We start from the raw sequence: 57,236 nt of genomic DNA, 5'->3' as shown, positions 1-57,236 counted from the left end.
TGCTGTGCACTGGTCGCGGCACTGATGGTTGCGGCGCTGCTGGCGGCCTGCTTGGCGCCGTCACTCACTGCCTTGGCGGTTTGCTGCTGTGTACTGGTCGCGGCACTGATGGCCGCTGCGCTGCTGGCGGCCTGCTTGGCGCTGTCACTCACCGCCTTGGTCGCTTGCTGCTGCGCTGTGGTGGCGGCACTGATGGCGGCGGCACTGCTGGCGGCCTGTTTGGCGCTGTCGCTCACCGCCTTGGCGGTTTGCTGCTGCGTACTGGTCGCGGCACTGATGGTTGCTGCGCTGCTGACGGCCTGCTTGGCGCTGTCGCTCACCGCCTTGGCGGCTTGCTGCTGCGCCGTGGTGGCGGCACTGATGGCGGCGGCGCTGCTGACGGCCTGCTTGGCAGTGTCACTCACCGCCTTGGTGGCTTGCTGCTGCGCTGTGGTTGAGGCGCTGATGGTGGTGGCGCTGCTGACGGCCTGCTTGGCGCTGTCGCTCACCGCCTTGGTGGCTTGTTGCTGCGCCGTGGTTGCGGCGCTGCTGACGGCCTGCTTGGCCGAGTCGCTCGCCGCCTTGGTCGCTTGTTGCTGCGCCGTGGTTGCGGCACTGCCGATCACCTGTCTGGTGGAGTCGGACAGGGCCTTGCTGGCGCTCTGTTGCAGGCCCCCCATCATGGTGCCCAGCAGAGAACTGCCCGCGCCCGTGAGTCCCTGACCGGCACCGGTCAGGGCCGTGGCGGCCGGGGTGGCCTGGGACTGCCAGCCCTGCATGGCGCTGGGCCAGGTCGGGGTGGCGGCCGTCAGGTTTTCCCCGAAGACCTGGGTCGCCCCGTCACCTTTTTGCACCATGACGGCGAGCTGGTTGGTGTCGGCGTTCCAGACCATGCCGGCCTGCTTGGCCACGTCCGGCACGGGGGCGTAGCGGGAGACCACGTAAAAGAGCGGCCCCTCCTGTTGCAGCTCGTCGGCGGTCTTGAGCAGCTGCATGGTGCTCTCGTAGTTGGGCCCCAGCATGGCGGTCATTCTGTCCTTGATCAGCGGCTGCTCGAACAGGTTGGCCTCGTTCGGATCGAAGCCGACCAGCGGCTTGAGCAGGGCCCACATCAGCTGGCTGGTGGGGCTCATCATCAGCAGGGGGGCGACACAGGCGGACAACATCAGGCTCAGGCAGGCAGCCTTGAGCAACGGCATGATACGCATTGACAACATATCCAGTTAATTATCTGATTATTAAGGGTTATTCATTACCGCATCCCGGCGATGCCGGTGGGGGCCCACGGCAGAACCCTGACAGGCCTTGGCGGGCGCAGGCAGGCTATCATATTGCTTCCGGAATGCCAGATGAGCCGACATTTATTGGTCAAGTCGAGGGCTCTGCTGGTCGCTCTACACTTTCACTCCCCCGTGACAGGAATTCCCATGATCCGTTGTGCAGGTTGTCTGCTGGCCCTTGGCTGGCTCTTCCCCGCGTTGGCCGCCCCGGCGTCCAACACCCTCAGCCACTCGGTGGGCACCGAGCTGGTGCTGCCCCTTGGTTCGCTGCCCGAGCGGGTGTGCTGGTATCAGGATCAGAAATACTCCCAGGGGGCCCGTATCCAGCAGGGGGAGCTCTGGCTGGAGTGCGCGCCGCAACAGGCGATGGAGACCAATGGCCCCCTGATCTGGCGAGAGGTGACGACGCCGTCACAGAGTGGTGAACCGGAGGGCAACCAGCGGACGATCCGGGTGGGCCAGTGAGCCTTTTCTTGATCCAGCTACAGACACGGGCGTGATCTCTATCGCATAATGCGGCTCTTTCTTCTCTTGACTGGGATCTAAGCAATGGCTCGTCGCTCTTCCAATGCACAACGTCGTCGCAGTAGCTGGTGGTACAAACGCTTGTTGGCAAGGGAGCGGGAAGAGCGCGAAGCGCGTTCCGTCCGGGATTGATACTGCATTGAACAACGGAGCCTCGGGCTCCGTTTTTATTGGTGACTAAACGTGCATTACCGCAGGCAGGTTTATTACCACAGGTGGATAATGATGCCGCTCTGTCAGTGCACAACGTCGTTGCCGTCGTGAGCTGGCGGTACAACCCCTTGTTGGCAAGGGAGGGAAGCGCGCGAGGGCGCTGCGTCCGGGATGGATACGGCATGGAAGAACGGAGCCTCGGGCTCCGTTTTTATTGGTGAATATAAGTGCATTACCACAGGCAGGTTTATTACCACAGGTGGATAATGATGCCGCTCTGCCAGTGCACAACGTCGTTGCCGCCGTGAGCTGGCGGTGCAAATCCTTGTTGGCAAGGGAGGGAAGCGCGAGGGCGCTGCGTCCGGGATGGATACGGCATGGAAAGACGGAGCCTCGGGCTCCGTTTTTATTGGTGACTAAAAGTGCATTACCGCAGGCAGGTTTATTACCACAGGTGGATAATGGTGCCGCTCTGCCAGTGCACAACGTCGTTGCCGCCGTAAGCTGGCGGTAAAACCCTTGTTGGCAAGGGAGGGAAGCGCGCGAGGGCGCTGCGTCCAGGATGGATACGGCATTGAAATCGGAGCCTCGGGCTGCGTTTTTCATTCATCAAAGACCGTCATGCGAGAACGGGGGCCATCAGGCCCCCGTTTTGCTTTTGCAGAGGTTGGCTGCCTGCGACTCAGCGTTGCAGGGCGGCCAGGGCCAGCTCGACCCGTTTGGCGTACTCGGGGTCGGCCTGCTCGAAGTGCCTGAGCTGGGCCGCGACGATGGCGTCATCCTCCACGTTGATGAGGGAGCGGGCCAGGTTGGCGGCGAGCCGGGCACGCTGCCCCTCGTCCATCAGGCGGAAGAGATCCCCCGGCTGGCTGTAGTAGTCGCTGTCATGGTCACGAAAATCGTAGTGCAGGGCAGCCCCTTCCAGACTCAGGGCCGGTTCGTGCTGCTCGCTCGGCTGCTGGGTGCCGAAGCGGTTTGGCTGGTAGTTGGGGCTGGCGCCGCCATTGCTGTCCGCTCGCATGGCGCCGTCGCGGTGGGCACCGTGGTGGAACGGGCAGCGCGGGGCGTTGACCGGCAGCAGGCCGTGGTTGACGCCGAGGCGATAGCGCTGGGTGTCACCGTAGGAGAAGAGCCGCCCCTGCAACATGCGATCCGGCGAGAAGCCGATGCCGGGCACCACGTTGGCCGGGGTGAAGGCGGCCTGCTCCACGTGGGCGAAGTAGTTGTCCGGGTTCTGGTTGAGCTCCAGCACGCCCACCGGGATGAGCGGGTAGTCCTTGTGGGGCCACACCTTGGTGAGATCGAACGGGTGGATCTTGTAGGTCTGGGCCTCGGCCTCCGGCATCACCTGCACATAGACCTTCCAGCGCGGGAAGTCCCCCCGCTCGATGGCGTTGAACAGATCCGCCTGGCTGGTCTCTCTGTCCTGACCGACGGCGGTGGCCGCCTCTTCATCGGTGTAGAAGCTGTGGCCCTGCTCGGTCTTGAAGTGGAACTTGACCCAGAAGCGCTCGTTGGCCGAGTTGATGAAGCTGAAGGTGTGGCTGCCGTAGCCGTTCATCTCCCGCAGGCTCCTGGGAATGCCGCGATCACTGAACAGTATGGTGACCTGGTGCAGGGATTCCGGGTGGCGTGACCAGAAGTCCCAGGCGGCGGTGGCGCTGCGCAGGTTGGTGCGGGGATCCCGCTTCTGGGTGTGGATGAAGTCGGGGAATTTCAGGGGATCGCGAATGAAGAACACCGGGGTGTTGTTGCCCACCAGATCCCAGTTGCCCTGCTCGGTATAGAACTTGAGGGCGAAGCCGCGCACGTCCCGCTCTGCGTCGGCGGCCCCCTTCTCGCCGGCCACGGTGGAGAAGCGCAGGAACACCGGGGTCTGCTTGCCGACGGCGTTGAACAGGTCGGCCTTGCTGAAGGCGCTGATGTCGTGGGTCACGGTGAAGGTGCCGTAGGCGCCCGAGCCTTTGGCGTGCACCACCCGCTCGGGAATGCGCTCGCGGTCGAAGTGGGCGAGTTTCTCCATCAACCAGATGTCTTGCATCAGGACGGGGCCGCGGGGGCCGGCGGTGAGGCTGTTGTTGTTGTCGACGACGGGGGCGCCGTTGGCGCTGCGCAGGGTCTTGTCGGTCATGGCGGGTCTCCTTGTGATGAGTCGCCAGACTAGGGGAAGTGGGGGAGCGGCTCCAATGGAGTGTGCCTAACCCTTTGATTGGTTTCGCTGATGGGGGTGGAAACAGACGCCAGCCTTGCGGCAAGATGGGATTCAGCCAATCAGGAGGTCTCATGTCCATCACCATTCGCCGCGCCGGGCCGGAAGATGCCGCCGCCCTGCGGGATCTTCACGCCATGCCCCATGCCCAGGCGGGCACCCTGCAACTTCCCTTCCCCTCCCTGCAGCAGTGGGAGCAGAAGCTGACCCCGCGGGATGGCATCTACAGCCTGCTGGCGGAGTGGGAGGGGGAGGTAGCGGGCGCGCTGGTCCTGATGGTGGAGCCGGCCCCCCGTCGCCGCCACGTGGCGAGCATCGGCATGGCGGTACACGATGACTGGGCCGGGCGCGGGGTGGGCACCGCCCTGATGCAGGCTGCGCTGGATCTGGCGGACAACTGGCTCGGCTTGACGCGGGTGGAGCTGACGGTCTGGGCCGACAATCAGGCAGCCCTGGCCCTCTATCGCAAGGCGGGCTTTGTGGAGGAGGGCGTTGCCCGGGATTACGGCCTGCGTCATGGGGTGCTGGTGGATGCCCTCTACATGGCCAGGGTGCGCCGATGATCGACTATCGCGAGCGCCTGACGCCGGTGCTGCGGGCACTGGAGCGGGATCCGGATCTCTCCATCGAGGCGCTGGCGAGTCGCGCCTGCCTCTCCCTCTACCACTTCCACCGGGTGTTCACCGCCGTGGTGGGGGAGGCCCCCGGCGAGATGTGCCGCCGCCTGCGGATGCAGCGGGCGGCGTGGCAGCTCTGCTACACCGATGCCAGCGTCACCGCCATCGCCCTGGGGGCGGGGCTTGGCAGCTCCCAGGCTTTCGCCAAGGCGTTTCGTCGTCACTATGGTTGCACCCCGGGGGCGTTTCGCCGCGACAAGGGCAAGAACGGACACCTGGATCGCAAGGAAGGACACGCATGGCAAGGGGCACTCCCTTATGCTGAAGGCCACTCATCAGCAAGGAGCAACACCATGAACACCGTCGAGATGGACGCCCGCACCCTGGCCTATATCCGCGTGACCGGCCCCTATGGCGAAGGGTATGACGCCGTCTGCCATCGCCTTCACCAGTGGGCCGCGCCCCGTGGCCTGGAAGGGGGAGAGTGGATCTTCATCTACCACGACAACCCCGAGGTGACGCCGCCGGCCCAGTGCCGCACCGATATCGGTATCAGCGTGCCGGTAGGTACCCTGGGGGCGGGGGAGGTGGAAATTCAGCTCATCCCCGCCGGACGCTACGCCCAGTCCCGCTATCTCATCACGGATCGCAGCCAGTACGGGGAGCGCTGGCAGGAGCACATCGGCGATATCGTCGCGGCCGGGCTCGCCTTTGGGGACGGCCCCTGCTTCGAGCTCTATCACAGCGTGAGCAATGACCCGCTGCGGGATGACGTGAGCTTCTGCTCCAGTGTGCGCTAGGCAGGCGGCAATAAAACGAGGCGCCCAAGGGCGCCTCGTTTTATTTGGAGTCAATGACCACCGCAGATATCAGGGCTGGCTGGGCACCTTGTTGCGGCGGGACTTCCACCACCAGCGCAGGCGGATCTGGGAGATGAGCATCCCCGCCAGCATCAGGGCGCAGCCGACCACGGCCCGTTCGTCCAGATGTTCCCCCAGCAGCAGGACACCGCCGATGGCGGCGAACACCGTCTCCAGGCTGAGGATGATGGCGGCGTGGGCCGGATGGGCACCGCGCTGCCCCACCACCTGCAGGGTATAGCCGATGCCGACCGAGACCAGACCGGCGTAGAGCAGCGCCTGCCAGCCCGCTACGGCACCACTCGCCGTCGGGGTCTCGATGACGAAGGCCGTGGCCAGGCTGAGCAGGCCGCACACCACGAACTGCACCCCGGCAAGACGAATGGGGGCGACCCGGTTCGAGTAGTGATCCAGCACCAGCAGGTGCACGGCCCAGAACAGGGCCCCGATCACTTGCAGCAGATCGCCGTAGCCGATGGTGAACTCCTCGGTGACGCTGAGGTAGTAGAGCCCGGCCATGGCGATGAGGGCGCCTACCCAGGTGTTGGCCCCGGTCTTGTGGCGCAGGGCCAGGCCGATGACGGGGACCAGGATGATGTAGAGGCCGGTGATGAAGCCCGCCTTGGCGGCCGTGGTGTAGAGCAGCCCCACCTGTTGCAGGGAGGCGGCGGAAAAGAGCACGGTGCCGGCGATGAGGCCCCCGGTCAGCAGCAGGCGGTGATCACCGGCAGGCTGGGGCGGCTGGCGTGACTTGAGCCACCACAAGAGCGGCAGCAGGGAGAGGGCGCCTAGCAGGAAACGCAGGCCGTTGAAGGTGAAGGGCCCCATGTGATCCATCCCCAGGCGCTGGGCGACGAAGCCCAGCCCCCAGATGGCGGCGGCCATCAATAACATCATGTTTGAACGCATACGGAATCATCCCTGAGAAAGAGTCTCGGCGGCACTCGGGCCCCGCCATTACGATACCTGCGAGAAGGGGCGTTTGTCGTCAGCCATTTGTTGCCGGGCGAGGGCAGGATCAGCGGCTGGCCAGCTTGGCGAGCAGGGGCAGCAGGCCGAGCAGCAGCAGGTTGCCCCGCAGGATCCAGATCACCCAGAACTGCTGCTGGGTGGAGACAAGGGGAGCCCGTCCCTGGCGCAAGGATCGGCGCCAGTGGTGGAACAGCCGGCTGGGGTAGCCAAAGCTGATGGCCATGGCGAAGAACATCAGCAGCTTGGTGCGGTAACCCGGATTGGCAAGCAGGATGGCCGGTGGCTGGGGATGGGCGACCACCAGCAGCACGCCCGTGATGAAGATGAGCAGCAGAGCCAGGGCGGCCAGGCTGTCAGCCAGCAGCAGCTTGCGCACCTGCTCGATGGACATGCCGCGCCGGAACAGAAAATACTCCGAGGTGATGGCGCCGGTCAGGGTGATCACGGCGCAGTAATGGAGCGCGGTCAGCAGATCCGGGTTCAACATCCAGGCCAGTTCCTTCTCGTTGGCCACCTGATGCGCTTCCCTTTGGACGCCATCAGGTGGGGCTGATATTCTGACACTACACGATGTCAGGGGATAGCATGGAGTCAGGGTTGGATAAGCGAGCAGTCTCCAAAAAGACCTGGTCCCTGGTGGCACGGATGCGCCTGGGCCTGCTTCTGCTCTTCATTCCCGTCCTGATGCTGGGCGCCATCTACTACTTGCACATGGAGCGCAGCCTGCAGCGAGAGCTGCAACAGCGCCTGCTCGCCACCAATCACCAGTTGCGCCACGTCTTCATCGAGCCCTACCTGAACGAGATGGAGCGTCAGTTCTCCCTCATCTACGACCAGGTCAAGGTGGAGGACATCAGCGGCCCCCGTCTGCGCAACACCGACTCCTATCTCAGGGAGTGGCGTCTCTACAAGGGGGTGATGGCGGATCTCATCTACATCTATGTGGGCACCGCCGAGCGCCAGATGCTGATCTACCCCGAATGGCAGGCGGATGCGGACTTCGATCCCAGGGTGCGCCCCTGGTATCAGCTGGCCAGCCAGCATGTGGGCAAGATGGTCTGGACCGAACCCTACTACGACTACACCAACGGCACGCTGGTGATCGCCCTGGCGCGGGCCATCACCGACAAGGAGGGCAAGGTGCGGGGGGTCTTCGCGGTGGATGCCATCCTGGCCCCCTTCTCCGCCCAGCTGAACCGGCAGTGGAACAGCGGCTACCAGATGATCGTCAACCAGTCGGGCAAGGTGCTGGCCCACCCCGATCCCTCACAACTGCTCAAGCCCATGACCCACCCGACCTGGCTCTCCCGCTTCAGCGGAGAGGACGGCATCTTCCTGGATCAGGCGTCTCGCCAGTTCGTGGCCTACAGCCGTCTGCCGGACCACAACTGGGTGCTGATCAGCGTGTTGCCCGCCTCCAGCATCCAGGCGGTGGTGGCGAGCGCCTCCCTCAACGTGCTCGGGATCATCGTGCTGGCCAGCGTGCTCTACATGGTGCTGGCACTGATCTGGTCCCGTTATTTCAGGCGGATGCTGGACGAGATCTCCACCGTGATCCGGGCCAGCCGGACCCAGCCTGACGAGGTGCACCAGGGGGGGATGCGCGAGCTCAGGCACGTCTATGCCGAGCTGGCGGAGGTGAGCAAGGATTATCACGAGGTGCGCCAGCAGGCGAACCTCGACAAGCTGACCGGCCTTTACAACCGGCGCTTCTTCGACGAGCGGTTGAATCGGCTGCTGCTCGATCAGGACCGCTTCTGCCTGGCCATGATCGATCTGGACGGTTTCAAGCGGATTAATGACACCTATGGTCACCAGACCGGGGACGTGGTGCTCAAGCGGGTGGCCAGCTTTGGCGCCAAGCTGCTGGGGGATCATGGCTGGGTATGCCGCTATGGCGGGGAAGAGCTGGTGGTGCTGTTTGCCAATCCCGATATCCACTTCTGCCAGATGCTGCTGGAGCAGTACAGGATGGGGGTGGCCTCCCTGCACTGGCGTGAACCCGGTCTTGGGATCACCTTCAGCGGCGGCCTGGTGGCGAGTGCCCCCGGGCTTGGGGCCAGGAGCCTGCTGACCATGGTCGATGCCGAGGTCTATCGCGCCAAGGGTGACGGCAAGAATCGCATCTACATGGTGGATCCCCTGGCTCCCCGGGACGACTCGCCCTCAGGGGATGGCATGTTGAGCAAAGAAGAGGCCTGAGGGCCTCTTCTTCATTGCGCGGATCAAGGGTGCAACTGCCAGGTCCAGAGGGGCCAGCCCAGCTCCTCGGCGCACTGGCGCAGGGCGGGGGCCGGATTGACCGCATGAGGATGGCTCACCGCCTGCAGCATGGGCAGATCGTTGTGGGAATCGCTGTAGCCGAAGCTCCCCTGCCAGAGGTGTTCCTTTCCGGCAAAGAGCTGGTTGATGCGGGCCACCTTGCCTTCGCGAAAACTCAGGGTGCCGCGGGTCTGGCCGGTCAGCATGCCGGCTTCCTCGTCGAGCAGGATGGCCACGCAGTGATCCATCCCCAGCATCTGCGCCATGGGGGCCACCAGATGCTCGCCGGAGGCGGAGATGAGCACCAACTCGTCGCCACGCTGGCGGTGCCACTCGATGCGGGCCAACCCCTCCGGATAGATACGCTCCCGCAGCACCTGTTCGGCAAAGCGGGTGCAGAGGGAGTCGAGCCACTGGCGCGTCCTGCCTGCCAGCGGTTGCAGGGTGAAGGCCATGTACTGGTGCATGTCCATCTTGCCCTGGTGGTAGAGGGACATCATGGCCTGCTCCTCGGCCACCATGCCCGCCGGGGCCAGCTCCTGGGCCACCATGTACTCCAGCCAGAGGCTGGCGGAATCCCCCGCTATCAGGGTCTCGTCCAGATCAAACAGTGCCAGGGCCATGGCTGCTCCTCGGGTTGGCTGCCAGCATCGGGGAACTGGCTGAAAAATGAATGGGATTCATGGCGTTATGCTACCTCACAGAGTTGATCCCGGGCCACCACCAGGGTCACGGCGCTGCCCACCGGCAGCAGATCGCTGGCACGGCGGTTGAGGCAATCCACCGTCAACAGCCCCGCCTCGCACTCCACCTGATAGCGGATGACGTTGCCGAGCAGCTGCTGCTGGCGAACGATGCCGGGCAGGCTGGGCTCGTGGCTGACCGCCCCTGCGGGCAGCAGGGTGATGGACTCCGGCCGCAGCGCCAGCTTGCCGCGAAAGCGCGGGCCGAACAGGGATTTGGCCTGCTCGCCACCCAGCAGGTTGTAGTTGCCGATAAAGCCCGCCACGAACTCGCTGGCGGGGCGGGTGTAGATCTGCTCCGGTGTGCCGCTCTGGACGATGGACCCCTTGTTCATCAGGAAGATCCGATCCGACAGGGTCAGCGCCTCCTCCTGATCGTGGGTCACGAAGATGGTGGTGAGCTCGAGGCGCTGCTGGATCTCGCGGATCTGCTGGCGCAGGCTGCGGCGGATGCGGGCATCCAGCGCCGAGAGCGGCTCATCCAGCAGCAGGATCCGCGGTTGCACCACCAGGGCGCGGGCCAGGGCCACCCGCTGGCGCTGGCCGCCGGAGAGTTCGCCCGGATAGCGGCGCTCGAAGCCGGTCAGCTCCACCAGCGCCAGCGCCTCCTGCACGCTGGCGGCGAGATCCCGCCCCGGCTGGGGCTTCATCTTGAGGCCGAAGGCGACGTTGTCCCACACCGTCATGTTGGGGAAGAGCGCATAGCTCTGGAACACCATGCCGATGCCCCGCTTCTGGGGTGCCTGCCAGGTAATGTCCTCACCGGCCACCCGCACCTGACCGCCATCCACCGGGGTGAGCCCGGCCAGGGCCCGCAGCAGGGTGGATTTGCCGCAGCCGGAGGGGCCGAGCAGGGTCACCAGCTCCCCCTTGCGGATGCCGAATTCAATCCCCTCGAACACCTTGGTGTCGCCGTAGGATTTGTGCAGTTGATTCACTTCTAGATGGAACATGTTGATTCACCGATGAAATCTGTTGGCCGCCCAGGTGAGCAGCAGGGTCAGCAGGAAGTAGCTCATCACCAGTGCGCTGGTGAAGTGGCCCGAGGTGGCGCGCATGTTGTAGAGGTAGACCTGCAGGGTCTCGTAACGGGTGCCCACCAGCATGTTGGCAAACACGAACTCCCCGAGCAGGAAGGAGAGGGAGAGAAACAGCGCCGCCAGCAGTCCCTTGCGCAGGCAGGGGATCACCACCAGCAGGAAGGCGCGGGCACTGCTGGCCCCCAGCAGGTGAGCGGCATCCATCAGATCTTTCAGCGGCACCCCTTGCAGGCTGTTGGCCAGCGCCCGGTACATGAAGGGGAGCACCACGGTGAACCAGGTGCCGATCAGGATCCACGGCGTGCCGATAATCGGCAGCACGCCGTCGGCGTAGATCTGCAGCAGCCCCACCGAGGAGACCACGGGCGGCACCGCGAAGGGGAGCAGGATCAAGAGGTTCATCCAGGGATCCAGCCTGGGGAAGTAGTAGGCCACCACCAGCACGGTGGGCACCAGCACCAGGGTCCCAAGCAGCAGGGTGGCGAAACAGACCAGGAGGCTGCGGCCAAAGGCCGCCAGAAAGCGCGGGTCGCCCCAGAGTTTGAGATACCAGTCGAGGGTGAAGCCGTCCGGCAGCAGGGTCGCCCCCCAGCGGGTGGAGATGGAGTAGAGAAAGGTGGCCAGCAGCGGGAGCAACAGGGTGGCGACCAGCGCCCCCAGCACCCATCTGGGCCAGCGCGGCGTCAAATCATGCATGGGATTGCCCCTTGTTCACATAGCTCTTTTTCAGCAACCACTGGTTGGCGGCTGTCACCACCCCCAGCAGCACCATCAGGATCACCGCCAGCGCCGCCGCGAGATTCGGCTCGAGGAAGATGTCGCCGGAGACCAGACTGGCCACCCTGATGGTCACCAGGTTGAAGTTGCCGGTGGTGAGGGCGTAGGCGGAGGCATAGGCTCCCACCGCGTTGGCAAACAGGATGATCAGGGTGCCGAGCAAGGCGGGCGTCAGAACCGGCAGCGCCACGTGCCACACATACTGGCCCTTGCTGGCGCCAAGCAGGGCGGCGGCCTGGGGCCACTCATCCTGCAGGGCGTCGAACGCCGGGTAGAGCAGCAGCAGGGCAAGCGGGATCTGGAAGTAGGTGTAAATCAGGATAAGACCGCTGCCCGAATAGAGGTTGAAGCCGTCGATGAGGCCCCAGGATTTGAGCAGCAGGGTCACCGCGCCATTGATGCCGAGCACGATGATGAAGGCGAACGCCAGCGGCACGCCGCTGAAGTTGCCCGTCATGGTGACGAAGGCCAGCAGCACCCGCTTGACCCGCTCGCCGCTGTGGCGCAGCGCCGCCGCCCCGAGGGTGCCGATGGCGAGCCCCGCCAGGCTGGCGATGCCGGCGATGCGCAAGGAGTTGCCGAAGGATTGCAGATAGAAGGGGGAGCTCAAAATCTCCCGGTAATGGTCGAGACCCCAGCCATCGGTTGTCTGGACGCTGCCCACCAGTACCCACACCATGGGGGCGAGCTGGAACAGGATCATCAAGAGGACAAAGGGCAGCAGCACCAGGGCCGGCAGCCAGTGGCGGCGCACCCGGCGTGGCTTCACCTGTTGATCCGCGAGGATTTCGGTGGTGGCAGGCATCATCAGTGCACCTCGCGTATAAAGGCCGCCTTGAGCAGCGGGGGGGCTGCCGGCTTGTCGTGGGGAACCCCCAGCAGATCCGCCATCAGGGCGCAGAGCTGGGTCTGGGCGATCACTACCCCATCCGGCCAGCGCTCGACGAACGCATCGCCAAAGAGCCAGAGCGGCACGGTGCGCTCCTCGGCCAGGGTGCCGCCATGGCTGAGATCGTTGTTCATGCCGTGATCCGAGGTGATCATCACCTGATACCCCTCTGCCAGCCACTGGGGCAGCAGCTCGGCCAGCAGGCTGTCCATGCGGCGCGCCTGATTGCGGTACTGGCGGGAATCGAGACCGAACTGGTGGCCCGCATCGTCCACCCCCATGGGGTGGATCAGCAGAAAATCGGGGTCGTACTGGCTGCGCAGCCACTCGCCGTCCATCAGCAGGTGGCTGTCGGGGTAGGCGTCATCCCAGTAGAAGCAGCCGTGCTGGATGGGCAGTTGCTCGTCATGGGTGAAGCGATCGCGGGCCGCCAGCCAGGGGCTCTGGTTGTAGAGCTCGCTCACCCAGTGGTAGGCCGCCGCTGCGGTGCGTTTACCCGCGGCCCGGGCCAGATGGAAGATGGAGTCGTGTTGGCTCAGGCGCGTCACCCCGTTGTGGGTGATGCCGCTCGCCACCGGCGGCAGGCCGGTCAGGATGCACTCGTAGAGAGGGCGGGAGAGGGAGGGCAGGGCGGCACTCAGGGTCGTATGCAGGCCGCGCTCTGCCTCCACCATGCCACAGAGGTAGCCCATGCAATGGGCTACCTCTGCTGCCAGGCCATCCACAAGTACCACTATCACCTTGTGTTGCACTGGCCACTCCTTACTGCATGTTGATCATGACGGTTTCCTGCCACTGGCGCGGCAGGGCCTTGGAGCTCTGCTCCCAGGCGGCGTGATCCTGCACCGGCTTGGCATTGGCATACTGCTCGGCCGGCAGCAGCTTGGCCTTGACGTCATCCGGCAGGGTCACGTTGCTGCGAATGGGGCGGGCGTAGCCACGGGCCAGGTTGATTTGACCTGCATCGGAGAGGATGTATTCCCGCGCCAGCTTGGCGGCGTTGGGGTTCTTGGCCCACTTGTTGATGATGGTGGTGTAGCCGGCGATGACGGAGCCGTCGCTCGGGATCACCACATCAAACTTCTTGGGGTCGATCTGGTCGCGGTAGTTGAGGGCGTTGAAGTCCCACAGCACCCCCACTTCCACTTCGCCTTTCTCGATGTTGGCGATGGTCGGGTCGTTCAGCGACAGGCGGCCCTGCTTGGCCAGCTTGCCGAACAGATCCAGGGCGGGTTTCAGATTCTTCTCGCTGCCGCCGGTGGCATAGGCCGCCGCCAGCACGCCGTTGTTGGCCTGGGAGGCGACGCCCACGTCACCCAGGGTCACCTTGTAGTCGCCACCCAGCAGGGATTGCCAGCTGGTGGGGGCGGCCTTGACCAGATCCTTGTTGATCAGGAAGGCGATGGTGCCGGTATAGGCCAGCATCCAGTGGCCGTCCGCATCCTTGGCCCAGTTGGGAATGTCGGCCCAGGTGGAGGGCTTGTAGGGCTGGGTGACCCCCTGCTTGACCGCGACCGGGCCGAAGGCACCGCCCACGTCGCCGATGTCGGCGGTGGCATTGGCCTTCTCGGCGGCGAACTTGGCGATCTCCTGGGCGGAGCTCATGTCGGTATCCTGATGCTTGATGCCGTAGATGCTGCCGAGCTGCTGCCAGGTATCCTTCCAGTTGGCCCAGCTGTCCGGCATGCCGACGCTCTGGAGCTGGCCTTCACCGCGGGCGGCTTTTTCGAGATCCGCGATGTTCTCGGCGGCAAACAGCGGTTGACTGATGGCCACCAGGGCCAGTGCACTTGCGATCACGCTTTTCATCATCCCATCCCTCTGGACTAGGTCAGTTAAGGTTCGAGAGGGATGCTAGAGGGGAAATATGACGGTGGCGGGGCGCTTTGATGGCAGTTTCGTGACAATCGCCCTGTCATGGCGCTGTCATCAGGGGCGGTTACAACTCGGGGTCGACAACCTCTGGTCTACTCCAGTGGTGTGCAAACCCGAATGACCGACAGGGACGTGACAGTGACAGAGCGATTGAGTGAACAGGGGATGGCCGATGGCCGCACACCCTCCAAGTGCGAACAGATTTGCCGGACCCTGCGCCGCTATATCGGCAGCGGACACCTGGCGGCGGGGCAGCAGCTGCCCGCCGAACGGGCCCTGAGCGAGCGATTCGCCACCACCCGCATCACCATCAAGGAGGCGCTCTCCAGCCTCGAGGCGGACGGCCTCATCTACCGGGCCGAGCGGCGCGGCTGGTTCGTGGCGCCGCCTCGCCTCACCTACGATCCCGCCATCCACACCCACTTTCACCAGTGGATTGGCGAGCAGCAGCGCACCGCCGAGACCCGGGTGCTGGCCCATGGCAACCAGCTTGCCAGCAGCGAGTTGTGCCGCTGGATGGGTCTGGAACCCTTTACGCCGCTCTACGAGATCCGCCGCCAGCGGCTGATCGACGGTCGCCCGGTGCTGCACGTCAGCCATCACCTGCTGGCGAGCCGCTTCCCCGGCATCGCCAGCGCTCCTCTGGCCAGCTCCCTCACCGAGCTCTACCGGCAGCGCTATGGCATAGGCCAGGGCTGGGCGAGCCTCGAGATCACCCCCTCGGCGGCCCGGGGAGAGATAGCTCGCGCTCTCAACCTGGCCCAGGGGAGCGCCGTGCTGCGCTTGGTGCGGGTCAATCATGACGAGGAGGGGAAGCTGGTGGATTGCGACATCGAGCACTGGCGACCGGACGCCATCCGCATCTGCCTGGATACCCGGGCACTGCAACCGCTCGCCACCGGCGCGCGGCAGGTGCAACTGGCAGAGTAGCGGCGTTCTGGCGCTGACATGGCGGATCCCGCAGGATCCACCGGGATCAGTTGTCGATGTTGGGGATCAGATCGTCGAAGCTCTGGTAGCCGCAGTCCGCCAGTTGCAGCGACATGGTGTAGGTCTTGCTGCCCTCCCGCTGGCCGATGGCGGGGCGGTTGAGCTTGAGCTCCTGATGCCAGTACTCCTTCATGCGATCGATCAGCGCCATGGCCTCGCTCTCCCCCAGATGGAGCTGGCACAGCGCCATGTAGTTGTTGGGCCTGTGCATGTTCTCCACCAGATAGTCCCCCAGCACCGACATGGCCTGGCGCGCCTGCTGGCGGGCGAAGCGGCTGTGCTGCTCGAAGCTGATGCGCTCGCTGATGAGGAAGTGGTAGCTGTTGTCGATGCCAAGCTGCAGGATGCCGAGCTTCTCCAGCTTGCGCAGATAGAGGTAGCAGGAGGCATCGGTCAGGCCGTACTCCCGCTTGAGATCGATGAGGGTCTTGTCGCGCCAGAAGATGTTGGCGAGGAAGGCATAGAGCCCCGGCTCCTTGTGAAACGCCTCATCCTGCTCCTGGGTAAAGACGGCCCGGCGGCTCTGGGCATCCTGGGTCCGGTCCAGCAGCTCTTCGAAGGAGAGTCCCACCAGATGGCAGATCTCCAGCAGGGTGTCGAACGGCAGGGAGGGCTTGTTCATCATGCGCTTCACGGTGGCGATGGAAACCCCCATGGCTTCTGCCAGGGTCTGATAGCGGATCCCCTTGTCGGTCAGGGTTTTCTTCAGGGTGTCGAGGATGTGATTGGCCAGTGTCTGGCTGTAGGTCATGCAACTATTCCTTTATCTGCATTTTTAGTCGTGTCAGAAATTGAGTGGTTTGTCTGTATCGGGCTCAAATTTTGACACCTAGAAAAACCAGAGGAGGGTAACCCGGTGATAATGGCGGAAATGGCCTGACCAGTTGTGGTGCAAGGTGGCAGAAAGTGACACTCGGTGGTGCATATCCTTCAACCTTTCAACATTTTGCTGGTGATGCATATTACATCGCACATAATTCAACACGAATCGGATTCAATACCTTCCTGGTTGAGAAAACGATTGTTTGCTTCCAATTTAAGGGTTTTTTTAACCGCAAGGTTTTATTCTTTCCTGGCATTGAGCGGAACTCGCAAGAGGTCCGCTTTTTTTCTTTTCTCCGAATCTGAGCCCGTCGTCAAGAATGGGGCGCAGTTTTGGTACTTCCTGCGCCACCGACCCCGGAAGGCAGTCCTTTATTCCCCCTGACCGGCAAACAGCTTGGGGATCTCCCGCACCAGCCAGCTCTTGGCCTTACCCATGGTGTCTCGCCGCCAGGCCAGCACGACCTGGATCTGGTGGCGATATTCGGGACTGATCACTTTGAGTCTGCCCGCCTTGATGTCCTCTTCAATCCAGCGTTGCGGCATGGTGCCGATGCCGAGCCCCGCCAGCAGGGCGTCCCGCTTCTCCCCCATGGTGCTGACGGTCAGGCGCGGCTGCTTGTCGAGCAGGCGGTAGGTGAGCACCGGCTTGCGCAGTGCCGTGTCGGCCACCGCGATGGCGCGGTAGCGGCGCAGGGTCTCGTCCGCCAGGGGCTCGGGTTCCTGATGCAGGGGGTGATCGGGGTGGGCGACGTAGAGCATCACCTCCTCCCTGAGCACCTGGTGCTTGATGCCGGTCATGGCGATATCGGCATTGAGAGAGGAGATGAGCAGGTCGGCGCGGCCATCCTCTAGGCACTCCCAACTGCCCGCCAGCACCTCGGCGCGAAACCTCAGCCGGGTATCGGTCTGTTCGGCCAGCCGATCCACCAGGGGGTAGAGAGCCTGTACCGGCATCAAGGCATCGACGGCGATGGTGATGTCGGTCTCCCAGCCACGGGAGAGGGCCCGGGTCTCCCCCACCAGGTGCTCGGCCGCCTCCAGCAGCACCCGGCCCCGCTCCAGCAGCATGCGGCCCGCCGGGGTGAACTTGGTCCTGTGGCCGCTGCGGTCGAACAGCATGGCGTCCAGCTCGTCTTCCAGCTTTTGTACCGTGTAGCTCAGCGCCGAAGGCACCTTGCCCAGCTCGTCGGCCGCCGCCGCGAAGCTGCCACGGCGGTCGATGGCGTCCAGCACCCGGATCGCCTCCAGGGTCAGCGCCCGCTCCTTGTTCGATTCCTTGGCCATATCCAACCTTCAATTTTTTTGAATGTGTTTACCAGATTATCTCGCTAACAACTTAGGGGAAGTCACTTTAATATTCAATCAACGCTTAGGCAGGAACGCCTGGCAGCCAAATAAAAGGTAGTTCCGGGCTGAGACATCCCCAAACACGATGTCTGATGTCAGCAAAAGAACAACATAGTATTTGAATGATCTCTTGCATGGATGCATTGATTCGGGCCCAAGGGGCCTTGGCAATGACATAAAACCCAAGAGAGTGAATGAACATGAAAAACGCAATCAAGATGCTGGCCGTTGCAGGCCTGATGACCGCAGGTGCCGCCCAGGCTTCCGTTCCCGCTGACTTCAATGCCGCCCCGGGCGTGCTGTTCGTCAACTGGAGCGCCACCGCCGCGATGGACGGCAAGGCCAACCCCATGCTGGAGGTGCGCGACGAGTCCGGTGATCTGCTGGCTTCCGTCCACGCCAACCTGATGGGCACCCAGCAGGTCGCCATCCCGAGCCGCACCCAGGGCAAGCTGACGGTGAGCCTGGGCAACGAAAGCAGCAGCTACCGCATCCCCTTCGGTCTGGGTGACGGTCGCCAGCGTTAATGAACCAACTTGGTCAGTGAGGAGCACACCATGATGAAATTGAGAGCCGCAGAAGCACGGGGCAAGGCCAACTTTGGCTGGCTGGATGCCCGTCACAGCTTCTCCTTCGGTCACTACTATGACCCGGAATGGATGGGACACTCTGCCCTGCGGGTCATCAATCAGGATCGGGTGGCGCCGGGTGGCGGTTTCGCGACCCACCCTCACGCCAACATGGAGATCCTCACCTGCGTGCTGCAAGGCACCATAGAGCACAAGGACAGCCTCGGCCACGCCGAGCAGATCCCGGCGGGGGATTTCCAGCTGATGAGCGCAGGGTCCGGCATCCGGCACAGCGAGTACAACCCCTCGCAGACCGAGCCGCTCTCCCTGCTGCAAATCTGGATCGAGCCGAATGAACACGGCACGACCCCGGGTTATCAGCAGAAGAAGATTGAAAACAAGCCCGGGATGACGCTGGTGGCGTCACCGGATGGCGAGGCGGGATCCTTCAGGATCCGCCAGCAGGCCAGAGTGTGGCGTCTGCAGCTCGCAGAAGGGGAGACCCTGGAGTGGGCACTGCAAGGGCGTCATGGTTACCTGCACATGATTTCAGGGGAGCTGACCGGCAACGGTCTGGCAGCCCGACCCGGCGACGGGCTGCTCAGCCGCGACGAGTCGAGCTGGGTGCTCACCGCCTCCAGGGGGAGTGAAGCCCTGCTGTTTGACCTGCCTTGATAGAAAAATCTTGGCGAAATGAATGAGTTAACAATTAGCTTTTACACTGTAAATACCATGATGGTAAGCAAAGGAATATGACGATGGACAAGATGAAAGATGTGGCACTGCTGGTGGGTCGTGTACTGCTGGCGCTGATGTTCGTGATGGCTGGCTGGGGCAAGATCGGCGGTTACGCCGGTACCCAGGGTTACATGGAAGCCATGGGCGTGCCCGGGTTCATGCTGCCCCTGGTGATCCTGCTGGAGCTGGGTGGCGGTCTTGCCATCATGCTGGGCCTGTTTACCCGCAGCCTCTCCGTGCTGCTGGCCGGTTTCACCCTGATGGCCGCCTTCATCTTCCACTATCAGCCTGCCGAGCAGATGCAGATGCTGATGTTCATGAAGAACGTCTCCGTGGCCGGTGGTTTCCTGGCCCTGGCGGCGGCCGGTGCAGGGGCTTTCAGCCTGGATGCCCGCCTCGGCAAGCACTGGTAATACCCTGACGTTTCAAGTTTTCCAACGCCTTTTGGCCGGTGCCCTGCACCGGCTTTTTTGTGCCCGCTTCCCGGGGATGCCATCTGTGTGACGGCGCGCAGTCCGGACGCCACAAGTGCCTTTTGCATCTTATCCCCCGATCCCCGACAATCCCGATTCGCGTGCCGTGACGGGAATGCCAGAGAGTGTCCCCCCGCGCACCCCCTCTTCATGAAATTGGCGGGAGTCGTCCATGTTTACCCTCTACCACTCCAATCAGCTGGATCTGCTCAAGGAGCTGCTGGTGAGCCGCATCCGGCAGGCTCCGCTCTCCCACCCCTTCGATCGGGAGCAGATCCTGGTGCAGAGTCCCGGCATGGCCCAGTGGCTCAAGCTGGAGCTGGCCAAGGCGTTCGGCATCGCCGCCAACATCGACTTTCCCCTGCCCGCGAGTTTCATCTGGGAGATGTTCACCCGGGTGCTGGCGGACGTGCCCCGCCAGAGCCCCTACAACAAGGGGGCCATGAGCTGGCACCTGATGACCATTCTGCCCACTCTGCTCGGCAGACCCGCCTTTGCGCCCCTCGCGGCCTATCTGGGGGGCAGTGACGGGGCGGCGCCGGAGCAGGTGCGGCTCTGGCAGCTCTGCCAGAAGGTGGCGGATCTGTTCGACCAGTATCTGGTCTACCGGCCGGACTGGATCGCTCGCTGGGAAGAGGGGGAAGGATTGAGCCAGGAGCTGGCCGGAGTGAGCGGTCAGGATTGGCAGCCCGAGCTCTGGCGCGAGCTGGTGGCCCGCACCCTGGCCCTCAGCCCCAGCGGCTACCACCGCGCCAACCTCTACGAGGCCTTCATCCACGAGCTGGAGCGCACCCGGGATCTGCCGGGCAGGCTGCCGCAACGGGTCTTCGTGTTCGGCATCTCGGCCCTGCCGCCCCGCTATGTGGAGGCCCTGCTGGCCCTCGGCAGCCGCCCCGAGGTGGAGGTGCACCTGTTTGTGACCAACCCCTGCCGCTACTACTGGGGGGACTTGCTCGATCGCAAGACCCTGGCGCGCCTCGAAAACAAGCTCAAGCCCGGCACGGATCTCGAGACCCTGCAGGGTCCCGCCAACCCCTTGCTCGCCTCCATGGGCAAGCTGGGGCGCGACTACCTGCACCAGCTGATGGAGCTGGAGGTGCCGCAGATCGAGGCCTTCGTCGACATCGAGGATCGCGACGATGAGGGCAAGGTCACCTTGCTGCGGGCCATCCAGAAAGACGTGCTGGAGCTGGCGGAACGGGGGGCCGGCGAGTTCAATCTCGATGCCAGCCACCACAAGAGCCCTGTCAGCCTGGATGACGGCACTTTGCAGATCCACGCCTGCCACGGCCCCATGCGGGAGCTCGAGGTGCTGCACGACCGGCTGCTGGCCCTGTTCGAGCAGGATCCCACCCTCACCCCCAAAGACGTGGTGGTGATGATGCCGGACGTCAACAGCTACGGCCCCTACATCCAGGCCGTCTTTGGCAAGGAGGGCGGCAAGGGGCGGGGCGGGGCCCGCGGCCAGATCCCCTTTGCGATCTCCGATCGGGCGGCGAGCCAGGAGAGCCCGCTGCTGCAAAGTTTCCTCGCCCTGCTCAGGCTGCCGAACGCCCGCTTCGGGGCGGGGGAGCTGCTCGCCATCCTGGAGGTGCCCGCCGTGCTGCGCCGCTTCGAGCTGGACGACGACGAGTTCAACGTGCTGCGGCGCTGGGTCCAGGAGACCGGCATCCGCTGGGGGCTGGATGACGACTATCCCGAGCGCTTCGCGCTGCCGCGTCTGTCCGGCAACAGCTGGCTGTTCGGCCTGAGGCGCATGCTGCTGGGCTTTGCCATGGGGGACGGGGAGCCGGTGGCGGGGATCCTGCCCTATGCGGACATCGAGGGGCAGCAGGGGCTGATCCTCGGCAAGCTCGCCTGGTTTATCGATTCGCTCGCGGAATTTCTGCCCCGGCTGCAACAGGCGCAGCCGCTGGCCGAATGGCACGCCTGCCTGCTGGCGCTGCTGGAGCGCTTCTATCTTGCCGACGAGGATGAAGAGCGCCAGCTCCAGCTCATCCGCAGCCAGCTCACCGACTGGCAGGCCCAGCTCGGCGAGGCCCGCTTCGAGCAGGCCATCAGTGCCGACCTGTTGCAGGACTACCTCGGCAGCGTGCTGGGGGAGTCCCGCTCCAGCCAGCGCTTCCTCGCCGGTCAGGTCAACTTCTGCACCCTGATGCCGATGCGCTCCATCCCCTTCCGCCAGGTCTGCCTGCTCGGTATGAACGACGGCGTCTACCCGCGCACCCTGCCCCCCATGGGCTTCGATCTGATGGCGGTGGCCTCGCGGCGCGGGGACCGATCCCGCCGGGATGACGACCGCTACCTCTTCCTCGAGGCGCTCCTCAGTGCCCAGCAGGGGCTCTACATCAGCTATCAGGGGTTCAGCGCCCAGGACAACAGCGAGAAGGTGCCCTCCGTGCTGCTGGCGGAGCTCATCGACTACGCGCGCCAGGGCTTCGTGCTGGCGGGGGATGAAGATCTCGACGACGACACCTCGGGCCGGCGGCTGCTCGAACACCTGATCGTGGCGCACCCCCTCACCCCCTACAGCCCGGCCTACTTTTACCCCGAACCCGGCTCCGGTCTCTTCACCTATGCCGCCGACTGGCTGCCGGCACTGAGCCCGGAGCGGGGTGCCGCCAACTTCCAGAGCGGCGATCTGCCCCTGCCCGCGGAGTGGGGCAGGGAGCAGGGGCTGGAGCTGGCGGAGCTGCTGCGCTTCTATCGCCAGCCCGCCAGGTACTTCCTCAACCGCCGCCTCAAGGTGTGGTTCGAGCTGGAGGAGGCGACCATCGAAGACAGCGAGCCCTTCGAGCTGGACGGCCTGCAGCACTATCAGCTCAAGGCGCTGCTGCTGGAAGCTCATCTGACCGAAGGGGAGAGCGAGGCCCGTCGCCACCGGCTGCAACTCTCCGGCCTGCTGCCGCAAGGGTGGTTTGGCAGCCTGCTGCTGGAGGAGATCGACGGCGAGATGGGCAAGCTGGCGGCGCGGCTGCGCCCCTGGACGGGGGACAAACAGGCGGTGGAGATCGACATCGCCCTGGCCCAGGGGCAGCTTCAGGGCTGGATAGACACCCAGAAGGGACGAGCGCTGGTGGTCAAACCCGGCAGCTTCAACGGCAAGGATCTGCTGCTGGCCTGGATCCAGCACCTTTGCCTCTCATTGAGCAGCGCCCCCGGCGACACCCTGCTGTTCGATGCCAAACAGAGTCTGCGGCTGCCGAGGCTTGCGGCGGACGAGGCGCGGCCCAGGTTGGCGGCCCTGGTGGCCCTCTGGACCCAGGGGATGAAGCGGCCGCTGCCCTTCTTCCCGAGCACCGCCTGGGAGTGGTTCAAGGCGATCGAGAAGGATCCGGCAAAGCCGGAGGAGGCCGACAAGGCGGCACTTGCCCGCTTCAACGGCGGCTACATGGTGACGGGAGAGGGGCAGGACGTCTATGTCGCCCGCTGCTTCCCGGAACTCGATGACGAGGTGCTGGCCCAGTTGCAGGGGTTGGCCCGTGAACACCTGACCCCGCTCCATCAGGCGCTGGAGGAGTTGCAATAATGGCTAACCCGCTCAATCCCCTGCGTTTTCCCCTCTATGGCGAGCGGCTGATCGAGGCCTCCGCCGGGACCGGCAAGACCTATACCATCGCGGGCCTCTATCTGCGCCTCTTGCTGGGCCACGGCCCGGTTATCGAACAAGCAGGCGAGGAGGGGGGAGACGCCGGTCAGCCCTGTGCCCACGAGCGGCCCCTGTCGGTGACCGAGATCCTGGTGGTGACCTTTACCGAGGCGGCCACCGCCGAACTGAGGGGGCGGATCCGCGCCCGCATCCACGAGGCGCGTCTCGCCTTTATGCGCGGTCACAGCACGGATACCCTGCTGGCCCAACTGCTGGCGGAGGTGGAGGATCACGATCTGGCAGCCCGTCGCCTGCTGGCCGCCGAGCGGCAGATGGACGAGGCGGCGGTCTTCACCATCCACGGCTTCTGCCAGCGGATGCTCAGGCAGAACGCCTTCGAGTCGGGCGCCCTCTTTGAAACCGAATTTTTGACCGACGACAGCCGGCTCCGGCTGCAGGCGGTGAGTGACTACTGGCGCGCCGAGTTCTATCCGGTGGATCAGCCCCTGGCCCGGGCGGTGCGAAGGCTCTGGCCGAGCCCCGCCGCCCTGCTGCGGGAGATGGGGAGCTGGCTCGACAACGACGAGCTGGAGATCCGCCCGGTGGCGGGGGACGAGACCCTGGCGGCGCGGCACAGCGTCGCCATGGCCCGCATCGGGGCGGTGAAGGCCGGGTGGCTGGCGCAGACGGACGAGATCCGCCGCCAGACCGAGGGGCAGATCAGCCGTTACACCGGCAAGAACTACGAGGGCTGGCTTGCCAAGATTGGCGACTGGGCGCAGGACGAGACCAGCGGCTACGTCCTGCCCAAGGAGCTGGAGCGCTTCGGCCAGCAGGCGCTGGAGGAGAACCTCAAGAAGGGGGGAACGGTGCCCACCCTGCCGCTCTTTGGCGAGATAGACGCCCTGCTGGCGAGCCGACCCGGCATCCGGGATCTCGTCTTGCAGCGGGCGGCCAGGGTGGTGCGCAGCCGGATGCAGGAGAGCAAGCGCCAGGCCCATCAGCTCTCCTTCGACGATCTGCTGCGGGATCTCGACGGGGCGCTCGGCTCGGGCCTGGGGGAGCGGCTGTGCGAGCGCATCCGCGCCACCTACCGGGTCGCCATGATCGATGAATTCCAGGATACAGACCCCCAGCAGTACCGCATCTTCCATCGCCTTTACGGCGGTCACCAGGACACGGCGCTCCTGATGATCGGCGACCCCAAGCAGGCCATCTACGGCTTTCGTGGCGCCGACATCTTCACCTACATCCAGGCGCGGCGAAATGTGAGCGCCCACTACACCCTGGGGCGCAACTGGCGCTCAAGCCGCGCCCTGGTGGCGGCGGTCAACGGCCTGTTCGAGCGGGCGAAGGATCCCTTCATCTACGAGGCGGACATCCCCTTCCTGCCGGTGGAGGCGCAGGGCAAGAGCCGGGCACTGCTGATCGAGGGGCAGAGCGCCCCCGTGCTGCACTGCTGGCAGCTGACCGGTCAGCCCACCTTCAACAAGGGGGAGTACCAGAGCAGGATGGCCCGCGCCACGGCGGCGGAGATCCATCGCCTGCTCACGCTGGCCCGGGAGGGCAAGGCGATGCTCGGCAGCGAGCCGGTCAGGGCCGGGGATATCGCCGTGCTGGTGCGCACCGGCGCCGAGGGCAAGCTGGTGCAGCAGGAGCTGGCGCGCCTTGCCATCGCCTCCGTCTATCTGTCGAACCGCGAGAGCGTGCTGGCCCAGGTGGAGGCGCGGGAGATCCTGCTGATCCTGCACGCCTGCCAGAACCCGAGCGATGAGCGAAGCCTGCGGGCGGCGCTCGCCACCGGCCTGTTCGATCTCGATGCCAGGGCCCTGGACGCGCTGGCCTCGGACGAGCGGGCCTGGGAGAGCGCGGTGCAGGAGTTCATGGGATACCGCGCGGTCTGGCATCGCCACGGGGTGCTGGCCATGCTGCGGGCCCTGATGCACGGGCGCAACCTCGCCGCCTCCCTGCTGGCGAGCCCCTACGGGGAGCGGCGACTGACCAACTTCCTCCATCTCGGCGAGTTGCTGCAACAGGCGAGCGGCGAGCTGGACGGGGAGTACGCCCTGCTGCGCTGGCTCGGGGAGGCGGTGAGCCAGCCCAACGGCCAGGACGGGGAGCAGATACTTCGCCTGGAGTCCGAGCGCAAGCTGGTGCAGATCGTCACCATCCACAAATCCAAGGGGCTGGAGTACCCGCTGGTCTTCCTGCCGTTCATTTGCAGCCACCGCGCCGCCGACACCCCCCTGTTCCACGAAACGGGGGAGGCGGGCAATCGCACCGTGCTCGATCTCACCGGCGCCGAAGAGTCCCTGGCCGAGGCCGACAAGGAGCGCCTCGCCGAAGACTTGCGCCTGCTTTACGTGGCCCTGACCCGGGGGGTCTATGCCACCTGGCTCGGGCTGGCGCCGGTGCGTTCCGGGGCGGGCAAGTCGGAGAAGACCGACCTGCACCGCACCGCCATCGGCTACCTGCTGCAAAAGGGGGAGGAGGGGGACGCCGGGACACTGGCGACCGCCCTCACCGACCTGGCCCAGGCCCTGCCGGGGGTGGCCGTCGGTGAGCCCTCGCTCACCCGCCCGGCCCCGCTGCCCGCCGAGGCGGAGACGCCGGGGGAGCCCACCGTGCGCGCGTTCCAGGGGCAGCTTGAGCGGGACTGGTGGATCAGCTCCTACTCCGGGCTCGCGGCCCAGGGCAACGGCCACGGCAAGGGGGTGCTGGCCAACCCCGGCTTCGACGACGAGGTGGCCACCGAGGCTGCCGTCACCGTGCAGGAAGAGGAGGCGCCCGCCCCTTCCATCTTCACCTTCCCGAAAGGGGCGCGTCCCGGCACCCTGCTCCACAGCCTGTTCGAGACCATCGACTTCGAGCACGCGAAGGGCGAGTCGCTGGCACAGCACATCGCCGCCCTGCTGACCCAGGAGGGGTTCGACGAAGGCTGGGCCCCCGTGCTGCAACAGCAGGTGGAGGCGGTGCTGGATACCCCCCTTGAGACCGGCCTTGGGGATCCGGTGCGGCTGCGGGATCTGGCCCCCGAGCGCAAACAGGTGGAGCTGGAGTTCTTCCTGCCCATGGGGCGGGTGACGGCACCGGCGCTGACCGCACTCTGCCAGCAGCACGACCCCCTGTCGCGGGACGGCAAGCCGCTTGGTTTTGCCACCGTGCAGGGGATGCTCAAGGGCTTCATCGACCTGGTGTTCGAGTGGCAGGGGCGCTGGTATCTGCTCGACTACAAATCGAACCACCTTGGCATGAGCCCCGCCGATTACGGCCGCCCGGCCCTGGAGCGGGCCATGCGCGAGCATCGCTACGATCTGCAATACCAGCTCTATTCCCTGGCCCTGCATCGGCTGCTCGCCTTGCGGCTGCCGGGCTACGATTTCGACCGGCATTTTGGCGGGGTCTTCTATCTCTTCCTGCGCGGCATGCCCCGGGGGGGCATTTTCCATGCCCGGCCCAGCCGGGAACTGGTGCTGGGGCTGGACGAGTTGTTTAGTAAAGGTGTGACGTCTGACGATCATCGTTTAGAAAAATCGAACAAGGCAGAGGCATGAGGGGCGAGATGAAGGGCGAAACCATGATAGAGCGGCTGAAAGCCTTGGCGCTGGCGGGGCGCATCCGCCAGCTTGACCTGCAATTTGCCAGGCTGGTGGCCGACCTGGGCGGCAGCCCCGAGCTGGTGCTGGGGGCCGCACTCGCCTGCCATGAGCTGGGGCGCGGCCATGTCTGCCTGCCGCTGGCGATGCTCGCTCAGGGCGGTGACGGGCAGGGATCCTCGCGCCCCTTCGGGCTGGATCCGGATCAGAGCCGGGATCTGCTGGCGGATCTCGCGGATCCCGCGAGCTGGCCCGCCCTCTTTGCGGCCAGCCCCCTGGTGGGGAGCGAACAGGAGGAGGGAGAGCTCCCCCGCTGGCCCCTGCGACTCTGGGGGGAGCGCCTCTACCTCACCCGCTACCACGACTTTGAGCTGGGGGTGGCCCGCCACCTTAGCGCCTTGAGTGAACGGACCGAATGGCCGGAGATTGCCCCGGCCCTGTCACGCCTCTTTGCCCGCGACTACGGCCTGGTATTCGGGGCCCTGCTCAAGGCCCGCCTCGCGCCGGATTTCTCCGTCCGCCACTTTGTGGAGAAGTACCTGGATCTGGTCTTCCCCCATGAGGTGGAGTGGCCCGCCGTGGAGACCCTGCTAAAGAGCGCCCAGGCGGCCAGCGAGCTGGAGCGGCTGGATACCCTGGTGCCCGAGGCGCTCTGCTGCAACGGCCAGAAGCTGGCGGCGGCCACGGCGGCGGCGCGTCCCTTCGCGGTCATCTCCGGCGGCCCCGGCACCGGCAAGACCACCACGGTGGCCAAGCTCCTCGCCATCCTGGTGGAGACCGGCCTGCAAGGGGGCAAGGCCCCGGCGATCCGGCTGGTGGCCCCCACCGGCAAGGCGGCGGCGCGTCTGACCGAGAGTATCGGCGCTGCCCTGCAGGCGCTGGACTTGCCCCCCGAGTGGGTGGAGGCCATCCCCACCGAGGCGGGCACCCTGCACCGGCTGCTCGGGGTGATCCCCGGGCGCAGCCAGTTCCGCCATCACAGAGGCAACCCGCTGCACCTCGACCTGCTGGTGGTGGACGAGGCCTCCATGGTGGACCTGCCCATGATGGCGCGCCTGCTGGATGCGCTGCCGAGCCATGCCCGCCTCATCCTGCTCGGCGACAAGGATCAGCTCGCCTCGGTGGAGGCGGGGGCCGTGCTCGGGGATATCTGCAGCTTTATCGAACAGGGCATCAGCCCCGCGCAGGCGGATTGGCTCTCCCGCCAGACCGGCTATCGCCTGCAAGGCACGCCATCAGGGGCCAGCGTGCGCGACAGCCTCTGTTTGCTCTCCAAGAGCTGGCGCTTTGACCAGCATTCGGGCATCGGCCAGTTGGCGCGGGCCTGCAACAGCGGCGACGGGGCGGCAGTGGAGGCGGTCTGGGGCGCAGGATTTGGCGACATCCGCCTGCACCCCTGGGCGGGGGAGGCTTACAACGCCTTGATCGCAGAGGGGGTGGCCGGTTATGGCAGCTACCTCAAGGCGGCCCGGGCCGGCGAGGATCCGGCGGCGGTGTTCAAGGCGTTCAACGGCTTCCAGATCCTCTGCGCCCTGCGGGACGGCCCCTTCGGGGTGACGGGGCTCAACGAGCGGCTCGAACTGGCCCTCGCCAAGGCAGGGCTGATCCAGCGTGACGGCGACTGGTATGCGGGCCGCCCCGTGATGGTGGTGCGCAACGACCACGGGGTGGGCCTCTACAACGGCGACATGGGGCTCTGCCTGCCGGATGAGACCGGGCGGCTCAAGGTATGGTTCGAGCAGCCGGACGGCACCCTGCGGGCCCTGCTGCCCAGCCGGTTGCCCCCCCATGAGACGGTCTACGCCATGACCATCCACAAATCCCAGGGCTCGGAGTTTGCCCACACCGTGCTGGTGCTGCCCGACAGCCCCAGCCCGCTCCTGACCCGCGAGCTGGTCTACACCGGCATCACCCGCGCCAAGGCCCGCCTCGATCTCTACGGCGATCGCGCCCTGCTGGCACAGGCCGTGCGGAAAAAGACCGAGCGGTATTCGGGATTGGCGGAGAGGCTGGGGGAGTGATTGTGCTTAGCAGGCGTAATTGCCTGCTAAGCACATGATTGAAGTTAATTTTTCTTAGGTGGTGGAGGTGGTGTTGGCGATGGCTTTTCATATCTTGTTGGGGGTGGTGGATTTCTACTGTTCTTTTGTGTATCTGGGCCTGGATATGGTTTTTTATCAGACATAAATCACCATCACTTTTTAGTTGGGGTTGGAGGGGTTGGTGTTGGTTTTGGTTTTACGTAATTTGATGGCGGTGGTGGGTTTTTTCCTGACTTTTCAACGGGCTTTTTATGGTCATTGCTCATTAGAATTACCCTCTTTCAAAAACTCAACGAATTCTATTTCTTCGGCCTTTATTACTATGAATTGTGCGCTCGACATAGGGATATACTCACCATTTTCTGATATCCACTCTGGATTTTGTAGAACAATATGACCTTTGGATGGGTCTGATGGCCACACACTAGGCCAACCAAAAATTCTTCGTCCATCCTTTAGGTCTAATATTACAAATGATGTCACACTATTAAATATGTCTTCCCACTCACTATTAAATGATGACTGGTTAGTTATTTTTAATTTTTGTAGGAGCCCATGAAACTTAGAGTTGTTTGTGTAATAAGACAGAACTAAGCCCAACAGAAATGCAAGTATGATCGAAGTCGCTAGCTCTTTCCCTGTAGACCATTCAAAAACTTTATAAAAGCTGCCAATATAGATAGTTATTTCTTTGAATGAATCCGAAAGAACCTTAACCAATAGTGTGAAAATTAAAGCTTGTATTACTCTTTCGAACTGAGATTGTTTAGGATATGCGGTTAATGCGTGGAAAACCCAGGCAGTTAAAAAGCCAGGTAATAGCTGTCTCAATAACTCTAAATAGCTGTTCCGAATAGTAGATCACCGGAGGAAGGGAACTCAGTCCAGTTTGTGCGATCTGATTAGTCGCTAAACAAAACAAGCCACACCCAAAGGACTGAGTTGATGCCTATCCTACCACCTCTGCCACGACCACAACGGCGCCGCATTCACAAAATCATCCATGCCACCCGTGATAAAGGACATGCTCGTCGCTTGATGGCCATCTTGCTGTTACATGAAGGACGCACGATCACCGATGTTCATCACCTTACCGGCGCTGCGCGCTCGACCATCGGTCGTTGGCTTCGGTGGTATCGAGATGAAGGCATAGATGCGCTAGAAGCCTTACCGGCTGGCCGTGCCCCAGTCTTACCTATCGCCAAGATTGTCACCTTACTGGTGCTGCTCATGCAGTTTTCTCCGCAAGATTTTGGTTATCAGCGCAGCCGTTGGTGTACTGAACTATTGGCTATAAAAATCAATCGGTTAACAGGGCTAAATGTGGCAGCCTCCACGCTCCGCCGATGGTTACCTCGTATGGGCATTGTCTGGCGCAGGCCCGTGCCGACCTTGCGGATAAAAGACCCAGCCTATCAGGAAAAAATGGCGAATATCGACGCCGCGCTGGCCCGCTGTGATGCCGATAATCCGGTGTTTTATGAGGATGAAGTCGATATAGACCTCAATCCCAAATTAGGAGCCGACTGGATGTTCAGAGCGCAGCAAAAGCGGGTTGTCACACCGGGGCAGAATGCCAAGCATTATCTGGCAGGCGTTCTCCACGCAGGCAACGGAAGGGTACTTTACGTCAGCGGGATCAAGAAAAACTCATCGCTGTTTATTGCCATGCTGGAAAAGCTGCGCCACCACTACCGACGAGCCAAAACCATCACGTTGATCCTCGATAACTACATCATTCACAAAAGCAAACAGACCGAGCGATGGTTGAAGAAGAATCCCAAGTTCTGCCTGGTGTTCCAGCCAGTTTACAGCCCTTGGGTTAATCACATAGAACGGCTATGGCACAAGTTACATGAAACCATCACGCGCAATCATCAATGCAGAGGGATGGCAAACCTGCTGGCCCGAGTGAAACACTTCATGGATACCGTGTCTCCTTTCCCGGGGAATGGCTATGGCACAGCGAAGGTGTAGCACTATTGGGATCAGTTATTTAGTAACTCAGAACTAATATCCATATCTTCAAGCTCTTGGCTATATTGTGGTTTTTATGATTGATGTATAAGGCAGTATCATCAAAGAATCCTTGATGAGTCAATATTTATTTATATGAAAATGTTAGTTTTTCATGCCTTATATGCGGAAATATAAAGTTTTTTGCATTGCCTATATCGCCTGTGTTGTGTTTCATTGGTTCAGCATCAACTATATCGGCCATATAGGTTATGGCTGAACGAAGCGAAGCCCAACGTTTACTGCGTCATCTCTTTTTTCCTTCCCCTCATCCCCAGCCCTTCTCCTCCTTTTTTAATCAACGGGAGAAGGGAGCAATGCCGTTACCTTCGTCCGATTACGCTTCGCTAATCGAACCTACGTGGCTGCCACCTCGATTATTTGACCCGTCCAGAGAATGGCCGCTTGGTTGCTCCTCCCCCTGCCAAGGGGGAGGCGGGGAGGGGGTCATGGCCCCATCCGTCAATCGGCACGGCATACCCCGGCCCTCCCCTTGAAAAGGGGAGGGGGCAAAGCAGAGGGTTCACCGGCTACTTGGCAGAGTGGCATCACTCGAACCGTCCTCCTGCCTTCAGGGGCGCCGAGCCGCCAAAAAAACGGGGCCCGAGGTGTCCCCCGGGCCCCGCAAGCAGATGGCGTGCTCAGATGCTGGATTTGACGCTGACGAACTCGGGGTAGGCATCGATGCCGCACTCGTGGACATCCACACCCATCATCTCTTCCTCTTCGCTGACCCGCAGGCCCATGGTGGCCTTGAGCAGGCTCCAGACCACGAGGGAGACGACAAAGACCCAGCCGAAGATGGTGGCAGCACCCAGCAACTGGGCACCGAAGGTGGCGCTCGTGTTGGAGAAGGGCACCACCATCAGGCCGAACAGGCCGCAGACGCCGTGTACCGAGATGGCACCGACCGGATCATCGATCTTCAGGCGATCGAAGGCGACGATGGCGTAGACCACCAGGGCACCGGCCAGGGCGCCGATCAGGCTGGCGAACAGCGGGCTGGGGGAGGCCGGGTCGGCGGTGATGGCGACCAGACCACCGAGGGCGCCGTTGAGGATCATGGTGAGATCCGCCTTGCCCCAGGTGAGCTTGCTGACCAGCAGGGCGCCGACCACACCGGCGGCCGCGGCGGCGTTGGTGTTGACGAACACGGTGCCGATGGCGGTGGCGTCAGCGGCGCTGGAGAGCGCCAGTTGGGAGCCACCGTTGAAGCCGAACCAGCCCATCCAGAGGATCAGGGTGCCCAGGGTCGCGAGCGGCAGGTTGGAGCCGGGGATGGGGTAGATCTCCCCTTGCTTGCCATATTTGCCGCGACGGGGGCCGAGCAGCAGCACGGCGGCCAGGGCAGCGGCAGCGCCCGCCATGTGGACGATGCCGGAGCCTGCGAAGTCGGAGAAGCCCGCCTCTTTCAGGAAGCCGCCACCCCAGCTCCAGTAGCCTTCCACGGGGTAGATGAAGCCGGTCATCACCACGCAGAACAGCAGGAAGGACCAGAGCTTCATCCGCTCTGCCACCGCACCTGAGATGATGGAGGTGGCGGTGGCGACGAACACCACCTGGAAGAAGAAGTCGGAGTGCAGGGAGTGGCCCGCGTCGTCCGCCTGGCTGCCCATCAGGCTGCCAAAGCTCGGCAGCCAGCCGCCGGCGCTGTTGTCCACGTACATGATGTTGTAGCCGACCAGCAGGAACATGATGCAGGCGATGGCATAGAGCAGGATGTTCTTGGTCAGGATCTCGGTGGTGTTCTTGGCGCGGACCAGGCCGGCTTCGAGCATGGCGAACCCGGCGGCCATCCACATGACCAGCACGCCGGAGATCAGCAGGTAGAAGGTGTCGAGTGCATAGCGCAGCTCGCTGACGGATGTGATCAACTCTTCCATGTCGTATTCCTCAGTTCCAGTCGTATCAAAGGGCGTCTGCGTCGGTCTCGCCGGTGCGGATGCGCACGGCGGCCTGCAGGTCATAAACGAAGATCTTGCCGTCACCTATCTTGCCGGTGTGGGCGGCCTTGCTGATGGCTTCGATGATCTGCTCGACGTTGTCGGCTAGGGTGGCGATCTCCAGCTTTACCTTGGGCAGGAAATCCACCTGGTATTCGGCACCCCGGTACAGCTCGGTGTGCCCCTTCTGGCGGCCAAACCCCTTGACCTCGGAAACCGTCAGCCCCTCGACGCCGAGGTTGGCGATGGCTTCGCGCACGTCGTCGAGTTTGAACGGCTTGATGATGGCGGTGATTAATTTCATGCAATATCCCCAATCCTTGTGGTTCACCCAGATAAAGGCAAATATTGCGCCAGAAAAGTATTTTTCTTTTTATTCATATAGTTACTTATTAATCGCAGCCCTGGTCAGCGAGGCTTGCCCAATATGGGCAGGGCTGCGCCAAAGGTGTGCACCGCCGTGGTGCAATCTGGCCGGCAGAAGAACGGAAGGGAGCGTGACGGCGCGCAAGACTCGAAAGTGTGCGGGCTGCTACTGTTGTTCAACAAGAGGGCAACCTGGCCGATAACCCGTCATGACGGGGTGTCGAGGCCAGTCGCCCCCTTGAAGGCTCGACCGGCAGGCCCGGTTTTCCCGCCAGGTCAACAAGCGGATCCGTGGCGCCGAGTAGCAGAACAAGGAAGGTTTTCATGCTGCATGACAATGAGATGACAAGGCTACCGGCCCTCGACGAGGCCGTGATGAGCGGCATGCTGGAGGTCGTGAGCGACGGTCTCTGGGACTGGAATGCCAACACCGGCTATGTCCATCGCTATCCCGGCTGGTATCAGATGCTGGGGTATGAGCCCCACTCCCTCGACAACACTGTCTTTACCTGGGAGAACCTGATCCACCCGGACGATCTGGCGCAGGTCATGGAGAGCTTCGATGCCTGCCTGAGTGGGCGGGCGGCGGACTACCGGGCCGAATACCGCTGCCGTTGCCGTAACGGTGACTACCTCTGGGTGGCGGATTGTGGCCGCATCGTCGCACGCAACCCGGACGGCAGTGTCGCCAGGATGGTGGGGGCACACCGCAACATCCACGCCCAGCGGGAACTCTACGCCAGGCTGGAGCTGCAAAACCGCACCCTGGAGCAGCAGGTGGCGCAGCGTACCGCCGAACTGGAGCGGCTCAACCAGGCATTGCAGTTCCAGGTGGAGGAAAACCGCCGCCTGGCGGAGACGGACTCCCTGACCGGCGCGGCCAGCCGCTATCGGCTGGAGCAGGCGGTGCGGCTGGAGCATGAGCGCGCCAAGCGCTTCAAGGAGCCCTTTGCCGTGATCGCCATGGACGTGGACGACTTCAAGCAGATCAATGATCGCCATGGCCACGGGGTGGGGGACCAGACTCTGATCGATATCGTGCAGCTGACTCGGGGCTGCATCCGCGAGATCGATCTGCTGGCCCGCTGGGGGGGTGACGAGTTCATGCTGGTGCTTCCCAATACCCGGTTGCCCGACGCCCGGGTGGTGGCCGAGAAGCTGAGGCAGCGCCTGAGCCATGCCAGGGTCAAGGGGATCGAGCCCGTGACCTTGAGTTTCGGGTTGGTGGAGTCCGACCCCGACGAGCAGGTGTCCCACCTGATGGCACGGGTCGACAGGGCGCTCTACCGGGCCAAGCTGGCGGGCAAGGACCAGCTCAGCGGCTGACAAGGGCACTGGTCGGAGCCGCTACGGGGCTTTTCCCCCCCGAATACGGCTTGACCAAGGGATTTTCTTGACTCCAATTCATCCCGCTGGTTTCATGCGCGCTCTTTTCATTCTTGCGAGATGTATCTTCATGAAAAAGTCCTTGCTGATTGCCCTGACCGCCCTGCCTCTGGTTGCCCACGCCGGCCTGATGGATTCCCTGACCGACACCGTGACCAGCAGCGTCACCAGCACCGCCAAAGAGATGGCTGGCAACGCCATGGACACCGCTTCCAACGAAGCGATCAAGAAGGCTCTGGACATCAAGGAAGGCGGCTCCAACAAGCAGGCCATCAAGGACAAGCTGGGCGCCCCGGCCAGCACCAAGACCGACGCCGGTCTGGAAGTGTGGACCTATGACCTGGACGCTCTGAACAAGGCCTCCCCGCTGCTGGCCGAGACCACCAAGTCCCTGCTGAAAGACTCCGAAGTGGCCCAGAAGAACGTGGTCATCAAGTTCGAAGGCGAGACCGTGAAGACCCTGAACCTGGCCAACAAGGCCTGAGTCCTGGCAAGGTGAATGAAAAAGGGGCCCGCGGGCCCCTTTTTGCTGCCTGGTGTTCAGGCTCACACCTTGAAGCGGTGCACCAGTGCCAGCAACTGGCGGTTGGACCCCAGCAGGGTGGCGGCGCTCTGCTCCGTGTTGCCGCCGTTCTCCACCAGGAGGTTCAGCATGTCGCGAATGCTCACCATGTTGCGGTTGATCTCCTCGGTCACCCGGCTCTGCTCCTCGGCAGCGGTGGCGATCTGGCTGCTGAGATCGTGGATCTGCACCACGGCGTCGGCCATGGTGTCGAGGCCGCCGGTGACCTGCCCCGTGGTGTCGGCCGCCGCCTGGCAACTGCGCTTGGTCTGCTCCATGGCGACCACGGCCTCGGCGACCCCCTGGGTGAGCCGTGACAACATGCTGCCCACTTCGGCGGTACTGTTCTGGGTGCGTGCCGCGAGGGCACGCACCTCGTCGGCCACCACCGCGAAGCCCCGGCCCTGTTCACCGGCCCGGGCCGCCTCGATGGCGGCGTTGAGCGCCAGCAGGTTGGTCTGGGCGGCGATGCCGCCGATCACCCCGAGCACGCTGCCGATCTGCTGGGCATCTTCCTGCATCTCCAGCACCTTGGCGGCGGCGAGATCCACCTCGTCGATGAGGGCCACCACGCTGGCGGAGGCCGATCCCACCACCTTGCGGGAGCTGGCCGCCTGACCGTTGGCGGCCTCGGTGAAGCTGGCGGAGTCGTTGGCGTGGCGGGCAACGCTGTCGGCGGTGGAGCTGAGTTCGTTGAGGGCGGTGACGACCTGATCGGTTTCGCTGGCGTGTTCCCCCAGGATCCGCCTGGCCTGCCCGGTCTGCTGATCGAGCTGGGCCAGCTCGCGGGTGATGAGGTCGGTGGCGGCGGTCACCTGCACCATCATCTGTTGCAGGAAGGCGATGAAGCGGTTGACCGACAGGGCGATGTTGTCCAGCTCGTCATGCCCTTTGACCTGGATGCGGGCGGTCAGATCGGCGTCGCCGGCGCTGAGGGCGTCGATGTTGAGCTTGAGGGTCTGCAGGCGGCTGCCAAGCTGGCTGATGGCCAGCACCATGAGCACGAACAGCAGCCCCGCCAGGGGGAGCTGGATGCTCGCCAGGGTGGCGAGCACATCCCGGCTGTCCTGGGTCAGGGTGCGGGTAGGCAGGGCGGCGGCCAGCAACCAGGGGGTCCCTTCGATGGCCTCCATCAGCAGGGTCTGTTCCTCACCCTGATCCTGGAAGGTGGTGCGCAGCTGCCCCTTGCTCGCATCCTGGCCCAGCAGGCCGCTGATGGCGAGGGCGAAGGGATAGTCGGCGTGGGCGGAGAGGTTGCCGAGCACCACATCCCCGGTCAGACGGGCGTTGCGGCTCAGGATCTTGCCGTCAGCCTCGATGATCATCACCTGACCGCCGATCTCCTGCTCTTTCTTGGCCACCAGGTCGTTGAAGAAGCCCAGGGTGACGTCTATGGTCGACACCCCGTAGAGGGCGCCATCCTGGTAGATCCCCATGGCGCAGTTGGTTCTCGGCTGCTGGCTCGCGCCATCCTTGTAGGCGGCGGCCCAGGCACAGACGCCACGGGGCGCCTGCTGGCCAGCCTTGTGCCAGGGCTGATCGAAATAGTTGGGCGCCTCTGCCGAGTTCCAATAGGTGTTGGGAATGAGGGCGTTGGACGCATCCCGGTGGAAGAAGGTGCTGAACTTGGCGCGCCCCGCCTCCCGCTTGTCCGGCAGGGGCCAGATGCCGCCACCGAAGACCATGCCGTTGCCGTACTGGTCGATGAGGGCCGGGAGCTGGGCATCTATCTGCTCGCTCGGCAGTTGTGCCACCAGTTGGGTGATGCTGCGCGACTGGGTCTGCACCCCGTTGAGCTGGTCACGGATATCGGTCGCTATCTCGCCGACTCGCAGCACCACGTTCTCCTCCCCCGCCTTTTGCAGGGCGGGGGTGATCCAGATCTGGATGCCGATCACCGTCAGGGCGCACACCAGCGCCATGAAGCCCAGAAAAACGGCGGTATAGCGCCCCTTGATTGTGCCCAGATTCCATCCCATAACGACTCCTGTCCACTGTGTCCGGGATCGTGCCCGCATCTGTTGTGTGAGGGGCCATTATGATTTATTTCGAAAGTGAAACGTTTGTTATCGCTCACATAACATGATGCGGGCAGGCAGGAAAAGGTGAAAAACTGGGGGGTGGAGACAAAAAAAGGGTGGCTTGCGCCACCCTGTCGTTTTCGCCGTTGTCGGGGCAGGGCCCGCCGGATCACGGGTCTGCTTCGGCAAACCGCTTCATTACGTCGACTTACTGGTTTGCTTCTGCGAACAGCTTGATCATCTCGACTTACTGGTCTGCTTCGGCAAACGGCTTCATCACTTCGACTTACTGGTTTGCTTCTGCGAACTGCTTCATCACCTCGGCGTGCTTGATCATGCCGTCTGCACGCAGACCAAGGTTCTTCACGAACTCCGCCTTCTTGGCCGGATCTTCAATCTTGTCGTAGCGCTGTTGCAGATGGGCCTGGATCTGTTCCGGGGTCATGTTCTTCATGCGGGCCATCTTGTCGTGGCGGCCGCCATGATGCTTGCCGCCCATCATGCCGGTACCGTCCATGGGGCAACCGGTCGCCGTGGCCTGGGTCGGTTGCGCGGTGGAGACCGCCTCGCTGGCGGCATAGGCGCCCAGCGGCAGGCCAAGGATCAGGGTGGCGGTCAGCAGGGTCTTGGTCAGCTTTTTCATGGGTAACTCCTGTCGGATGTGTACGGGTAGAGGCTCTTTCGCCTTGGTATCCAGTAAACACCGTGGAAGTGTCTGAAATTTGCCAGTAGAAGCCTATTTTGTAGCAGAGTGTGGCACAGGGGCGTGCTGGCACACTTTGACACAACCCGCCCGGTTGATTTTCGTATAATCGCCCCAGCCCGATAACGGAGAGATGATGATGAACCAAGGCAGCCCTCATATTCTGGTGGTCGATGACCACAGCGAGATCCGCGATCTGCTCAAGCGCTTTCTGGAGCAGCATGGCATGCGCGTCAGTTGCGCCCGCGATGGCAAGGAGATGAAGCGGCTGCTGGATGAGCGGGAGTTCGACCTGCTGGTGCTAGATCTGATGATGCCGGGGGAGGATGGCCTCACCCTGTGCCGCGAGCTCAGGGTCAAATCCCGCCTGCCGATCATCATGCTCACCGCCATGGGGGAGGAGACGGATCGCATCATAGGGCTGGAGATGGGGGCGGACGACTACCTCTCCAAGCCGTTCAACCCCCGCGAGCTGCTGGCCCGCATCAAGGCGGTGATGCGCCGTACCCAGGCGGAGAGCCTGCCCGTGCCGGAGACCCTGACCCGGGATCTGCGCTTCGATCGCTGGCTGCTCGACGTCAATCGCCGCGAGCTGGTGGACGAGGAGGGGGTGGGGATGAGCCTCTCCACCGCCGAGTTCGATCTGCTCAAGGTGTTTCTGGAGCGGCCCCAGCGGGTACTGAGCCGGGATCAGTTGCTGGATCTGGCCCGTGGCCGGGAGGCGGTGGCCTTCGATCGCGCCATCGATACCCTGGTGAGCCGGCTGCGGCGCAAGCTGGAGCGGGATCCCAAGAATCCCGAGCTCATCAAGACCATCTGGGGTGGCGGTTACCTGTTCGCCGCCGACGTGACCCAGGAGTGAGGCCGACATGATCAAGCGCGTCTTCGCCAGGCTGCTGCCCAAGGGGTTGACCGGCCAGATAGTGCTGGTGGCCCTGGCGGGGCTGGTGCTGATCCAGCTGCTCAGTATCCAGATCTACCGTTCGGACAGGGAGGAGGCCCTCGGTTACGTCAACAGCCGCAACGCCATGCAACGGATCATCTCCGTGGTGCGCCTGCTCTCCCTCTCACCCCCATCCCTCTATCACGAGATCCTCAAGGCGAGCCGCAGCGAGACCCTGCTGCTGCGCCTCTCCGACGAGCCGCTGCAACCGGACAACCGCAGCCCCCGCTTCGAGAAGCTGGTGCGGGCCAAGCTCGGCTATCCATCCTCCCTGGCGGTGGAGATCAGCGCCGAGCTGAAGCAGGACATCCAGCGCAGCCGGGCCTGGCAGCACCACAACCGCATGATGAAGGATCGCAACGGCATGCCGCCGCCCCAGGACATGCGGCTCTACGGCTCCATCGAACTGCCCAACGGCGGCTGGCTCCAGTTCAGCTCCCTGGTGGACAAGGAGACGGCGAGCTGGTCCTGGCAGACCACCCTCAACCTGCTGCTGGTGGCGAGCCTGGTGATCGGCCTGATGATCTGGCTGTTCCGCCGGGCGACCCGTCCCCTCAAGCAACTGGCCGCCAACGCCGACAGGCTGGGGCGTGGTGAGGACATCGAGCCCCTGCGTGAGGAGGGGCCCACCGAGATCCGCGAGTCCATCCAGGCCTTCAACCGGATGCACACCCGGCTCGATCGCTTCGTGCAGGACAGAACCCGGATGCTGGCCGCCATCTCCCACGACCTGCGCACCCCCATCACCAGCCTGCGGCTGCGCAGCGAGTTTCTGGCGGACGGGGAAGACAAGGAGCGCTTCCAGCAGACCCTGCAGCAGATGGAGCAGATGCTGGCGGCGACCCTGAGCTTTGCCCGGGAGGAGGGGCAGCAGGAGGCGACCCGGGAGCTGGATCTGGTCAGCCTGCTGGAGAGCCTGTGTGACGACTATGCCGACATGGGCCAGCCCGTCACCTGCCTGGCCGAGGGCAAGCAGGTTTACGCCTGCCGCGCCAACACCCTGCGCCGGGTGCTGCAAAACCTCATCGGCAACGCCATCAAGTACGCAGGGGGGGCCGAGGTCTCGCTGGTGCGCGGTGACGGCGAGTTGCTGATCCTGGTTCGCGATCAGGGGCCGGGGATTGCGGAGAGCCAGCTGGAGGAGGTGTTCAAGCCCTTCGTGCGCCTGGATGAAGCCCGCAACACCGAGTCTGGCAGCGTGGGACTGGGGCTCGCCATCGCCCGCACCCTGGTGCACCAGCACGGCGGTGAGCTCAGTCTCCACAATCGCCAGGAGGGGGGGCTGGAGGCGCGGATCAGCCTGCCCCTGTAAGGAACCTGACCAGGAAATGGGGCACCACCAGGGTGCCCTTTTTGCTCCCGTGGCGAGAGGGAAGCAGGGCAACAGGTCGGTCACCCGGAAACGGGCAACAAAAAACCCGCCGAAGCGGGTTTTTTCAATTCTTGCTGAGGCCCTTGCCCAAAGAGGGGAAGGTGCTCCGGCTTGAATTACTGCGGAACGACGTTCGCAGCAGCCGGGCCTTTCTGGCCTTGCTCGATGGTGAACTCAACGCGCTGACCTTCTTCCAGGGTTTTGAAACCGTTGGACTGGATGGCGGAGAAGTGAACGAACACGTCTTTGCTGCCGTCAGCCGGGGAGATGAAACCGAAGCCTTTCTCGGCGTTGAAGAATTTTACGGTACCAGTCATTTTGGACATGATAATTTCCTTGAGTAGTGATTAGTGAAACGCCACCGGAGCGGCAATCCATGATTTTTCGTCAGAAATACGTATGGGGAGCACTAAAGAAGGAGAATTATCTGGCAAGAATTATCGGGGATAACTGCCTGCACAAATCACTGCTTTAAGATGACTGCCTAACATAATCAGGTCTGAACTACCGAACCATCGAAAACGATTAGAACACGCACACCCTGTCATGGCAATCTTTATCTTGGTATTCGTTTCAGTCAGTGATGGCTGGATAGGCGTTTTATCCGGGTGTGCATCAGCTGCCAGGGGCCTCCTGCTGCCCTTTTCAAGGAGATGACATCACGCTCTGCCAGCCCCCTTTTTTGCAGCAGCGTCATCTGCGTGCGTTCATTCTGCCGTTACCGTCTGCCACGGTATTTGTTGCTGACGGAATCGGACCAGCTGAAGGTGTCGGGCAGTACTTGGGCACTGGCTCGCTCCTTGGCTTTCTCCCGCGCCAGTGCGGAAGCCGCCTTGGCGGCCTGGGCGCGATCGGCGGCGATCTTCTGGCGTCCTGCCTCACGGATCTTGTTGCGCTCCCCGTTGGTCAGGGTGTGATCGGCATTGGCCTGGGCCTTTTGCACCAGCAGGGCAATCTCGGCTTTCTCGGCCTCGGTCAGATCCTTCATTTCCAGCTTCTTCATGACGCGCTCCTGCGATCGTTGAATGCCCACCCTAACACACATCCATCGGGGACAGGCTGACCATCCGTCCCCGGATGCCAAAAGTGTCGCCCGGTCGTCATTTCCGGGGGGAGCACGCTACGGGAACGCCTGGCTGACAGGCGCTGCCGGGAGGCTGGATCCCGGCGGAAGATTGGGAGTATGCTGAGGCCAGTGCGATCCCCGATCGTCACTGTTGGCGTACTGAAATCCACGATTCGGCTGACATGCTGGAACACCCGTTCCAACTGTCCAGGTAACCTTTTTGGAGTCTGATGATGAGCAACAAAGAACAGCATCACGGCAAAGATGCCAAGAAAAAACCGCAGATGTCACTGAAAGAGAAACGCGAAGCCAAACGTCAGAAAGCAGAGCTGAAAAACGGCAGCGCGATGAAGTAACGCTCCATCCACTGCGGCTCCCTGGAGCCGGTATCAAGCCAGTCCATCATGGGCTGGCTTTTTTGTCTCCGGCAGTAGAGGTGGTGCCATAGGCGGCAAAGATCCGCTCATAGCGCCCGTCCGCCTTCATCTTGGCGAGCTGTCTGTCGAACCATTGTCGGTGGCCCGCCTCGCGAAAGGCGAAGTGGTAGTGAGTCGGGGGGAAGAGGTCGTGCTGTCTGACCCTGTCCTTGGGATAGCGGTCGCCCTCCTGGTCATCCCCGAGCAACTGCACCAGATAGTAGTAGAACACTCGCTGTTCCAGGATCACGGCATCGGTGCGCCCGAGCAGGAGCCGCTGTACCTGTCCCTCCTGCCTCGCCACCTCTTCATAACGGGGATTCTGGTCGACGATGTCGGAGAAGGTCGTTCCCAGAATCTGCCGTGCACGCTGGAAGGCACTGACTCGCAGGGTCTGCAAATCCTTCATGGTGTGGACTGCCGTCGGCGCCAGGGTGAAGACCCGGTTGTGGAAGGTGATCACCGGCTGTGAGAGGTAGGCGCTTTCCAGCATGCCGGGTTTGACGTTGATGATGGCGTCCAGCTTGCCTTCCTCCAGCATCCTGAAGGTGCGCTCCAGGGGAAGATAGACGACCTGAAGCTCATGGGGGCTGCCTGCGAAGGCCTCTCGCATGAGATCGAGTTCAATGCCCCTGTCTTCGTGGCTGATGACATAGGGAGGAATGGCAAAGCTGACTCCCACCCGCAGCGGCTCCGCAGCAAGGTGGCCGCCGAACATCAGCAGGGCGAAGCACAGCAGACGGCTCAAGTGGTTCATGCAGGTTCCCGAAGGGAGAAATCGTCTCGATGATAGCCACAAGCCTGGACGAAGGGGACGTAAAGCGCGGGAGAGTGGCAGCAACATGGTCGTCGGGAGAGGTGAATGCGTCAGAAACAGGTAAAAAAAGGCCCTGATGAATCAGGGCCTGCCGCAGGGGATCAGAACGGAATATCGTCGTCGAAATCCATCGGCGGTTCGTTGTAGACCGGCGGGGCGGATTGCGGCTGCTGGGCCGGACGGCCGTAACCGCCTTGCGGTTGCATGTTCTGCTGCGGGGCAGCAGGACGTTGCATGTTCTGTTGCGGTGCAGCCTGTTGCGGCTGGCCCCAGTTGCCCTGGGATGACTGGCCGCCCATGCCCTGGCCACCGCCCTGCGGACGGCCACCCAGCATCTGCATCACACCGGTGAAGCTGTCGACCAGCACCTCGGTGGTGTAGCGCTCCTGGCCGCTCTGATCCTGCCATTTACGGGTCTGGAGCTTGCCTTCCACATAGACCTGGGAGCCCTTCTTCAGGTACTCGCCGGCCACTTCGGCCAGCTTGCCCATGAAGACGACACGGTGCCATTCAGTGCGCTCTTTCTGCTCACCGGTCTGCTTGTCGCGCCAGGTATCGGAGGTGGCCAGGGTGATGTTAGTCACGGCACCGCCGCTCGGCATGTAGCGCACTTCCGGGTCTTGCCCCAGGTTACCGATCAGAATGACTTTGTTGATGCCTCGACTGGCCATAATCTCTCTTCCACCCTTATGTATACCGGCCAGGCCAGATGCCTGGGCCCATTCAATAATGCGTTTGTTTGCAACGAGATGCGCGCCCTGGCTGGGTGTCATCTCTCTTCAGTGTCCTGGCTGCGCCGGAGCTTGCCGGCAGAGGCGTCATGGATCGGCCGCAGCGTTTGGCCGCCATAGTACCAGTTGGCGGGCATGAGCGCACATCTTCCCTGCCACTGTGGCGTCAATGGATCGCCACAGCCTGAGTAACTTACCCGAGGTAAGGTGTCACCAGCAAGGGGAGGCGGCTGGGGCAGGCTGCGTGAAGAGGGCGGAGCTGTTATGGTGCGCACCGGCACTACTTGACCCCCCAAATGGGGGGGGGCGTGCTAGCCAATTGTATTGGCTGGAAAATTGCTGGGCTTCAAAGGAGCCACCGATGCGTCTAATACTTTTTTAATGCTGCAGCCAGGAGGGGGATTGGTACTCTTCCTTGCCAAAAAGCCCCGACTCGAATGTGCAAGGAAGTTCTCTTGATGACGCCCGACTCCCTCCTGGTGCTGATCACCGAAAATAACGCACAAGCCTCCCGTTTCCAGCGTCACCTCAGTGAAGAGCTTGGTCTGCCCATCTTGCTGGTGGGGGAGCTGAATGACCTGCCAGACGTTGCAGAGGGCGCCCCCAAAACCTTGCTGCTGATCGATCTGGACTACCTCAAGTCGACCCAGCAGGAGCTGTGGAGCAATGCCATCTGCCAGCGCTTTGGCGAGGCCAGTGCCGTGTTGCTCAATGCCCCGACCAGCACCAACAAAGAGCTGCTGCTGATGTGGCCCCATACCAGCGGGCTCTTCTTTCGTCAGGACACGCTGGACAGGTTGGTCTTCGGCATCCGCAAGGTGTTGCAGGGGGAGTACTGGATCCCGCGCCACCTGCTGTGCGACCTGGTGGACTACTACCGCAAGGGGAGCGGGCAACCTCAGCGTCAGCAGACGCTGCTGACCGCCCGCGAGCAGGAGATCGTGCGTCACCTGATGACGGGGGCCTCCAACACCGAGATCGCCGACAGCCTGTTCGTGAGTGAACACACCGTCAAATCCCATCTCTACAACGTCTTCAAGAAGCTGAACGTCAAGAACCGGTTGCAGGCGGTGAGCTGGGCCAAGGAGTATCTCTGAGGAAGGGGGCACGGAAGGAAAGACTGTCTATTCATCCAGTAGTCTCTATGCCATACTGGCCCGCTCTGGTTCCCGTATCGAGCGCGCAACAAGATGGAAAAAATCGTGATCCGGGGTGCCCGCACCCACAACCTCAAGAACATCAACCTGATCCTGCCACGTGACAAGCTGATCGTGGTCACCGGCCTGTCCGGTTCGGGCAAATCCTCCCTGGCGTTCGATACCCTCTATGCCGAGGGGCAGCGCCGCTATGTGGAGTCCCTCTCCGCCTATGCCCGCCAGTTCCTCTCCCTGATGGAGAAGCCGGACGTGGACCACATCGAGGGGCTGTCGCCTGCCATCTCCATCGAGCAGAAGTCCACCTCCCACAACCCGCGCTCGACCGTCGGCACCATCACCGAGATTTACGACTACCTGCGGCTGCTGTTCGCCCGGGTCGGGGAGCCACGCTGCCCGACCCACGCCATTCCGCTCGCGGCCCAGACCATCAGCCAGATGGTGGATCAGGTGCTGGCCCAGCCCGAAGGCGCCAAGCTGATGCTGCTGGCCCCCGTGGTGCGCAACCGCAAGGGGGAGCACACCAAGCTGCTGGAGAACCTGGCGGCTCAGGGTTACATCCGCGCCCGCATCGACGGCGAGGTGTGCGATCTGTCGGATCCTCCCGCCCTGGAGCTGCACAAGAAGCACACCATCGAGGTGGTGGTGGATCGCTTCAAGGTGCGCGATGACCTGGCCCTGCGCCTGGCCGAATCGTTCGAAACGGCGCTGACTCTCTCCGGCGGCATCGTGCTGGTGGTGCCGATGGACGGGGAGGATGGGGTTGCCCCCATGACCTTCTCCGCCAACTTCGCCTGCCCCGAGTGCGGTTACTCCATGTCGGAGCTGGAGCCCCGGATCTTCTCCTTCAACAACCCGGCGGGGGCCTGTCCCACCTGTGACGGTCTCGGGGTGCAGCAGTATTTCGATCCCGCCAAGCTCATCCATGATCCGGGCCAGAGCCTGGCCGGCGGCGCCATCCGTGGTTGGGACAAGCGCAGCTTCTACTACTTCCAGATGCTCAAATCCCTGGCCGATCACTACAAGTTCGACCTGGAGACCCCCTGGGAGGATCTGCCGCTCAAGACCCAGGAGGTGATCCTGCGCGGCTCCGGGCGCACCGAGATCGAGTTCCGCTACATGAATGACCGCGGCGACGTGGTGGTGCGCAAGCACCCGTTCGAGGGGATCCTGCACAACATGGAGCGCCGCTACCGGGAGACCGAATCCAACGCGGTGCGGGAAGAGCTGGCCAAATACATCGCCAACAAGTCCTGTACCAGTTGCGGTGGCAGCCGACTGCGGGAAGAAGCCCGCCACGTCTTCGTGGACAATCGCAACCTGCCCGCCATCGCCGAGCAATCCATCGGCGATGCCCTGGCCTTCTTCGAAGGGTTGAACCTGTCCGGTCAGCGTGCCCAGATAGCGGACAAGATCCTCAAGGAGATCGTCGAGCGGCTCGGCTTCCTGGTGAACGTCGGCCTCAACTATCTGAGCCTGTCGCGCAGTGCAGAGACCCTCTCCGGTGGCGAGGCGCAGCGGATCCGGCTGGCCAGCCAGATCGGGGCTGGCCTGGTGGGGGTCATGTACGTGCTGGACGAGCCCTCCATCGGTCTGCATCAGCGTGACAACGAGCGGCTGCTCAAGACCCTGACTCACCTGCGTGATCTCGGCAACACCGTGATCGTGGTGGAGCACGATGAGGATGCCATTCGCCTCGCCGACCATGTGCTCGACATCGGCCCGGGGGCCGGCGTGCACGGCGGTGCCATCGTTGCCCAGGGGACGCCGGAGGAGATCATCGCGAACCCCGAGTCCCTGACCGGTGACTACCTCTCCGGGCGCAAGCAGATCGCCATCCCGGCCGAGCGCACCCCGCTCACCGGCAAGTGGCTGAAATTGAAAGGGGCTAGCGGCAACAACCTGCGCAACGTCAACCTGGATCTGCCCATCGGAGTGATGACCTGCGTCACCGGCGTCTCCGGTTCCGGCAAGTCGACCCTGATCAACGACACCCTGTTCCGCATCGCCCACCGCGAGCTCAACAAGGCCACCGAGTCCACACCTGCGCCCTATCGCAGCGTCGAGGGGCTGGAGCATCTGGACAAGGTGGTGGATATCGACCAGAGCCCCATCGGCCGCACCCCGCGCTCCAACCCGGCCACCTACACCGGACTGTTCACCCCGATCCGCGAGCTGCTCTCCGGCACCCAGGAGGCGCGTTCCCGTGGCTACCAGCCGGGCCGCTTCTCCTTCAACGTGAAGGGTGGGCGCTGCGAGGCGTGCCAGGGGGACGGGGTCATCAAGGTGGAGATGCACTTCCTGCCGGACGTCTACGTGCCGTGCGACGTCTGCAAGGGCAAGCGCTACAACCGCGAGACCCTGGAGGTGAAGTACAAGGGCAAGAACATCCACGAAATCCTCGAGATGACGGTGGAAGATGCCCGTGCCTTCTTCGATCCTGTGCCGGCGGTGGCGCGCAAGCTGCAGACCCTGATGGACGTGGGCCTCTCCTACATCCGGCTCGGTCAGTCCGCCACCACGCTCTCTGGCGGCGAGGCGCAGCGGGTCAAGCTGGCGCGGGAGCTCTCCAAGCGGGACACCGGCCAGACCCTCTACATCCTGGACGAACCGACCACCGGGCTGCACTTCCACGATATCCAGCAGTTGCTCAAGGTACTGCACCAGCTGCGGGATCGCGGCAACACCATCGTCATCATCGAGCACAACCTGGACGTCATCAAAACCGCCGACTGGATCGTCGATCTGGGCCCGGAAGGGGGCGCTGGTGGTGGCCGTATTCTGGTGACGGGTACGCCTGAGGAGATGAGCCGTTGCAAGGAGTCCCACACGGCGCGCTTCCTCGCTCCTCTACTGGAGAAATAAGCGTCACTCGAGAAAAAGGGGCCAAGGCCCCTTTTTTGTTGGCCGGTGGGCGAGGTGCGCCGGTCTGGCGCCCGGCCAGGGATGAGAGGGAGAAAAGAGGGACTCGTCCGGCAGACTCAGTGTGTCAGCATCAGGAAGGCGAGGGCGAACAGGAAACCCAGCAGAATGAAGAGGAAGGAACCTATCCCCCAGATGGCGGCAAGGATGCCGAGAATTTTGTCTTTGCGTGTCTGTGGTTTCATAAAATTCAAATTACAGCATGGTTACATCGCATTAATAAAATACGCCCCGGGGCATAATTAAACAACAATTGAAAGGTGATATGAAGATGTTTCGGGAATTCAGATAATAAGTGCGACACTCATGGATGAATGGCGAGAGGTGGCCAACTGCTGATTGGTGGTACCCTTCTGCTCGCCAAAGTAAAAGCAGTATCACCATGAGCTATCAGCAGTTGACCGAGGGGCAACGATACCAGTTATCGGTGCTTCGCGCACAGGGGATGTCCATCCTTGCCACCGCACGCGCCATTGGCGTTCATCGCTCCACCCTCTACCGGGAGCTGCGTCGTAACGCCGGGCCGCAGGGCTACCAGCCAGACAATGCGCATCAGCACGCCACCCACCGACGGGCCAGTGCGGCCAAATCTCGGCTATCTGCCGATGTCATCCAGTTTGTCGAGCTGACACTCGCCTGGTGGTGGAGCCCGGAGCAGATAAGCGCGGTGGGCAAGCAGATAGGCCTCATGGTGAGTCACGAGTGGATATACCGCCATGTGGCCGCCGACAAAGCCCGGGGTGGCCAGTTGTACCGCCATCTGCGCCAGGGCCACAAGCGCTACCGCAAGGGGGCGAGCAGCCTGCGTTCTCCCATCAAGGAAGCCCGCTCTATTGATGAACGGCCGGCTATCGTCGATAGCCGGGAGCGGCTCGGTGATTGGGAGGCGGACACGGTGCTGGGCAAGCAAGGCACAGGTGCACTGGTCACCCTGGTGGAGCGCAAGAGCCGGCTCTATCTGGTCAAGCGGGTCGCGAGCAAACAGGCTGGGGTGGTGCGGGATGCGATAATCGAGATGTTAACGCCCTACATCGAGCAGGTGCATACCATCACCTTTGACAACGGCGGCGAGTTTGCCGAACACAAGGCGATAGAGGAAGCGCTGGGTGCCGAGACTTACTTTGCGCACCCTTACTCTTCGTGGGAGCGCGGTCTGAACGAGAACAGCAATGGGCTGTTGAGGCAGTTTATCCCAAAGGGAACAGACCTGAGAGAGGTCACGGACGAGGATGTCAGGAGAGCGGAGCAGTGGCTCAACCTACGACCTCGGAAATGTCTCGGATTCAGGCAGCCTGTCAAGGTATTCGAAGAGTACCGTCAGGCGGCATAGGCGAGTGTCGCACTTCGAAGTTGAATTCGCGTTTAAGGTGTATTTAATTGGTATTTTACATTTCATGCTGATGCAGTAATTTAAGGCATCATCATGTATTTGAATGACTTTTTATTTTCATCTGCGGTTTGATTGCCCAATCAAAGCTGCCGTGTACATCTATCTATTTCTTGATAACTATTGAGCTAAATCAATAACCGGCCATTCACATCCTTTTATAGTTTTCGGGCTTGCAACATAGAAAGAAAACAAAAAAGGAATAATGTGATGAAAAAGATCCTTCCTCTGTTAATCGCAGCCGCTTTTGCTTCCCCCGTCGCCATGGCACATCAGGCCGGTGACATCCTGGTCCGTGGTGGCCTGGCGTTCGTCTCTCCCCAGACCAGCAGTGACAACGTGCTGGGGACAGGCGAGCTGGAGATCGACAGCAACATGCAGCTTGGCCTGACCCTCTCCTACATGTTGACGGACAACTGGGGTGTCGAGCTGCTGGCCGCGACCCCCTTCTCCCACTCGGTGTCGACTGCCGGCCTGGGTGAGGTCGCCAAGGTCAAACACCTGCCGCCGACCCTGATGGCGCAGTACTACTTCGGTGATGCCAACAGCAAGGTGCGCCCCTATGTGGGGGCCGGTATCAACTACACCACCTTCTTCGACGAGGAAGGGCGCGGTGCCCTGGCCGGGACGGATGTGAGCGTGGACTCCTCCTGGGGGATGGCGGGTCAGGTGGGCCTGGACATGGCGATCAATGACCGCTGGTTCGTCAACGCCTCCGCCTGGCTCATCGACATCGATACCGATGTACACACCGCCGTGGGCACCATCAACACCTCCATCGATCCGGTGGCCTTCATGTTCGGCGTCGGCTACCGCTTCTGATGACAAACGTGGCCGGTGCTCGGCCATGACAACCAAGCATGTCTCTTTGGCCCGGCTCTGTTCGGGCCCTTTTCTGCCTGCCATGTCACGCCAACTGTGATCTGGCCCGCCATCGCGTCACGAACCGCTATTCCATTGCATCCCGCTGCCGATAACCTCGGCATTCACCCCTTTCCCCAACGAGTGAGGATGCCTCCATGGGTTTATCTATTGTGCAGCGGATCATCGCCGGCTTCGTGCTGATGCTGTTGTTGCTGGTTCTGCTCGGCTTCATCAGTATCTTGAAGATCCGGGGGATCAACGAGGGGCTCTCCCAGGTTTCTGATCGTGCCACCCCCCTGGTGATCGCGGTCGCCGGGCTCAAGGGCGCACTGCAGGACAGCAACCGCTGGGTGCTCACCTACAGAACCAGCGAGGAGGCGGCCCAGTTGCCGCAACTGGCCAGCCAGTTCAAGGCGCAGCAGGAGCGTTTCCTGGCCCAGAGCAAGGAGATGGCCCGGTTTGACGGGGTGGCCGAGGCAAGCGAGCGGTTTCGCCAGGTCGACGGGGCGACCCGCGAGTTCTACGGTCTGGCGGATCAGGTGCTGACCCAGCACGGTCAGTGGGTGGCCGCACTCGATCGGCGCCATGAACTGGAGCTGGCGTTCATCCGGCTGGAAGATACCTACCAGTGGGCCGCCGACCTGTTGCTGCAGCAGACCGCGAGCAAACGCTCCATGCGCAACAAGGCCGAACTCATCACCTCCGGCATTGCCCGGGATCTGAAAAACATCCGCCGGGCCGATGCCAAGACCGATCTCAATGAATTGGAGAAGGTGCTCGGCAAGGATATCGAGATGGCACGCAAACGGCTCGAACGGGTGCAGGTGCCCGATGACGTGAGGCAGCGTTTCATCGTCAACCTCGATCGGATGCAGGAGCTGGCCCTCGGCCCGAAAGGGTTGCTGGCGACCATGCGCAATGGCCAGCAACTGGCGGCCTCACTGCAGTCCCTGAACCAGCAACTCGACACCAGTCTGGTCAACAGCCTGGCGCTGCTGGACGAGATGGCCAAATCGGCGGGCAGCATTGCCAGCGCGAGCCGGGTCGGGGCGGATGACGCCGTCAGCAGCGCCAGCGCCTGGATCCTGATCGTGTCTGCCATCTCCGCGGCCGCCGCGCTCCTCATCGGTTACACCACGGCCCGCAGTATCCAGCGTCCGCTGCAACTCATCGATCGGGAGCTGGATCGCATGGCCACGGGTGACATGACCCGGCGCATCGACTACCAGAGCCGCTGCGAGTTCGGCAGCCTGACCCGCTCGATCAATACCCTGGCAGACAAGACTGGCGAACTGCTCGCCCAGATCAATGCCGGCTCGCGCCATCTGGTGGACGAGGCGAGCCGCGCCGCCGAGATAAGCGAGCGGGCCATGTCACGGGTGCAGGATCAGAAGAGCCAGACCGATCAGGTGGCTGCCGCCATCACCGAGCTGGAGGTGAGTGCGACCGAGGTGGCGCGCTCCACTGACGGCACGAAGCGCGAGGTGGACCTGGCGGACGAAGAGGCCCGCGCCGGACGCAAACAGGTGGCGACTACGCGCCTGATCACCGAACAACTGGCGGGTGCCATGGAAGAGGCGGTCGGCATCACCCACAAGCTGGGGGAATTCAGCGACAACATCGGCAGCATCCTCGACGTGATCCGCAGCATCGCCGAGCAGACCAACCTGCTGGCGCTGAACGCGGCCATCGAGGCGGCCCGGGCGGGGGACGCAGGTCGCGGCTTCGCGGTGGTGGCGGACGAGGTGCGGGCACTGGCGAACCGGACCCAGACCTCGACCGAGGAGATCCAGGCCATGATCGAGAACCTGCAAAGTTCCAGCAAGCACGTGGTGGCCGTGATGGCACGCAGCCAGGAGCAGACCCAGGATTGCGTGGCCCAGACCCGGGTGATGGACGAAGCACTGCAATCCATTGCCGAGCGGATGAGCGCCATCAAGGCGATGGCGGATCAGGTGGCTCATGCCGCCCAGGAACAGATCTCCGTGAGTCAGGGGGTTGCCCGTCATGTCGCCGGCATTGCGGATGTGGCTTACGAGACCGAGCGGGAGGCGCGGGAATCGGCCAGCAGCAGTGAGGTGCTGGCGGATCTGGTCGCCAAGCAGCAGCAATTGATCGCCCATTTCAAGGTGTAGGAGGACTTATGGCTAACAAATGGATCGGGGCCCTGAGTCTCCTGTTGTGTGGCCAGCTGATGGCCAGCGAGCTGGTGATAGAGAGCTGGCGCATAGATGACAAGGCCTTGTGGGAACAGAAGATCATTCCTGCATTCGAGGCCGCCCACCCGGGTATTCAGGTGAAATTCAACGGGGTGCAGAACGTCGAGTACATGCCGACCCTCTGGGCCAGCCTCAAGGCGGGCAAGGCGGGGGATCTCATCACCTGCCGCCCGTTTGACGATTCCCTGGCCCTGTTCAAGGCGGGCCATCTGGTGGAGCTGAGCGAGATGGCGGGGATGGAGAACTTCCCGAGCTTTGCCCAATCCCCCTGGCAGACCGACAGTGGCGCCCAGACTTTCTGCGTACCCATGGCATCGGTGATTCACGGCTTCTTCTACAACAAGAAGATATTCAGTGAGCTGGGGCTGACGGTACCCCAGACCCGCGAGGCATTCTTCGCGGCCCTGGACAAGGTGAAGGCGGATGGTCGCTATGTTCCCCTCGCCGTGAGCGGCTCGGAGAGCTGGGTTGCCTCCGAGCTCGGTTTCCAGAACATAGGCCCCAACTACTGGAAGGGGGAGGATGGTCGATTGGCGCTGATCGGGGGCCAGGAGCGCTTCAACAACCCGCAATACGTCAAGGTGTTCGAGGAGCTGGCGCGCTGGCGTGACTACCTGGGGGAGGGGGGCGAGAGCCGCGACTACGCCACCACCAACGAGCTGTTCACCTCGGGCAAGGCTGCCTTCTATGCGGCGGGATCCTGGGAGATTGCCCCCTTCACCGGCAAGGTGGACTTCGGTGTCATGCGCCCGCCCGTGGCAAAGCAGGGGGATGGCTGTTTCTTCACCGATCACACCGATATCGGTATGGGGATGAATCCGGCCAGCAAGAACAAGGAGGCCGCCATGACCTTCCTGCAGTGGCTGACCACTCCCCAGTTTGCCGAGCTCTATACCAACTCGCTGCCCGGCTTCTTCTCGCTCTCCAACCACTTCTTTGAAGCCACCAATCCGGCGGCCAGAGAGATGATGGAGTGGCGGGATCAGTGCGATTCCACCATCCGGGTTGCCACCCAGATCCTCTCCCGAGGCACTCCCAAGCTCGGGGATGAACTGGCCGAGGTGAGCCAGCAGGTATTGCTGGGAACCGTGGCACCCAAGGCGGCGGCCGATCGCCTGGAACAGGGGTTGAAAGGGTGGTATGCCCCCCATCAGGGCAACCAGGGCAAGGGACAGGAGTGTCAGTGTGAGGCGAGCGTGCCTGCCGTCCCTGTGTCGGGGGCCATCGGGACCGAGCCTGCTGCACCTGTGGTGCCGGATGGACAAGCGCCCTCCGGAGCAAGCGCGACCCAGCCTCCGTCAGCACCGGTGTCCGGAGCCGTCGCTCCAGCGCCTCCTGCCGAAGTGGAGGAGGCGCTCGCCAGCGAACTGGAGGGGGCACAGCCCTGATGGTTCACCATGAAGAACGGGAGGCCTTGGCCTCCCGTTTTGCATCTGCGTGATGACTTGTCATTCCCGTGGCAAGCGGCACAGGCTGCCGATACGGGCCACCGGCACGAAACCCAGAGCGCGATAGACCCGCTGGGCGTGATAGTGCTCGTCTGCCACTATGATGAGCGAACTGGCCCGTGCCAGTCCCTGGCGTGCGACCTGGCTCAGCAACAGACGACAGAGCCCCCGGTTTCGCCACTCTGCGTGCGTGCGCACCAGTTGAAAGCGTCCCAGGGTGCCGGTGAAGAAGAGTCCGCAGCTGGCAACCAGTTGATTCTGGTGCCATAACCCCCACCACTGTCCGAGCCCGTCATCGATCATGGCCTGATAGAGCTGGCGGCGTGACAAGAGATAGGGAAGATAGCGCTCCTCCGAATGGGCGGGATCCCGCTCTGCCAGCTCGAAGGCGAGCCACTGATCCCAGTCTGCCGCGGTGAACGGGCGAGCCGGGGCCAGGTCGCTGCCGGTGGGGGCTTGCCACTCCATTGCACCCAGCGCCAGTACCACGCACTCCATGTATTGGTATCCCGCCGCCACGAACCCGGCGACCCGGCTGTTCTGGCCTGCGGCGAGGGGCCACTGGAAGGTGCGGTGGCGGATACGGGGGTCCCAGCCAATCAGCCTGTCGAAACTGGCCTCGAGCCAGCCCTTGTCACGATCGCTTGGGGGAGTGGGCAGCAGCAGGTAGTTGCCGAAGTAGTAGTCTGGAGAGCCCGGGGTGCGCACGGTCCAGAACGCATCATGATCCGTCACCTCGCCCTGATAGCGATCGAACAGCAGATCGGTGGCAAAACCGGGGTGATCTTCCATGATGGGGCTCCTGCAAACGCTTGAATTGCTTATCGGCAGGCGGGGAAAGAAGTTAAAAAAAGGCCGGGAAACCCGGCCAAACAATCACACGCAGATTCAGAACGTCCAGGACGATCCGCCCGCATCATAGCGTGCCTGACAGCATTTTGGGATGGGGTCGCTCATTACTTAGGTTGAATTGCAAAATAAAAAAATCGGCAATCCCCCTTGTCGCTGACAAATCGGTATTGACTTTGATCCGTTTTCTCATAAAGATAGAAAGACGTTTAGACGTCCAAACATCCGTTTTGGCGTGAAGGAATGGGTTGCAGGACAGGGAGAGAGCAGATGGGATTTCACAGCGCGCGTCAGGTTGAGGCACTCAACCAGAGTTTGGCGGATCTGGGTGGCGACATATCGGTCAGTTTCGAGTTTTTCCCGCCCAACAGCGAAGGGATGGAAAACACCCTCTGGCAGTCCATCGAGCGCCTGCAGGTGCTGGAGCCCAAATTCGTCTCTGTGACCTATGGCGCCAACTCGGGCACCCGGGACCGCACTCACAAGGTGATCAAGGACATCAAGGAGCGCACCGGGCTCATCGCCGCCCCGCACCTGACCTGTATCGACGCCAGCCGTGACGAGTTGCGCACCATTGCCCGTGACTACTGGAACAGCGGCATTCGCCACATCGTGGCCCTGCGCGGAGACTTGCCTCCCGGTCTCGACAAGCCTGACATGTATGCCACCGACCTGGTCGCCCTGCTGAAATCCGAAGCCGATTTCGACATCTCGGTCGCCGCCTATCCGGAAGGCCACCCCGAGGCTCGCAGTGCGCAATCCGACTTGCTGAACCTCAAGCGCAAGATAGATGCCGGTGCCAACCGGGCCATTACCCAGTTCTTCTTCGATGTGGAGACCTATCTGCGTTTTCGGGATCGCTGCGCCGCCATCGGTATCGATGCGGAGATCGTGCCGGGGATACTGCCGGTCTCCAACTACCAGACCCTGGCCAAGTTTGCCGGTTTCACCAACGTGAAGATCCCGCGCTGGATGCACCAGCGTTTCGAAGGGCTGGAAAACGATCAGATGACGCGCAACATGGTGGGAGCCAGCATTGCCATCGACCAGGTGCGTGTGCTGAGTCAGGAAGGGGTGAAGGATTTCCACTTCTATACCCTGAACCGCTCAGAGCTGACCTACGCCATCTGTCACACACTGGGTGTGAGGCCGAAAGGTCAGGCCTGATCTGCGGCTCTGATACAGAAAAGCCAATGAGTCTTCTCATTGGCTTTTTGTTTTGGGCGACAGTCACGGCCGGGTTGGCTGGATCTCCCTGGGCTCGAGATCGATGACTGCATTGCCGGCGGCACCGGGATACTGGTGATAGCTCTGGTCCTGCTCCAGGGTATAGAAGGTGTCGAGGTAGTCGTCGTTGTTGGTCATCCAGGAGTCCGGGAGTGCCTTGACGATACGACCGCCAAGGTCGAGGAAGGGCAGGGCCTCGGGTACGCCACCCGCAGTGAAGCCGAGTTTGAGTGCGTCAATCAGGAGGGCACTCAGCTCCTTGTAATTGACGTTGTCATCCTGCTCCATCATGACCACGTCGACGGCTCCCCAGCGGTAGCGATCCCAATAGACCAGGATCTGGTTGGGGGTGTAGTCGGTGTTGTCGTAGTCGAGATAGGGCATGTCGACGATATCCACCACGGGCTCGTCCCTGCCAGGATTGACCCCGGCCACGACGGCATAGACCTCGGCGGCGCCCAGCAGCCAGGGCTCCTGATCATCGTTGAGCCTGATCTTCTTGAGAATGCTGGTCTTGAGGGGCGTGGTGTTGCTGGTGGCACGGGGCGTCACCTGCATGTCGGCGGCAGCCAGCGCCTTTCGCATCACCTTCAGGCCGGCATTCTTGGCTTTGACCGGATCGGCCTCCACCACCAGTACCGGCCGTGCCGGCGGCTGGTTCACATCGAGATAGATCGGGCTGCCGGCGCTGTCGAACGCCTCGATGGCGCTCCAGCTCTTTTCGTCACCACTTGGTATGTAGGCAACCAGTGGCTCAACCCCTTGTTGCAGTGCATCCGCCTGGTCCGGATTGGCCAGCCGCAGTTGCATCAGTTCCCTGACCTCGCCATCCAGCCCTTGCCGACTGATGGCCGCCTGGTTGGCATCCCGAGCCTGGCGCTTCAGGCGCGGGCTGGCCTTTTGCAGCAGGTTGGGCAGCGGGCTCTGGTATTCCTGACTGTTCAGGAGTGGCAGCAGGTTCTTCTGCTGCAGCGCGAGCTGGCGTGCCAGCTCCCGATCGGTGTCGGCAGCCTGGGCCGTGGTGGCGCCCAGCAGTGCCAGTAACAAAATGACAGCCTGATTCCTCATCTTCGTTCTCCAGTATTGAGTCTGACAACGGCGCTTGTCGGGAAGGATCTGCGCCGTTTTGTCACTAGAAAGGAATAAGGTTCATATGTGAACGCTCTTCTCAGGATTATGTGCTGCGTCTCACTGGAGTCTCCCCAGATGGTCAGGTCAGGCGCGGAGCCGATTGACTTGATGCAATGTCACTCCGATCAGCAATCCCCAGCAGGCAGACCCGACCCCGAGCAGGGTGATCCCCGAGGCAGTCACAAGGAAAGTCAGTAGCGCGGCTTCCCGCTCCTCGTCCTGCTGCAAGGCGCTGTGCAAGCTGCTGCCTATGGTACCGAGCAGCGCCAGCCCGGCCACGCAGGTGACCAGCACCGCAGGGAATGCGCTGAACAGGGCAACCACGGTGGCACCGAAACAGCCTGTGAGCAGGTAGAAACATCCAGCCCACACGGCAGCAGGCCAGCGTCGAGTGACATCGTGATCCACTTCCTTGCCCATGCAGATGGCGGCAGTGATGGCGGCCAGGTTGAAGGCATAGCCGCCAAACGGTGCCAGCAGCACGCCGATGAATCCGGTCCAGCCAATCAGGGAAGAAGTGGCCGGTTGATAGCCGTGGGCGCGAAGGATGGCAATGCCCGGCATGTTTTGCGAGGTCATGGTAACGAGAAAGAGCGGGAGTGCGATGCCGAGCAGGGCGTCGATGGAAAAGGCTGGCGAGATCCAGACCGGGGTGGAAAGTTGCCAGTGAACCTCGTTGAGTTGCAGCTCGCCCCTCAGGGTGCAGAGCAGCATGCCGGCCGCCAGGACCAGCACCATGGTGTAGCGGGGCCAGAGGTGGCGACCCAGCAAGAAAGCCAGTAGCAAGGTGCCAAGCAGCAGAGGATCTTGCGGTGCCACCTTGAAGAGATCCAGCCCGAACCTGAGCAAGACTCCGGCCAGCATGGCGGCCGCCAGGGGGGCGGGAATGTGACGCATCAGCCTGTCGAACCAGCCGCTGATACCGCAGAGGGTGATCAGCAGTGAAGAGATGATGAAGGCGCCGATGGCTTCAGCCAGACTGAAGTTCCCCAGGCTGGTGATGAGCAGGGCGGCACCCGGGGTGGACCAGGCCGTCAAGACAGGCATCCGGTAATAGAGGGAGAGGCCGATGCAGCTGACCCCCATGCCGATACCCAGTGTCCATAACCAGGAAGAGACCTGGGCTGCATCGGCACCGGCGGCCGTGGCGGCCTGGATGATCAAGACGACAGAACTCGTGTAACCCACCAATACGGCGATGAGTCCCGCGACCATGTGGGGGAGGGCTAGGGGCATGGGAAACTTCCTTGTGGATGCTGATAGCTTGTGCGCTATTGCGTACAATGTGGTTTTGACTATAACGCTGTGCGTTATGGCGCACAATATGGCTCGAAGAAATCGGA

Annotated in this window: 49 protein-coding genes (1 of these 49 running past the window's edge); 24 read left to right on the top strand and 25 right to left on the bottom strand. The window is 62.7% G+C overall.

The annotated features are described in order from the left end of the window. Positions 1–1,187: the 5' portion of a hypothetical protein gene (locus H7R73_RS21105; RefSeq protein ID WP_103260903.1), read on the bottom strand. The gene continues 115 nt to the left of window position 1, outside the view; 1,187 of the gene's 1,302 nt are visible here — the first part of the coding sequence; its start codon is at positions 1,185–1,187; its stop codon lies beyond the left edge, outside the window. A 219-nt stretch (positions 1,188–1,406) separates the two neighbouring features. Here H7R73_RS21105 and H7R73_RS21100 point away from each other — a divergent pair, with 219 nt between their 5' ends. Next, on the top strand, positions 1,407–1,724 hold the full coding sequence (locus H7R73_RS21100) for a DUF1496 domain-containing protein (protein WP_039040821.1): 318 nt from the start codon (positions 1,407–1,409) through the stop codon (positions 1,722–1,724). 895 nt (positions 1,725–2,619) lie between these two features. Here H7R73_RS21100 and H7R73_RS21095 read toward each other — a convergent pair. After that, entirely contained in the window at positions 2,620–4,068 is a 1,449-nt protein-coding gene (locus H7R73_RS21095) for a catalase (RefSeq protein WP_103260902.1), read from the bottom strand. 152 nt (positions 4,069–4,220) lie between these two features. Here H7R73_RS21095 and H7R73_RS21090 point away from each other — a divergent pair, with 152 nt between their 5' ends. Both H7R73_RS21090 and H7R73_RS21085 read left to right on the top strand, forming a co-directional pair. Continuing rightward, a complete protein-coding gene (locus H7R73_RS21090; RefSeq protein ID WP_010675925.1) occupies positions 4,221–4,709 on the top strand; it encodes a GNAT family N-acetyltransferase in 489 nt (162 codons plus the stop codon). Continuing rightward, positions 4,706–5,563: an AraC family transcriptional regulator gene (locus H7R73_RS21085; RefSeq protein WP_103260901.1), complete on the top strand. Its 858-nt coding sequence runs from the start codon at positions 4,706–4,708 to the stop codon at positions 5,561–5,563. The genes H7R73_RS21090 and H7R73_RS21085 overlap by 4 nt, the downstream gene beginning before the upstream one ends. 69 nt (positions 5,564–5,632) lie before the next feature. Here the strand turns inward: H7R73_RS21085 and H7R73_RS21080 are convergent, their stop codons facing one another. Both H7R73_RS21080 and H7R73_RS21075 read right to left on the bottom strand, forming a co-directional pair. Continuing rightward, positions 5,633–6,532: a DMT family transporter gene (locus tag H7R73_RS21080; protein ID WP_042864813.1), complete on the bottom strand. Its 900-nt coding sequence runs from the start codon at positions 6,530–6,532 to the stop codon at positions 5,633–5,635. Positions 6,533–6,641: 109 nt separating this feature from the next. Further along, positions 6,642–7,082 carry a DUF2214 family protein gene (locus H7R73_RS21075; RefSeq protein ID WP_103261195.1) on the bottom strand — a complete coding sequence of 147 codons (441 nt, stop codon included), beginning with the start codon at positions 7,080–7,082 and terminating at the stop codon, positions 6,642–6,644. Positions 7,083–7,192: 110 nt separating this feature from the next. Between H7R73_RS21075 and H7R73_RS21070 the strand changes: the two genes are divergently transcribed. Beyond that, positions 7,193–8,797, top strand: coding sequence for a sensor domain-containing diguanylate cyclase (locus H7R73_RS21070; protein WP_103260900.1), 1,605 nt, complete (start codon positions 7,193–7,195; stop codon positions 8,795–8,797). A gap of 23 nt (positions 8,798–8,820) precedes the next feature. Here the strand turns inward: H7R73_RS21070 and H7R73_RS21065 are convergent, their stop codons facing one another. From H7R73_RS21065 to H7R73_RS21040, 6 genes are all read right to left on the bottom strand, one after another. Beyond that, the gene (locus H7R73_RS21065; RefSeq protein ID WP_041211889.1) at positions 8,821–9,480 is read right to left on the bottom strand and encodes an HAD family hydrolase; all 660 of its coding nucleotides are present in this window, start codon (positions 9,478–9,480) and stop codon (positions 8,821–8,823) included. 65 nt (positions 9,481–9,545) lie between these two features. Next, positions 9,546–10,553, bottom strand: a complete 1,008-nt coding sequence (locus H7R73_RS21060; RefSeq protein ID WP_103260899.1) for an ABC transporter ATP-binding protein — start codon at positions 10,551–10,553, stop codon at positions 9,546–9,548. Positions 10,554–10,559: 6 nt separating this feature from the next. Next, the gene (locus tag H7R73_RS21055) at positions 10,560–11,336 is read right to left on the bottom strand and encodes an ABC transporter permease (RefSeq protein WP_039040132.1); all 777 of its coding nucleotides are present in this window, start codon (positions 11,334–11,336) and stop codon (positions 10,560–10,562) included. Beyond that, on the bottom strand, positions 11,329–12,225 hold the full coding sequence (locus H7R73_RS21050) for an ABC transporter permease (RefSeq protein WP_103260898.1): 897 nt from the start codon (positions 12,223–12,225) through the stop codon (positions 11,329–11,331). The genes H7R73_RS21055 and H7R73_RS21050 overlap by 8 nt, the downstream gene beginning before the upstream one ends. Next, on the bottom strand, positions 12,225–13,058 hold the full coding sequence (locus H7R73_RS21045) for an alkaline phosphatase family protein (RefSeq protein ID WP_103260897.1): 834 nt from the start codon (positions 13,056–13,058) through the stop codon (positions 12,225–12,227). Before H7R73_RS21045 ends, H7R73_RS21050 begins: the two co-directional genes overlap by 1 nt. A gap of 10 nt (positions 13,059–13,068) precedes the next feature. Beyond that, positions 13,069–14,115, bottom strand: coding sequence for an ABC transporter substrate-binding protein (locus tag H7R73_RS21040; RefSeq protein ID WP_010675915.1), 1,047 nt, complete (start codon positions 14,113–14,115; stop codon positions 13,069–13,071). A gap of 183 nt (positions 14,116–14,298) precedes the next feature. On the opposite strand from H7R73_RS21040, the gene H7R73_RS21035 reads away from it, so the two are divergent. Then, a complete protein-coding gene (locus H7R73_RS21035; RefSeq protein WP_039040129.1) occupies positions 14,299–15,111 on the top strand; it encodes a UTRA domain-containing protein in 813 nt (270 codons plus the stop codon). 46 nt (positions 15,112–15,157) lie between these two features. Here the strand turns inward: H7R73_RS21035 and H7R73_RS21030 are convergent, their stop codons facing one another. Both H7R73_RS21030 and H7R73_RS21025 read right to left on the bottom strand, forming a co-directional pair. After that, the gene (locus H7R73_RS21030) at positions 15,158–15,922 is read right to left on the bottom strand and encodes a helix-turn-helix domain-containing protein (RefSeq protein WP_010675913.1); all 765 of its coding nucleotides are present in this window, start codon (positions 15,920–15,922) and stop codon (positions 15,158–15,160) included. Positions 15,923–16,365: 443 nt separating this feature from the next. Then, a complete protein-coding gene (locus H7R73_RS21025) occupies positions 16,366–17,280 on the bottom strand; it encodes a LysR family transcriptional regulator (RefSeq protein ID WP_010675912.1) in 915 nt (304 codons plus the stop codon). A gap of 257 nt (positions 17,281–17,537) precedes the next feature. Between H7R73_RS21025 and H7R73_RS21020 the strand changes: the two genes are divergently transcribed. From H7R73_RS21020 to recD, 6 genes are all read left to right on the top strand, one after another. After that, positions 17,538–17,870 carry a hypothetical protein gene (locus H7R73_RS21020; RefSeq protein ID WP_010675911.1) on the top strand — a complete coding sequence of 111 codons (333 nt, stop codon included), beginning with the start codon at positions 17,538–17,540 and terminating at the stop codon, positions 17,868–17,870. A 30-nt stretch (positions 17,871–17,900) separates the two neighbouring features. Continuing rightward, positions 17,901–18,587: a pirin family protein gene (locus tag H7R73_RS21015; RefSeq protein WP_010675910.1), complete on the top strand. Its 687-nt coding sequence runs from the start codon at positions 17,901–17,903 to the stop codon at positions 18,585–18,587. Positions 18,588–18,670: 83 nt separating this feature from the next. Further along, complete coding sequence (locus H7R73_RS21010) at positions 18,671–19,063, top strand: DoxX family protein (protein WP_010675909.1); 393 nt, start codon at positions 18,671–18,673, stop codon at positions 19,061–19,063. A 232-nt stretch (positions 19,064–19,295) separates the two neighbouring features. Continuing rightward, on the top strand, positions 19,296–22,652 hold the full coding sequence (gene recC / locus H7R73_RS21005; protein ID WP_103260896.1) for an exodeoxyribonuclease V subunit gamma: 3,357 nt from the start codon (positions 19,296–19,298) through the stop codon (positions 22,650–22,652). Continuing rightward, complete coding sequence (recB, locus tag H7R73_RS21000; RefSeq protein WP_103260895.1) at positions 22,652–26,266, top strand: exodeoxyribonuclease V subunit beta; 3,615 nt, start codon at positions 22,652–22,654, stop codon at positions 26,264–26,266. Before recC ends, recB begins: the two co-directional genes overlap by 1 nt. Before the next feature lie 8 nt (positions 26,267–26,274). Further along, entirely contained in the window at positions 26,275–28,329 is a 2,055-nt protein-coding gene (recD, locus tag H7R73_RS20995; protein WP_103260894.1) for an exodeoxyribonuclease V subunit alpha, read from the top strand. A 276-nt stretch (positions 28,330–28,605) separates the two neighbouring features. Here the strand turns inward: recD and H7R73_RS20990 are convergent, their stop codons facing one another. Continuing rightward, positions 28,606–29,181 (bottom strand): DUF6338 family protein, encoded by a 576-nt coding sequence (locus H7R73_RS20990; RefSeq protein WP_182951404.1) that lies wholly within the window; start codon positions 29,179–29,181, stop codon positions 28,606–28,608. A gap of 114 nt (positions 29,182–29,295) precedes the next feature. Here H7R73_RS20990 and H7R73_RS20985 point away from each other — a divergent pair, with 114 nt between their 5' ends. Then, the gene (locus tag H7R73_RS20985; protein ID WP_001809438.1) at positions 29,296–30,327 is read left to right on the top strand and encodes an IS630-like element ISAhy2 family transposase; all 1,032 of its coding nucleotides are present in this window, start codon (positions 29,296–29,298) and stop codon (positions 30,325–30,327) included. A gap of 680 nt (positions 30,328–31,007) precedes the next feature. Here H7R73_RS20985 and H7R73_RS20980 read toward each other — a convergent pair. Together H7R73_RS20980 and glnK are read right to left on the bottom strand one after the other, a co-directional pair. Further along, positions 31,008–32,249: an ammonium transporter gene (locus tag H7R73_RS20980; protein ID WP_042864817.1), complete on the bottom strand. Its 1,242-nt coding sequence runs from the start codon at positions 32,247–32,249 to the stop codon at positions 31,008–31,010. Between the two features lie 25 nt (positions 32,250–32,274). Further along, positions 32,275–32,613 carry a P-II family nitrogen regulator gene (gene glnK / locus H7R73_RS20975; RefSeq protein WP_010675904.1) on the bottom strand — a complete coding sequence of 113 codons (339 nt, stop codon included), beginning with the start codon at positions 32,611–32,613 and terminating at the stop codon, positions 32,275–32,277. A gap of 386 nt (positions 32,614–32,999) precedes the next feature. Between glnK and H7R73_RS20970 the strand changes: the two genes are divergently transcribed. Continuing rightward, entirely contained in the window at positions 33,000–34,001 is a 1,002-nt protein-coding gene (locus tag H7R73_RS20970) for a sensor domain-containing diguanylate cyclase (RefSeq protein WP_039040121.1), read from the top strand. Positions 34,002–34,131: 130 nt separating this feature from the next. Further along, entirely contained in the window at positions 34,132–34,545 is a 414-nt protein-coding gene (locus tag H7R73_RS20965; RefSeq protein WP_010675902.1) for a hypothetical protein, read from the top strand. A gap of 62 nt (positions 34,546–34,607) precedes the next feature. Here H7R73_RS20965 and H7R73_RS20960 read toward each other — a convergent pair whose 3' ends face one another. Further along, on the bottom strand, positions 34,608–36,602 hold the full coding sequence (locus H7R73_RS20960) for a methyl-accepting chemotaxis protein (RefSeq protein WP_103259434.1): 1,995 nt from the start codon (positions 36,600–36,602) through the stop codon (positions 34,608–34,610). Between the two features lie 328 nt (positions 36,603–36,930). After that, complete coding sequence (locus H7R73_RS20955) at positions 36,931–37,287, bottom strand: hypothetical protein (RefSeq protein ID WP_010675900.1); 357 nt, start codon at positions 37,285–37,287, stop codon at positions 36,931–36,933. 199 nt (positions 37,288–37,486) lie between these two features. On the opposite strand from H7R73_RS20955, the gene H7R73_RS20950 reads away from it, so the two are divergent. Next, a complete protein-coding gene (locus H7R73_RS20950) occupies positions 37,487–38,209 on the top strand; it encodes a response regulator (protein WP_010675899.1) in 723 nt (240 codons plus the stop codon). 7 nt (positions 38,210–38,216) lie between these two features. After that, entirely contained in the window at positions 38,217–39,602 is a 1,386-nt protein-coding gene (locus tag H7R73_RS20945) for an ATP-binding protein (RefSeq protein WP_049636323.1), read from the top strand. Between the two features lie 176 nt (positions 39,603–39,778). On the opposite strand, the gene cspE is transcribed toward H7R73_RS20945, so the two are convergent. Beyond that, a complete protein-coding gene (gene cspE, locus H7R73_RS20940; protein WP_010675897.1) occupies positions 39,779–39,988 on the bottom strand; it encodes a transcription antiterminator/RNA stability regulator CspE in 210 nt (69 codons plus the stop codon). Between the two features lie 392 nt (positions 39,989–40,380). Then, the gene (gene yjbD, locus H7R73_RS20935; RefSeq protein ID WP_039040119.1) at positions 40,381–40,665 is read right to left on the bottom strand and encodes a DUF3811 domain-containing protein; all 285 of its coding nucleotides are present in this window, start codon (positions 40,663–40,665) and stop codon (positions 40,381–40,383) included. 296 nt (positions 40,666–40,961) lie between these two features. Here yjbD and H7R73_RS24445 point away from each other — a divergent pair, with 296 nt between their 5' ends. Further along, entirely contained in the window at positions 40,962–41,084 is a 123-nt protein-coding gene (locus tag H7R73_RS24445; protein WP_010675895.1) for a hypothetical protein, read from the top strand. Positions 41,085–41,130: 46 nt separating this feature from the next. Here the strand turns inward: H7R73_RS24445 and H7R73_RS20930 are convergent, their stop codons facing one another. Both H7R73_RS20930 and H7R73_RS20925 read right to left on the bottom strand, forming a co-directional pair. Beyond that, entirely contained in the window at positions 41,131–41,901 is a 771-nt protein-coding gene (locus H7R73_RS20930) for a substrate-binding periplasmic protein (RefSeq protein WP_103259435.1), read from the bottom strand. Positions 41,902–42,062: 161 nt separating this feature from the next. Continuing rightward, positions 42,063–42,632, bottom strand: a complete 570-nt coding sequence (locus H7R73_RS20925; protein WP_010674212.1) for a single-stranded DNA-binding protein — start codon at positions 42,630–42,632, stop codon at positions 42,063–42,065. A 518-nt stretch (positions 42,633–43,150) separates the two neighbouring features. Here H7R73_RS20925 and H7R73_RS20920 point away from each other — a divergent pair. Then, positions 43,151–43,789: a LuxR C-terminal-related transcriptional regulator gene (locus tag H7R73_RS20920; protein ID WP_010674213.1), complete on the top strand. Its 639-nt coding sequence runs from the start codon at positions 43,151–43,153 to the stop codon at positions 43,787–43,789. Between the two features lie 93 nt (positions 43,790–43,882). Next, entirely contained in the window at positions 43,883–46,711 is a 2,829-nt protein-coding gene (gene uvrA, locus H7R73_RS20915; RefSeq protein WP_039040117.1) for an excinuclease ABC subunit UvrA, read from the top strand. Between the two features lie 116 nt (positions 46,712–46,827). On the opposite strand, the gene H7R73_RS24440 is transcribed toward uvrA, so the two are convergent. Beyond that, a complete protein-coding gene (locus H7R73_RS24440) occupies positions 46,828–46,953 on the bottom strand; it encodes a hypothetical protein (protein WP_010674215.1) in 126 nt (41 codons plus the stop codon). Between the two features lie 197 nt (positions 46,954–47,150). Here H7R73_RS24440 and H7R73_RS20910 point away from each other — a divergent pair, with 197 nt between their 5' ends. The 4 genes from H7R73_RS20910 (at position 47,151) to H7R73_RS20895 (ending at position 52,626) form a co-directional block, all read left to right on the top strand. Continuing rightward, entirely contained in the window at positions 47,151–48,098 is a 948-nt protein-coding gene (locus H7R73_RS20910; protein ID WP_019706001.1) for an IS30-like element ISAs2 family transposase, read from the top strand. Positions 48,099–48,365: 267 nt separating this feature from the next. Then, the gene (locus H7R73_RS20905) at positions 48,366–48,977 is read left to right on the top strand and encodes an OmpW family outer membrane protein (protein WP_010674216.1); all 612 of its coding nucleotides are present in this window, start codon (positions 48,366–48,368) and stop codon (positions 48,975–48,977) included. 197 nt (positions 48,978–49,174) lie between these two features. Next, positions 49,175–51,154, top strand: coding sequence for a methyl-accepting chemotaxis protein (locus H7R73_RS20900; protein ID WP_103259436.1), 1,980 nt, complete (start codon positions 49,175–49,177; stop codon positions 51,152–51,154). A gap of 8 nt (positions 51,155–51,162) precedes the next feature. After that, a complete protein-coding gene (locus H7R73_RS20895; RefSeq protein WP_052815869.1) occupies positions 51,163–52,626 on the top strand; it encodes an extracellular solute-binding protein in 1,464 nt (487 codons plus the stop codon). Positions 52,627–52,686: 60 nt separating this feature from the next. On the opposite strand, the gene H7R73_RS20890 is transcribed toward H7R73_RS20895, so the two are convergent. Next, positions 52,687–53,478 carry a GNAT family N-acetyltransferase gene (locus tag H7R73_RS20890; protein WP_182951403.1) on the bottom strand — a complete coding sequence of 264 codons (792 nt, stop codon included), beginning with the start codon at positions 53,476–53,478 and terminating at the stop codon, positions 52,687–52,689. Positions 53,479–53,805: 327 nt separating this feature from the next. On the opposite strand from H7R73_RS20890, the gene metF reads away from it, so the two are divergent. Further along, positions 53,806–54,702: a methylenetetrahydrofolate reductase gene (gene metF / locus H7R73_RS20885; RefSeq protein ID WP_010674220.1), complete on the top strand. Its 897-nt coding sequence runs from the start codon at positions 53,806–53,808 to the stop codon at positions 54,700–54,702. Between the two features lie 63 nt (positions 54,703–54,765). Here the strand turns inward: metF and H7R73_RS20880 are convergent, their stop codons facing one another. Together H7R73_RS20880 and H7R73_RS20875 are read right to left on the bottom strand one after the other, a co-directional pair. Then, positions 54,766–55,830 carry a DUF3103 family protein gene (locus H7R73_RS20880; RefSeq protein ID WP_103259437.1) on the bottom strand — a complete coding sequence of 355 codons (1,065 nt, stop codon included), beginning with the start codon at positions 55,828–55,830 and terminating at the stop codon, positions 54,766–54,768. A 147-nt stretch (positions 55,831–55,977) separates the two neighbouring features. After that, the gene (locus tag H7R73_RS20875; protein WP_039040111.1) at positions 55,978–57,129 is read right to left on the bottom strand and encodes a benzoate/H(+) symporter BenE family transporter; all 1,152 of its coding nucleotides are present in this window, start codon (positions 57,127–57,129) and stop codon (positions 55,978–55,980) included. Positions 57,130–57,236: the final 107 nt, after the last annotated feature.

Origin of the sequence: Aeromonas sp. WP2-W18-CRE-05, assembly GCF_014168615.1 — a bacterium.
GTDB lineage: Bacteria > Pseudomonadota > Gammaproteobacteria > Enterobacterales > Aeromonadaceae > Aeromonas > Aeromonas caviae.
This window is presented reverse-complemented; position numbering and strand designations above follow the sequence as displayed.

Excerpts from the sequence above, each read along its gene's own strand:
- H7R73_RS21100 (WP_039040821.1), top strand. The coding sequence starts at position 1,407 with ATGATCCGTTGTGCAGGTTGTCTGCTGGCCCTTGGCTGGCTCTTCCCC.
- H7R73_RS21095 (WP_103260902.1), bottom strand. The coding sequence starts at position 4,068 with ATGACCGACAAGACCCTGCGCAGCGCCAACGGCGCCCCCGTCGTCGAC.
- H7R73_RS21090 (WP_010675925.1), top strand. The coding sequence starts at position 4,221 with ATGTCCATCACCATTCGCCGCGCCGGGCCGGAAGATGCCGCCGCCCTG.
- H7R73_RS21085 (WP_103260901.1), top strand. The coding sequence starts at position 4,706 with ATGATCGACTATCGCGAGCGCCTGACGCCGGTGCTGCGGGCACTGGAG.
- H7R73_RS21080 (WP_042864813.1), bottom strand. The coding sequence starts at position 6,532 with ATGCGTTCAAACATGATGTTATTGATGGCCGCCGCCATCTGGGGGCTG.
- H7R73_RS21075 (WP_103261195.1), bottom strand. The coding sequence starts at position 7,082 with ATGTTGAACCCGGATCTGCTGACCGCGCTCCATTACTGCGCCGTGATC.
- H7R73_RS21065 (WP_041211889.1), bottom strand. The coding sequence starts at position 9,480 with ATGGCCCTGGCACTGTTTGATCTGGACGAGACCCTGATAGCGGGGGAT.
- H7R73_RS21060 (WP_103260899.1), bottom strand. The coding sequence starts at position 10,553 with ATGTTCCATCTAGAAGTGAATCAACTGCACAAATCCTACGGCGACACC.
- H7R73_RS21055 (WP_039040132.1), bottom strand. The coding sequence starts at position 11,336 with ATGCATGATTTGACGCCGCGCTGGCCCAGATGGGTGCTGGGGGCGCTG.
- H7R73_RS21050 (WP_103260898.1), bottom strand. The coding sequence starts at position 12,225 with ATGATGCCTGCCACCACCGAAATCCTCGCGGATCAACAGGTGAAGCCA.
- H7R73_RS21040 (WP_010675915.1), bottom strand. The coding sequence starts at position 14,115 with ATGAAAAGCGTGATCGCAAGTGCACTGGCCCTGGTGGCCATCAGTCAA.
- H7R73_RS21035 (WP_039040129.1), top strand. The coding sequence starts at position 14,299 with ATGACCGACAGGGACGTGACAGTGACAGAGCGATTGAGTGAACAGGGG.
- H7R73_RS21030 (WP_010675913.1), bottom strand. The coding sequence starts at position 15,922 with ATGACCTACAGCCAGACACTGGCCAATCACATCCTCGACACCCTGAAG.
- H7R73_RS21025 (WP_010675912.1), bottom strand. The coding sequence starts at position 17,280 with ATGGCCAAGGAATCGAACAAGGAGCGGGCGCTGACCCTGGAGGCGATC.
- H7R73_RS21020 (WP_010675911.1), top strand. The coding sequence starts at position 17,538 with ATGAACATGAAAAACGCAATCAAGATGCTGGCCGTTGCAGGCCTGATG.
- H7R73_RS21015 (WP_010675910.1), top strand. The coding sequence starts at position 17,901 with ATGATGAAATTGAGAGCCGCAGAAGCACGGGGCAAGGCCAACTTTGGC.
- H7R73_RS21010 (WP_010675909.1), top strand. The coding sequence starts at position 18,671 with ATGGACAAGATGAAAGATGTGGCACTGCTGGTGGGTCGTGTACTGCTG.
- recC (WP_103260896.1), top strand. The coding sequence starts at position 19,296 with ATGTTTACCCTCTACCACTCCAATCAGCTGGATCTGCTCAAGGAGCTG.
- recB (WP_103260895.1), top strand. The coding sequence starts at position 22,652 with ATGGCTAACCCGCTCAATCCCCTGCGTTTTCCCCTCTATGGCGAGCGG.
- recD (WP_103260894.1), top strand. The coding sequence starts at position 26,275 with ATGAAGGGCGAAACCATGATAGAGCGGCTGAAAGCCTTGGCGCTGGCG.
- H7R73_RS20985 (WP_001809438.1), top strand. The coding sequence starts at position 29,296 with ATGCCTATCCTACCACCTCTGCCACGACCACAACGGCGCCGCATTCAC.
- H7R73_RS20980 (WP_042864817.1), bottom strand. The coding sequence starts at position 32,249 with ATGGAAGAGTTGATCACATCCGTCAGCGAGCTGCGCTATGCACTCGAC.
- glnK (WP_010675904.1), bottom strand. The coding sequence starts at position 32,613 with ATGAAATTAATCACCGCCATCATCAAGCCGTTCAAACTCGACGACGTG.
- H7R73_RS20970 (WP_039040121.1), top strand. The coding sequence starts at position 33,000 with ATGCTGCATGACAATGAGATGACAAGGCTACCGGCCCTCGACGAGGCC.
- H7R73_RS20965 (WP_010675902.1), top strand. The coding sequence starts at position 34,132 with ATGAAAAAGTCCTTGCTGATTGCCCTGACCGCCCTGCCTCTGGTTGCC.
- H7R73_RS20960 (WP_103259434.1), bottom strand. The coding sequence starts at position 36,602 with ATGGGATGGAATCTGGGCACAATCAAGGGGCGCTATACCGCCGTTTTT.
- H7R73_RS20955 (WP_010675900.1), bottom strand. The coding sequence starts at position 37,287 with ATGAAAAAGCTGACCAAGACCCTGCTGACCGCCACCCTGATCCTTGGC.
- H7R73_RS20950 (WP_010675899.1), top strand. The coding sequence starts at position 37,487 with ATGAACCAAGGCAGCCCTCATATTCTGGTGGTCGATGACCACAGCGAG.
- H7R73_RS20945 (WP_049636323.1), top strand. The coding sequence starts at position 38,217 with ATGATCAAGCGCGTCTTCGCCAGGCTGCTGCCCAAGGGGTTGACCGGC.
- cspE (WP_010675897.1), bottom strand. The coding sequence starts at position 39,988 with ATGTCCAAAATGACTGGTACCGTAAAATTCTTCAACGCCGAGAAAGGC.
- yjbD (WP_039040119.1), bottom strand. The coding sequence starts at position 40,665 with ATGAAGAAGCTGGAAATGAAGGATCTGACCGAGGCCGAGAAAGCCGAG.
- H7R73_RS24445 (WP_010675895.1), top strand. The coding sequence starts at position 40,962 with ATGAGCAACAAAGAACAGCATCACGGCAAAGATGCCAAGAAAAAACCG.
- H7R73_RS20930 (WP_103259435.1), bottom strand. The coding sequence starts at position 41,901 with ATGAACCACTTGAGCCGTCTGCTGTGCTTCGCCCTGCTGATGTTCGGC.
- H7R73_RS20925 (WP_010674212.1), bottom strand. The coding sequence starts at position 42,632 with ATGGCCAGTCGAGGCATCAACAAAGTCATTCTGATCGGTAACCTGGGG.
- H7R73_RS20920 (WP_010674213.1), top strand. The coding sequence starts at position 43,151 with ATGACGCCCGACTCCCTCCTGGTGCTGATCACCGAAAATAACGCACAA.
- uvrA (WP_039040117.1), top strand. The coding sequence starts at position 43,883 with ATGGAAAAAATCGTGATCCGGGGTGCCCGCACCCACAACCTCAAGAAC.
- H7R73_RS24440 (WP_010674215.1), bottom strand. The coding sequence starts at position 46,953 with ATGAAACCACAGACACGCAAAGACAAAATTCTCGGCATCCTTGCCGCC.
- H7R73_RS20910 (WP_019706001.1), top strand. The coding sequence starts at position 47,151 with ATGAGCTATCAGCAGTTGACCGAGGGGCAACGATACCAGTTATCGGTG.
- H7R73_RS20905 (WP_010674216.1), top strand. The coding sequence starts at position 48,366 with ATGAAAAAGATCCTTCCTCTGTTAATCGCAGCCGCTTTTGCTTCCCCC.
- H7R73_RS20900 (WP_103259436.1), top strand. The coding sequence starts at position 49,175 with ATGGGTTTATCTATTGTGCAGCGGATCATCGCCGGCTTCGTGCTGATG.
- H7R73_RS20895 (WP_052815869.1), top strand. The coding sequence starts at position 51,163 with ATGGCTAACAAATGGATCGGGGCCCTGAGTCTCCTGTTGTGTGGCCAG.
- H7R73_RS20890 (WP_182951403.1), bottom strand. The coding sequence starts at position 53,478 with ATGGAAGATCACCCCGGTTTTGCCACCGATCTGCTGTTCGATCGCTAT.
- metF (WP_010674220.1), top strand. The coding sequence starts at position 53,806 with ATGGGATTTCACAGCGCGCGTCAGGTTGAGGCACTCAACCAGAGTTTG.
- H7R73_RS20880 (WP_103259437.1), bottom strand. The coding sequence starts at position 55,830 with ATGAGGAATCAGGCTGTCATTTTGTTACTGGCACTGCTGGGCGCCACC.
- H7R73_RS20875 (WP_039040111.1), bottom strand. The coding sequence starts at position 57,129 with ATGCCCCTAGCCCTCCCCCACATGGTCGCGGGACTCATCGCCGTATTG.